The sequence below is a fragment of the Serratia proteamaculans genome (genome assembly GCF_949794035.1).
Taxonomy (GTDB): domain Bacteria; phylum Pseudomonadota; class Gammaproteobacteria; order Enterobacterales; family Enterobacteriaceae; genus Serratia; species Serratia proteamaculans.
In genome coordinates, this window is sequence record NZ_OX461105.1 from 5,279,394 (window position 1) to 5,335,770 (window position 56,377).

Consider the following 56,377-nt stretch of genomic DNA (forward strand, 5'->3'; position numbering starts at 1 on the left):
ACAGTTTGACGGCACGCATCTTCGCCATTTTCTGGTTCACATTAGCCCTGGTGCTGATGCTGGTGTTGATGGTGCCCAAGCTCGACTCCCGCCAAATGACCTCGCTGCTGGACAGCGAGCAGCGGCAGGGGCTGATGCTGGAACAACATGTCGAGGCCGAGTTGCAAAACGATCCGGCCAACGACCTGATGTGGTGGCGGCGCTTATTCCGCGCCATCGAAAAATGGGCCCCACCGGGGCAGCGGCTGCTCCTGGTCACCAGCGAAGGCCGGGTGATTGGCAACATGCAGCGCAACGAAATGCAGTTGGTGCGTAATTTTATCGGCCAATCTGATAATTCCGACCACCCGAAGAAGAAAAAATACGGCCGTGTCGAACTGGTCGGCCCATTCTCCGTACGTGATGGTGAAGACAACTACCAGTTGTACCTGATCCGTCCCGCCAATAGCCCACAATCCGACTTCATCAACCTGATGTTCGACCGGCCGCTGCTGCTGCTGATCGTCACCATGTTGATCAGCGCCCCATTACTGCTGTGGCTGGCCTGGAGCCTGGCAAAACCGGCACGCAAACTGAAAAACGCGGCCGATGACGTAGCACGCGGCAACCTGAAACAACATCCGGAGCTCGAAGCCGGGCCGCAAGAGTTTCTGGCTACCGGTGCCAGTTTCAACCAAATGGTCAGCTCGCTGGAACGCATGATGACCGCTCAGCAACGGCTGATCTCCGACATCTCGCATGAGCTGCGCACCCCGCTGACCCGTCTGCAATTGGCGACCGCGTTAATGCGCCGTCGCCACGGTGAAGGGCGTGAACTGGCGCGTATCGAGACCGAAGCGCAGCGCCTGGACTCGATGATCAACGATCTGCTGGTATTGTCACGCGGGCAGCAGAAAAGCGAGTTGGTACGTGAACGGCTACTGGCTAATGAACTGTGGGCCAATGTGCTGGATGACGCGGGCTTCGAAGCAGAACAAATGGGCAAACAACTGGAGGTTACCTCCCCTCCGGGTCCGTGGACGCTATTCGGCAATGCCGGCGCATTGGACAGCGCGCTGGAAAATATCGTACGTAACGCCCTGCGCTATTCGAACACCCGTATCGCCGTGGCATTCAGCGCCGACAATCAGGGTATCACCATTGTGGTCGATGATGATGGCCCCGGCGTCAGTGCGGAAGATCGCGAACAAATTTTCCGACCGTTTTATCGCACCGACGAAGCGCGCGATCGCGCCTCCGGTGGCACCGGTTTGGGCCTGGCAATCGTAGAGGCGGCGGTCAACCAGCACCGCGGCTGGGTGAAAGCGGAAGACAGCCCGCTCGGTGGTTTGCGTCTGGTGTTGTGGTTACCCTTGCATCAGCGCTGATCGCCTAAGACAGGCCGGTAAGATTTTGCTATTCTGCGCCCCTCGTCATGAGGGGCTTTTTACATGCTGAACATTGTTTTATTCGAACCTGAAATTCCACCCAATACCGGCAATATCATCCGCCTGTGCGCCAATACCGGTTTTCAACTGCATCTGATAGAACCTATGGGTTTCCCGTGGGATGACAAACGCCTGCGCCGCGCCGGGCTGGATTATCATGAATTCGCCAGTATCCAACGACACGCCGATTACGCCGCCTTTATCGCCAGCGAAAATCCGCAGCGGCTGTTTGCCCTGACCACCAAAGGCACCCCGGCACACAGTGCAGTCAGCTATCAGGCCGGCGACTACCTGTTGTTCGGTCCCGAAACCCGCGGACTGCCAGCCGAGATCCTCGAAGCCCTGCCTGCGCAGCAGAAAATTCGCATCCCGATGCAGGCACAAAGCCGCAGCATGAACCTGTCTAATGCCGTAGCCGTGGTGGTGTATGAAGCCTGGCGGCAGCTGGACTACGCGGGTGCCCTGATCAAGCCCTGACCAAGAACAGCACAGGTAAAAACAAGCCGCACATCACGATCCTGATAAGTCGCTCTGAAACATGGCACGCCCGGCGCTGAAAACATTCGCTGTAGCAGAAGATAATGAGCTATGTTTTGTAAGGGTTATCGGCACTCATCATAGGAAATCGTATGAAAAAACAACGCTTGAGCGTTGCCATAGCGGTACTGGCAGCTGGCCTGTTGCTGGCGGGTTGTGCATCCAAAGTAACAAAAACAGAGCAGTACTCAGGCTTCCTGCCGGACTACAGCAAACTGCAGGAAACCAGCTCACCAAGCGGACATACAACGCTGCGTTGGATCGATCCTAACTTTAAAGAATCCAACTACCGGGGTGTATATGTTGCACCGGTAGTCTATTACCCGGTGGCGAAACCTACCGCGCGCGTCAGCCAGCAGACACTGGACAAAATTAGAAACTACACCGACCAAAGTATGAGAAAAGCGATAGCCGAGCGCACAACCGTACTTAAGAGCCCAACGGGTTCTCGCGTATTGCTGGCCAAGGTGGCGATCACCGCCGTATCCGCCGAAGATGAAGACATGAAATTCTATGAGGTGGTGCCGGTTGCCGCTGTGGTGGCCAGTACGATGGCCGCGACGGGCCACCGGACGCAAAACACCACCCTGTTCCTGGAAGCGCAACTGATTGATCAAGATACCGGCAAGACAGTGCTGGAGGTTGTTCGCAAGAGCTACGGTGAAACCGTCAGCAACGACAGCGCACCGGTAACGGAAGCACAAGTCAAAGCGGCAATCGATCAAATGGTCGCCGATACCGTAGCGTTCCCGAAACAAGGTTAACTCCGCGCCAGAAAGCATCAGGGGAGCCGAAGCTCCCCTGATTGTATTATTTAACAACCCGCCAGCTTAAATACCGTCGCCGTACTCAAAGCCGTGGTTGGTACCGTTAAAGTACTGATCCATATCCATCGATGGCGTATCGCTTTCCGGTCGACCGACAATGCGCGCAGGCACCCCGGCAGCCGTGGTATGTGGCGGCACCGATTGCAGCACCACCGAGCCGGCACCAATTTTCGCGCCTTTACCCACTTCGATATTGCCGAGAATCTTAGCCCCGGCGCCAATCATTACACCCTCGCGGATCTTCGGATGACGATCGCCGCTGGTCTTGCCGGTACCACCAAGAGTGACCGACTGCAGAATAGATACGTTGTTTTCGACCACCGCGGTTTCACCGATCACAATGCCGGTCGCATGGTCAAGCATGATGCCGCAACCGATGGTCGCCGCCGGATGGATATCTACGCCGAAGGCGACCGAAATCTGGTTCTGCAGATAAATTGCCAACGCCTGCCGCCCCTGCAGCCACAACCAGTGGCCAATACGGTAAGCCTGCAGGGCGTGGAAGCCTTTCAGGTACAGCAGCGGCGTTGAGTACTTGTCTACTGCCGGGTCGCGCAGGCGCACCGCCAGGATGTCCTGTGCCGCTGAAGCGATCATTTGCTGATCGGCCAGGTAGGCATCCTCCACCACTTCACGCACCGCAATGGCGGGCATAATCGGGTTAGCCAACTTGTTTGCCAGAATATAGCTGAGCGCACCACCCAGGTTGTCGTGCTTGAGCAACGTCGCATGATAAAAGCTAGCCAGCATCGGTTCACACTCAGCCAGCTCTCTCGCCTCTGATTTGATGCTATTCCAGACCTGCTCTAACTCTTCTGACGACATCAGGTTCCTCTCCGCCTTGCAAAACAGGCCGCCTCACCGCATTGCGATCAGGCAGCCCAATTCATAGGTTATGCGCTGTGTTTTTCGTCTTTTCTGGTGCGCCCTAGCAGGCTCAGCGCAGCTTCCCGGGCATTTTTATGGCAATACAGCACCTGGTAAATCTGTTCGGTAATCGGCATTTCCACACCGTAGCGTTGCGCTAATGCCAAAACTTCTTTGGTATTGCGATAGCCCTCGACCACCTGACCGATGCTGTCCTGCGCTTCTTGCACGCCTTTACCTTGCCCCAGCATAATACCGAAACGGCGGTTGCGCGATTGATTATCGGTGCAGGTTAATACCAGATCGCCCAACCCGGCCATGCCCATGAAGGTCGATGGGTCCGCACCCAGCGCAGAGCCGAGGCGGGTCATTTCCGTCAGGCCACGGGTAATCAGTGCAGTACGCGCATTGGCACCAAAACCGATGCCGTCTGACATCCCGGCACCGATGGCAATCACGTTCTTCACCGCCCCGCCCAGCTGCACGCCGATAAAATCGGGGTTACTGTAAACCCGGAAGCTTTTGCCGCAGTGCAGCAACTGCTGCAGATCTTCGGCGAACTGCGCATCGGTAGAAGCCAGCGCAATCGCGGTTGGCAGCCCGGCGGCCAGCTCTTTGGCAAACGTCGGTCCAGAGACCACCGCCAGCGGAATAGCCTCGCCCAGCGCTTCACGCGCCACGTCCTGCAACAGCCTGCCGGTTTCCGCTTCCAGCCCTTTGGTCGCCCACACAATGCGGGCATCCGGGCGCAGATGCGGTTTCAACTGACGCAGCACATCGCCGAACACATGGCTTGGTACCACCACCAGCACGTCGCGGCTGGCAGCCAGCGCGCGCGCCAGATCGGCTTCGAGCAACAGCGTATCGGGGAAAGCTACGTCAGGAAGAAATGCCTGGTTGCAGCGGTCGTGCTGCATCTTTTGGATCTGCTCGGGGTTATGGCCCCACAGCACCACGGAGTGGCCATTACGCGCCAGCGTAATGGCTAATGCGGTGCCGTACGAGCCGGCACCGATTACGGTCATTGAAGCATTGACGGTGTTCATCAGGCATCCTGATGTGGTGCGGCACCTTCGCCTTCGGACTGCTGTTGCAGATAGTTCATGAACAGCGCGTCAAAGTTAACCGGTGCCAGGTTCAACTGCGGGAATGTACCGCGAGAAACCAGGCTGGTGATGCACTCACGCGCATACGGGAACAGAATGTTCGGGCAGTATGCACCCAGGCAATGCGCCAGCTGCGTGCCGTCGATGCCCGCTACGGAGAAGATACCCGCCTGCTGCACTTCACACAGGAACGCAGTTTCTTCGCCCAGGGACGCAGTCACGGTTACGCGCAGTACAACTTCATACACTTCGTCAGCCAGCTGGCTGGAAGCGGTATCTAGATCCAGTTTAACTTCTGGCTGCCATTCCTGCTGGAAAACCTGCGGAGCCTTTGGTGCTTCGAAGGAGATATCCTTGGTATAAATACGCTGGATCTGGAAAGCCATCTCGGTGCTGTTTTGTTCTGACATGTGTGTAATACCCTTGGTTAAACGTCCTTATTGACACTCAGTAACCGGCAGTCGCCCGCTTAAAGCAGCGGATCCAGACCACCACGAGCATCGAGTTCATATAAATCATCACAGCCGCCAATGTGTTGGCCGTCGATGAAAATCTGAGGCACGGTGGTGCGCCCACTGCGCGCAATCATCGCTTCGCGTTTTTCATTATCACCATCAATGGCGATTTCGTTAAACGCAGCGCCCTTGCTGTTCAGCAGCGCCTTGGCGCGATGGCAGAACGGGCAGGTCGCTTTGGTGTAGATATCAATGTTAGCCATGGATTACCACCTCAAATACGTTAAAGAATTACTTACCGCGTACTAGCGGCAGGTTTTCCCCGCTCCAGCCGGCAATACCGTCTTTCAGCGTAACTACGTTTTCAAAACCGGCTTTGCTCAGATTATCTGCCGGCTCGCGAGAAGTGGTGCCGTTGGCACAAACCACGATGATCGGCTGAGCCTTGTGTTTTTCCAACTCGCCCAGACTGCCGCTTTTGATTTCGCTGGCGGTCAGGTTGATGGCGTTGGCCAGGTGGCCTCGGCGGAAATCATCACGGCTGCGGGTATCAACCACAACGGCATCTTCTTTATTAATCAGGCGGGTGGCTTCACCACGGGTGATCTCTTTCACCTTGGAGAAACTGCTCTTGAACGTCATGACGATCACCGCAACCAGCAGGGCGATCCAGGCCAGGCTCAGTATGGGATGCTTGCTAACGAATTGCATAATTTCTTGCAGCATGGGGTGTAACAACTCCCGTCAGTTAAGGGAAAAAATAACTCAAGGTTCCAGAGTATACCTGCCGAGTGCAGCAAATACAGCCAATAAGCAAGCGCTATTGCAGAAACTGCGGGCTACGCTGAGAAATTCGCGGTGCCACAGCATAAAAGCCGGCCTTGTTCACCGCAACTTTGATCTCTCTGGGCTCTTTTTAACCGGCCACGTTGTAAAATCAGACGGTTTTGAGAGTGAATAGCCATTAGCCTGACCATGGACCAATGGCTATTCACAACTTATAAAGTTCATAACGAGGTTAACGCAATGTCGAGTAACAAAAAGCCGATGGTACTGGTGATCCTGGACGGTTACGGCCACCGCGAGGAACAACAGGACAACGCCATTCTGAACGCCAAAACGCCGGTGATGGACCGCCTGTGGCAACAGCAGCCACATACGCTGATCGCCGCGTCCGGGCTGGATGTCGGCCTGCCTGACGGCCAGATGGGCAACTCGGAAGTAGGCCACGTCAACCTGGGTGCCGGGCGCATCGTTTATCAAGACCTGACGCGACTGGATAAAGAAATCAAAGAAGGCGATTTCTTCGCCAACCCAACGCTGACGGCGGCGGTCGACAAGGCTGTTCAGGCGGGTAAAGCAGTGCATATCATGGGCCTGCTGTCGCCGGGCGGCGTGCACAGCCACGAAGATCACATTCTGGCAATGATTGAGCTGGCTTCACAGCGCGGTGCCAAAGCCGTTTACCTGCACGCGTTCCTGGATGGTCGCGATACTCCACCCCGCAGCGCAGAAAAATCGCTGCAACATTTCATCGACGCCTTTGCCAAACTGGGCACCGGGCGCATCGCATCGCTGATTGGCCGTTATTACGCCATGGACCGCGACAACCGTTGGGACCGCGTGCAACTGGCCTACGATCTGCTGACCCAGGCCAAGGGTGACTTCGTGGCCGATAACGCCGTTACCGCCTTGCAGGCCGCCTACGAGCGCGGTGAAAACGACGAGTTCGTCAAGCCGACCGTGCTGCAAGCCGCCGGTGAAGCCTCTGCCGAGCTGCATGACGGCGACGCGTTGATTTTCATGAATTTCCGTGCTGACCGTGCACGCCAGATCGTCCGCTCCTTCGTCAATGCTGATTTCGACGGCTTCCCACGCGCCAAAGTCATCCATTTTGGTGATTTCGTGATGCTGACCGAGTATGCCGCCGACATCAAAGCTCCTTGCGCCTATCCGCCGGCGTCGTTAAGCAATACCTTCGGCGAATGGTTGATGAAACACGACAAGACCCAGCTGCGCATCTCGGAAACCGAAAAATACGCCCACGTCACCTTCTTCTATAACGGCGGTGTTGAAGAGCCGTTCACCGGCGAAGATCGCGTGCTGGTCAACTCACCGAAGGTCGCTACCTACGATCTGCAGCCGGAAATGAGCGCCGCCGAACTGACCGATAAGCTGCTGACCGCCATTGGCAGCGGCAAGTACGACGCCATTATCTGCAACTACCCGAATGGCGACATGGTAGGTCACACCGGCGTTTACGACGCGGCGGTAAAAGCGGTAGAAACACTGGATAACTGTATCGCCCAGGTGGTCGAGGCGGTCAAGGCCGCCGACGGACAGTTGCTGATCACTGCCGACCATGGCAACGCCGAACAAATGCGCGATCCGGCCACCGGCCAGGCGCATACCGCTCACACCAGCCTGCCAGTCCCGCTGATTTATATCGGCAAGCCTGCCAGCGCAGTCAATGGCGGCAAGCTTTCGGACATCGCGCCGACCATGCTGACGCTGATGGGAATGGAAATCCCGCAAGAGATGACTGGTAAGCCGCTGTTCATCGTGGAATAATCCTTCTCCATGAGGGAAAAGGCGTTTTTTGCACTATCAAGGGTAACCCGAAGCGCAAACACAGGCAGCCAGCCGCTGCCTGAACGCACCGCGCCAAGGAAGTTGACCACCATGTGCGCCAGCGTATTTTACGCTGGCGTCTTGTTGTTGCCGTTAGCCAGCCAGGCGGCGGAGGACAATAAATCCCAGCTCAAAGACATCCAGCAGAGCATCGCCGAGAAAGAAAAGGCGGTTAAACAGCAGCAGCAACAGCGCAGCTCACTGCAGGACCAGCTCAGGCAGCAAGAAAAAACCATCGCGCAAGCCAGTCGCCTGCTGCGTGACACCCAGGGCACATTGAGCCAGTTGGGGAAAGACATCTCCGGCCTGAATGCCTCAATCGCCAAGCTGCAAAAGCAGCAATCTACCCAGCAAGAAATCCTAGCCAAACAACTGGATGCCGCCTTCCGACAGGGCCAGCACAGCGCCGTACAGTTGGTGCTCAGTGGTGAAGAAAGCCAGCGCAGCGAGCGCATTTTGGCTTACTTCGGCTATCTGAACGAAGCGCGCCAGCAAACGATTGAAGAGCTGAAACAAACCCGCGCCGAACTGGCGAAGCAAAAAACCACGCTGGTCGCCAAGCAAGGCCAACAGAAATCGCTGCTCGGCGAACAGCAGACGCAGCAACAGAAGCTGGAGCAGGCACGCGGTGCACGTAAGAAAACGCTGACCGCACTGGAAGCCTCGCTGGAAAAAGACCAGCAGCGTCTGGTAGAACTGCGCCAGAACGAAACCCGCATGCGCGACAAGATCGCTCGGGCCGAACGTGAAGCCCGCGCCCGCGCGGAACGCGAAGCCCGTGAAGCCGCCAAGGTGCGCGAGCAGGTTCGCGTCAAAGAACAGCAGGCGAAGAAAACCGGCACCAGTTATAAGCCAAGCGAAGCCGACCGCTCGCTGATGGCCCGTACCGGTGGCCTCGGCCGACCGAATGGGCAGGCAATATGGCCGGTGCGCGGTCGCACTCTGCATGGTTTTGGCGAACAGCTGCAAGGCGAGTTACGCTGGAAAGGCATGGTGATCTCGGCCTCCGAAGGCAGCGAAGTGAAAGCCATCGCCGATGGCCGTGTATTGCTGGCCGACTGGCTGCAGGGCTATGGTCTGGTTGTCGTCATCGAACACGGTAAGGGTGACATGAGCCTGTATGGCTATAACCAAAGTGCGTTGGTCAACGTCGGGGCGCAGGTGCGCGCCGGTCAGCCAATCGCCTTGGTGGGTACCAGCGGGGGCCAGGGAACGCCGTCGCTCTATTTCGAAATTCGTCGCCAGGGTCAGGCCGTTAACCCACTACCGTGGTTGGGAAGATAGATTTGCGCTATATCAAAATCCGCACTGCCGTATTGATTGGCTGTCTGCTGCAAGTTTGCGCCGCACAGGCAGGAAAACTCTCCATCGTTATTGATGACGTCGGCTACCGGCCGCATGAAGAAGGCGCCGTGCTGCAGATGCCGACGGCGATTTCCGTTGCCGTACTGCCCAATGCTCCTCATGCCCATTTAATGGCCACCCGCGCCCACAGTCAGGGTCGCGAAGTGCTGATCCACATGCCAATGGCACCGCTCAGCAAGCAACCGCTGGAGCGTGATACGCTGCAGCCTTCGATGAGCAGCGAAGAGATCCAGCGCATTATCCGCAATGCGGTCAATAATGTGCCCTACGCGGTGGGTATGAATAACCATATGGGCAGCGCCATGACTTCCAGCCTGCCAGCCATGCAGAAAGTGATGCAGGCACTCGACAGCTACCAGCTCTATTTCCTCGACAGTATGACCATCGGCAACAGTCAGGCCACCCGCGCGGCAGCCGGCACGCACGTGAAGGTGATCAAACGTAAGGTGTTCCTGGACGATACCGCCAACGAAGCCGATATCCGCCGCCAGTTCAACCGCGCGGTCGAGTTGGCACGACGTAATGGTTCAGCCATAGCCATTGGTCACCCGCGCCCGGCGACGGTAAGAGTGTTACAGCAAATGCTGCCGACGCTGCCGGCCGATATCGTGCTGGTGAAACCGAGCTCACTGCTGAATGAGCCGCAGGGCAGCAGCAGCGGTGGCAATTACGTCCCACCACCGGTCAAGCCAACGAAACCACAGCCGAAGAACCCGTTCACCGGCGGTATCAAACAGTGTAAGGTCAAGTTGCCGAAGGAAAAAGTCAACGCCAGCAAGGCGATAGGCGTGATCGGCGAAAGCGTGACGCAGTCGCCAGCCGTCACCTTTATCAAACGCCAGTGGCAACGCTGGACAGACTCAACACCAGACAAACCCAAAGCATAAAAAAAGGGCCGGAATTCCGGCCCTTTTTACACCTAAGCAGCAACTTAAAACTAATCCCAGCTCAGAATCACTTTACCGGACTGGCCGGAACGCATGGCGTCAAAGCCCTGCTGGAACTGGTCAACGGAGAAACGGTGGGTGATGATAGGTGTCAGATCCAGACCCGACTGGATCAGCGCAGCCATCTTGTACCAGGTCTCAAACATCTCGCGGCCGTAAATCCCTTTGATAAACAGTCCTTTGAATATCACCTGATTCCAGTCGATCGACATATCCGACGGCGGAATACCCAACATGGCAATGCGTCCGCCGTGGTTCATCGCGTTGAGCAACGAACGGAACGCCGGTGGCGCACCGGACATTTCCAGCCCGACGTCAAAGCCTTCGGTCATGCCCAGTTCGGCCATCACGTCAGTCAGATTCTCTTTGCTGACGTTTACCGCACGGGTCACGCCCATTTTGCGCGCCAGATCCAAACGGTATTCGTTAACGTCAGTGATCACCACATGACGAGCGCCTACGTGCTTACATACTGCCGCCGCCATGATGCCGATCGGCCCGGCACCGGAAACCAGCACGTCTTCGCCAACCAGATCAAACGACAGCGCGGTGTGCACCGCATTGCCGAACGGGTCGAAGATAGATGCTAGCTCATCGGAAATGTTATCCGGGATCTTGAAGGCGTTAAACGCCGGGATCACCAGATATTCAGCAAAGGAGCCTGGACGGTTCACGCCCACGCCGGTGGTGTTACGGCACAGGTGCGTACGGCCACCGCGGCAGTTACGGCAATGACCGCAGGTAATATGGCCTTCACCGGAAACGCGGTCGCCCACGCTGAAGCCTTTGACTTCCTGGCCGATGGCAACCACTTCACCGACATATTCATGGCCGACTACCATAGGGACCGGAATGGTTTTCTGTGACCATTCATCCCAGTTATAGATATGAACATCGGTACCGCAGATCGCAGTTTTACGGATTTTAATCATGATGTCGTTATGGCCCAGCTCCGGCTGAGGCACATCGGTCATCCAAATCCCTTCTTCCGCTTTCAGTTTTGACAATGCTTTCATGGTTTTACCTTATGCAATAACGCCAAGATCTTTACCGATACGAATGAACGCAGCAATTGCACGTTCAATTTGCTCCGGGGTGTGATCGGCGGACATCTGGGTGCGGATGCGCGCCTGGCCTTTCGGCACCACCGGATAGAAGAAACCTGTCACATAGATGCCTTCCTTGAGCAACGCATTGGCGAAATCCTGCGCCAGTTTTGCTTCACCCAACATCACGGGGATGATGGCGTGATCGGCCCCGGCCAGCTCAAAGCCCGCCGCGGTCATTTTTTCACGGAACAGACTCGCATTGGCCCACAGGCGATCGCGCAGCGCGTCCCCCTGCTCCAGCAGTTCCAAGACTTTAATCGAAGCGGCGACAATAGCTGGCGCCAGTGAGTTGGAGAACAGATAAGGGCGCGAACGCTGGCGCAGCCACTCCACCACTTCTTTTTTTGCTGCGGTATAACCGCCGGAAGCCCCACCCAGCGCCTTGCCCAGGGTACCGGTAATGATGTCGACGCGGCCCATCACTTCGCAATATTCGTGGGTACCACGCCCATTAGCGCCGACAAAACCCACCGCATGGGAATCATCCACCATCACCAGCGCCTGATATTGGTCAGCCAGGTCGCACACCCCTTTCAGGTTGGCGATCACACCGTCCATTGAGAATACGCCGTCGGTGGCGATCATAATGTGGCGCGCGCCGTCGGCCTTGGCCTGCTCCAGCTGTGCAGCCAGTTCGGTCATGTTGTTGTTGGCATAGCGATAACGTTTCGCCTTGCACAGACGAACGCCGTCAATGATAGAAGCATGGTTCAACGCATCGGATATAATCGCGTCTTCCGGGCCCAGCAGGGTTTCGAATAACCCGCCGTTAGCGTCGAAGCAGGAGGAGTAGAGAATGGCGTCTTCCATCCCCAGGAAATCGGCCAGCTTTTGTTCCAGCTGTTTATGGCTGTCCTGGGTGCCGCAGATAAAGCGCACCGACGCCATGCCGAAACCGTGGCTGTCCATACCGGCCTTGGCCGCTGCGATCATCGCCGGGTGGTTGGCCAGACCAAGATAGTTGTTGGCACAGAAGTTGATCACATGGCGACCATCAGCAACGGCAATATCTGCCTGCTGAGCGCTGATAATGATGCGTTCTTCTTTGAACAACCCTTCACTACGGGTGGTCTCAAGTTGTTGTTCCAACTGCTGATAAAAAGACGCGGACATTCGGTTATCTCCAGGATTGGTCTGTTTTCAACATATTTTACTGATTTGTAACCAAACTGACGAGAATCTGCGGGAGAGAATATGAAAATTGCAGCAGATATCACGGCAAAGTGCTGCGGTGCTCGACAACGCGGGATATTCAGAGCCCGTCCGATGTTTGCGACGACATGAAATGCTATTATAAGCAGCATTGAGCGTGGGGCACTGTGTCCCACCGGGTAGAATAACAGGGGTAACCCAATGATTATCGTCACTGGCGGCGCCGGCATGATCGGCAGCAATATCATTAAAGCGCTGAATGACACAGGGTATCGCGATATCCTGGTGGTAGATAACCTGAAAGACGGCACCAAATTCGCCAACCTGGTCGATCTCGACATCGCCGACTATATCGATAAAGAAGATTTCATCGCCAACATCATCGCCGGTGACGATCTGGGTGAAATCGACGCGATCTTCCATGAGGGTGCCTGCTCTTCCACCACCGAGTGGGACGGCAAGTACATGATGGACAATAACTATCAGTACTCCAAAGACCTGTTGCACTACTGCCTGGATCGCGAAATTCCGTTCCTGTATGCCTCATCCGCAGCCACCTACGGCGGCCGTGAAGAGTTTATCGAAGAGCGCCAATTTGAAGAGCCACTGAACGTCTACGGCTACTCAAAATTCCTGTTCGACCAGTATGTGCGCGAAATCCTTCCGCAGGTAGAGTCACAAATTTGCGGCTTCCGTTACTTCAACGTTTACGGCCCGCGTGAAGGTCACAAAGGCGGTATGGCCAGCGTGGCGTTCCACCTGAACGGTCAGATCAACCGCGGCGAAAGCCCAAAACTGTTCGACGGCAGCCAGGACTTCAAACGTGACTTTATCTACGTCGGCGACGTGGCGGCAGTCAACCTGTGGTTCTTGAAAAGCGGCGTGTCCGGCATCTTCAACTGCGGCACCGGCCGTGCAGAAACCTTCCAGGCGGTAGCCGATGCCGTGGTCGACTTCCACCAAAAAGGCACGGTAGAAAACATCCCGTTCCCGGAAAAGCTGAAGGGCCGCTACCAGGCGTTCACCCAGGCCGATCTGACCAAGCTGCGCGCCGCCGGCTATGACGCACCGTTTAAAACGGTCGCCGAGGGCGTGAAAGAGTACATGGCCTGGTTGAACCGCACCGCTTAAGCAGAAGGGATTTAACGTAGGGTATGAAAATACTGGTTATCGGCCCTTCTTGGGTTGGCGATATGATGATGTCGCAAAGTCTCTACCGCACCCTGAAGGCCGAGCACCCGACGGCAGAAATTGATGTGATGGCGCCGGCCTGGTGCCGTCCATTACTGGCGCGTATGCCGGAAGTCAATCAGGCACTGTCTATGCCCTTGGGCCACGGTGCGCTGGCGCTCGGTGAACGTCGGCGGCTGGGGCATGCCCTGCGAACCAACGGTTACGACCGCGCCTATGTGCTGCCGAACTCATTCAAATCCGCGCTGGTGCCCTTCTTTGCCAAGGTGCCGCAACGTACCGGCTGGCGAGGTGAAATGCGCTATGGCCTGTTGAATGATATTCGCCTGCTGGACAAAACCGCCTTTCCACTGATGGTGCAACGTTACGTAGCCCTTGCCTACGACAAGCAACGCATTCAGCGCGCCGAAGACCTGCCACAGCCTCTGTTATGGCCGCAACTGCAGGTCAGCGACGAAGAAATTGCCGAAACCACCGCCGCCTTCAATCTGACAGATCATCGGCCGATTATCGGCTTTTGCCCAGGCGCAGAATTTGGCCCGGCCAAACGGTGGCCGCACTACCACTACGCCACGCTGGCCCAAAAGCTGATTGACCAGGGTTATCAAATCGCCCTGTTTGGTTCCGCCAAAGATAATGAAGCGGGCGAGCAGATCCGGGCCGCACTGGATGATGATTCCCGCAGCTTCTGCATGAATCTCGCCGGGGAAACCCAGCTTGAGCAAGCGGTGATCCTGCTGGCTTCCTGTTCGGCCGTGGTCAGTAACGATTCCGGCCTGATGCACGTCGCTGCGGCATTGAACAAGCCGCTGATCGCCTTGTACGGCCCAAGCAGCCCGGATTTCACGCCGCCGCTGTCCAGCAAAGCCAAAGTGATTCGCTTAATAAGCGGTTACCATAAGATACGCAAAGGTGATGCCGATCAGGGATACCATCAGAGCCTGATCGATATTCAGCCCCAGCAGGTGTTGGACGCGCTGACGCCGTTACTTGCCGCCAGCGAGGAATAAGCATGCAGGTGTTGATTGTTAAAACTTCCTCCATGGGAGATGTGCTCCATACGCTGCCAGCGTTGACCGACGCGATGCAGGCGATCCCCGGCATCCGCTTTGATTGGGTGGTAGAGGAAGGTTTCAGCCAAATTCCCACCTGGCATCCGGCAGTAGACCGCGTGATCCCGGTGGCGATCCGCCGTTGGCGCAAAAACTGGTTTGGTAGCGAAACCCGCCAACAGCGTTGCGACTTTAAACGTGTGGTGCAGGAGCGTGACTACGATGTCGTGATCGACGCACAGGGGCTAATCAAAAGCGCCGCGCTGATCACCCGCATCGCCAAAGGCAGCAAGCATGGTCAGGACAGCAAAAGCGCCCGCGAACCTTTCGCCAGCTGGTTTTATAACCATCGCCATGATATCGACAAACAACAGCATGCCGTAGAACGCACACGTGAGCTGTTCGCCAAAAGCCTGGGCTATGACAAGCCGGACAGCTACGGCGATTACGCCATTGCGGCCCGCTTTCTCAGCCATCTGCCGGCCGATGCCGGGCAGTATCTGGTGTTTTTGCACGCCACGACCCGCGACGAAAAACACTGGCCGGAGTCTCACTGGCGCGATCTGATTACGTTGGCCGCAGCGAGCGGATTAAAGATTAAACTGCCGTGGGGCGCGGAGCACGAACGTCAGCGCGCATTGCGTTTGGCGGAAGGCTTCCCACAGGTTGAAGTTTTACCCAAACTCAGCCTGCAACAGGTGGCCGAAGTCCTGGCAGGCGCGAAAGCCGTGGTCTCGGTTGATACCGGCCTCAGCCACCTGACCGCCGCGCTCGACAGGCCGAATATCACGCTGTTCGGCCCTACCGATCCAGGATTGATCGGCGGTTATGGTCAGAACCAACACTCATTGATTTCCCCAGAAAAGAGCATGGCAACCCTCACTGCCGACGCAGTCTGGTCCGAGTTGCAAAAGGTTATTGGATGAAAAAACTGCACATTATCAATTTAGGGAAAATGGGCGGTGTTGAACGCCTGTTCCTGCAGTACATCAACGACACCACCGACGGTAGCAACGAAGTGATTTGCATCAGCAGTGAAGTCGGCGAAGAGATTCGCCGGCAAATGCCTGACCAAAAAGTCACCTTTGCCAATCGGCTGATTAACTCGCTACCGCTGCGCTGCCCGCAATTTTTGCGTAAATACCTGCTGAAAAGAAAAATCGAGCAGGCCAATGCCGACGTAGTGATCGTTTGGGATCTGATACCGGGTCTGGCTGCTAAACCTAAACGCGGGAAGCTGGTTTATTACGATCATGGCTGTTCATGGCGTTACCCAAAGAATCACAAGACTTTACGTTTTCTCGCGATGCTGGACGGTTGCATCTCCGCGTCCTACGCCTCTAAACGGGTGATGGCGCTGCGGTTCAACCTGCCCTGCCCGAATCACGTGGTGATAAATCGGCTGAAAACGCCATCGGGTATCAGCGATAACCTGAAGCCGCTCAGTAAACCCGTCAGGATCGGCACGGCATCACGTTTGGTGAGCCTGAAAGGCATTAGTGTTTCGTTGTTGATGATGCAGGAACTACTGCGTCGTGGGCATGATGTCACATTGGAGATTGCCGGTAAGGGCCCGGATCGGGCAGCATTTGAAACCCTGGCAGAAAAGCTTGAGCTGAGCGACCGGGTCACCTTCAGTGGTTTCCAGGATAACGTAGCCGACTTCTTTAATCGTACGCATATCTACATGAGCACGCCGATCACCGAGCCCTTCGGCTTATCCTGTATGGAAGCGCTGTATTTTGGCGTACCGGTGATTTTCCCACAGGTCGATGGCCAGCCAGAGGTGATTCAAGACGGACACTGCGGCATTGGTCTGACGCCCTCGGTGACGATTGAAGAACATCAACGCTTGACCGGTATCAAAGTGGATTTCCCACATGATGTCTACGATCCGCTTAGCGATACCCTGGTAACGCCCAAGTTGCTGTCACATCTTGAATGTGCGGATGCGCTGGAAAGGCTGATGGTGCCGGAAATCTATCAAAATATGAGTCAAAATGCGCAACGTTACCCGGTCGAACATTTCAGCTACGCCATGTTCAAAACCGAGTTTGAAGACGCAATGAAATCATTTATTGTCCAACCGTAATGTGAGCCGGAAACCAAGACCCATGCTACTAAAAGAAACAACACCCCATCCCGCGTTCAGTTACCTCATCTACCTGGGCTGTGCCATCGCCTTTTGCACTATCCCTTTTGGCTCCGATACCGGAAGAAATATTTTCTATATTTCCAGCTATATCTCCTTCATTGCCGTTTGCCTGAATTTAAGATATTTCTTTAAAAATAAACGTAACTTGATTCTGCCAGTGCTGTTTTTCTGCGTGGGAATGGCGACTATTTTCTGGATGAATCATTTCAAACAGCCGGGCGATTACATCAACATTTACCGATCCTATATGTCGACTGGTAAGTTGCAGATCGCTACCGCATTTATTCTGTTGATTGCGTTAAATGAACGGCTTTGCATGCAGCGAGCATTCATTGTCATTGCATTGGTGACCGGTATCGCCGTCAACGGTTACTCGCTTTATCAGGGATTGTGGCTGGATATTTCACGCGTAGAACTCAATTTTGATCGTGCCACCGTTGCCGCCTACCTGATTACTGCCATCAATCTGGTGATGATGCAGGCAATACTGATGCTACGGACCAACTACAGGATCCCACTATACATTATCGGATTCCTGGTGACCTTCTCCACACTGGTGATCACCGGCACTCGAGCGGCAATGTTGGTTTATCCGGTTGCGGTTGCCCTGTCGATATTGGCGACAAAGAATCTGATTTCCCATAAGCATAAACTTCAGTTGATTGCCTCAGTGCCGCTGCTGCTCCTTGTCTGCGGCTTCATATTTCAATCACAGATAGAACAGCGCATTGCCGATTTTAAAACCAATATGCAACTGGTGAATACTCCGGAAATCGATAACTCCATTATGTCCCGCCTTTCGATGCAAATAATCGGCGCACGTACTGGCACCATGGCACCACTGGGGCAATCTGCGGAGCAACGCGGAGAGGAAATAAAAACCATCGTCGCCAAGCAACCTGAACTGTATGGCGTCATGCCTTATATCAATGTGCATCTGCATAACGAACTACTGGAGACCTATTCACTCAAAGGTATCTGGGGCGTACTATTTTTACTGGCACTCTATATCGGCCTATTCGTTTCTTCACTTAAGCCATATCGTAATGCAATGCTGCTAGGAGTGACATTCAGCCTGTTTGTCTATGGACTCAGCGACGTTATCTTCTTCAGCACCGAAGGCACTGCCATGTTCTGCCTGGCGATTATCGCCAGCGTGTTATCAGTGAAGAAAACACCCCCGACTCAGGATTGAAAAACATGGATTCATCACCACGCCTGCTCAGCTTTATTGTACCGTTTTACAATAACGAAAATTTCGTGGTCGCCAGCCTGAGCTCGCTGTTCAACCAGATTGGTGATGATATTGAAGTAGTTATCATAGATGATGGATCAACGGATGCATCCGCTACGCTGGTTCGCCAACTATTGGCCGAACGGCAGCATCCGCATGTGACGTTTATCTCGCAGAAAAATGGTGGCATCGCTTACGCCCGCAACGTCGGGCTGTATCACGCCAAAGGGCGCTATATTACTTTCCTTGACGGTGATGATTTACTGAACAGCAACTATCTGGCCATCCTGCGGCCATTGCTGATTGCAGATGAATATGACCTGATTGATTTTAACTATCAGAAATTTACTGACATCCAGCCAGCACAACCTGTTGAGATTGCCGCTTGCCACAGCACTTATGATTTTGCCAATCACGGCCTGTCCTGCCTTACCCCATTATTTGCCAACTCAATGTGGCATCTCTGGAGCCGGATCTACAGGCGAACACTGCTGAAGGGCGAGTCATTTGAAAACGGCCGACGCTATGAAGACGTGATCTTCACCCCTTTCCAGTATTTCAAAACTCAGAAGATTACCCACCTCGATCAGGTGCTTTATTTTTATCGGGACAACAGTCACGGGATCACCCGTAATATCAAAGCCAAAGACATTGAAGATATGCTGTTTGCTATCAATAAAATGCTGCGCTATATAGACCAACATCCCGGTAATGAACCGCTGCGGCAGTTGGCAGCCTTAATGCTCACCAACTGTTTTTCTGAAATGAGGGGCATGTCGAAGGCGCTATATGGTTACTATTACTATCAGCCGGAGGTGATCCAAACCCTTCAACGGCTGGCTGAGGTATGTCGCAACAGCGGCGTACCGCGAAAAAAAATCCGACAAATGCGTTACGCCTGGGTGGACACCTGGCTGTCAAAAATCCGCTGGCGGTTGAAAAAGCGCTAAACCTGCGCTTTATCTAACGAAAGATGATCCACGACTTCAGCGTAAATGCGCTGTGGTTGGATCACCCCCATCGGGCTTTCCGCTTCCAGTGGCATGGTGTAGCCGGTACGGGAAACCTGAATGATTCGATGTAGCTCCAGATCCTGAATCGGCCCGGTAGAACGCGAATCCGCGGTGACAAACAGGCTAATGGTTTTGACCTTCATCGCCACCGCCAGGTGCAATGGCCCGGTATCGCCGGTTACCAACACGTGGAAGCTGTCGATCAGCGTCAACAGCCCTTGCAACCCCGTTTTACCAATCTGGTTGTCGATGCATACCTGGGTTTCAGGACTAACCTGACTCAGGAATTGTTGTGCTTTCCCTTCATCAAAAGGCCCGCCAATCAGTACTATGCGTACATTGCCCTGTTTAGCCACCAGTTCGTCGGCCAGCCGGGCAAAATGTGAGACAGGCCAACAACGTGACTCAGTAGAGGCGCCTAACTGGAATCCAATAGTACAGTGCTCACTGCTTTTGACGCCCGCTTGGTAAGACACTGGAATTTCCATAGTGGGATCGTCACTACGGCAGCCCAGGATGGAAATCAGCTCCAACTTGCGGCGAATAAAGTGGCCGTAGTAATGAAAAATATAGTTGGTCAACCAGGGTTCAAGCCCGCAAATACCAGAACTGTAGTTATCCCTGATAATGTATTTAGCCCCGGACAAGACCGCACTGATAATGTCATACGGTAGATGTGAGTGCAGGATCAATGCCAAATCTGGTCGATGTTCGCGCAACGATTTTAACAGCGGGCGCATGGTTTTGATTTTGCTGTCCCAATACACCACCCGATCGTAATAGCGACCGTTCTCCACTAACCCCTGGTTTTTTTTGTGCACCACCAACGTGATATGTGCATCAGGGTAGCGTTCTCGCATCGCGCGAAGCGCCGGGGTATTGAACATAAAGTCACCCAGCGCCGTGGTGGAATAGATGACAATATTGTCAAACTGAAGCCGACTGTCGAAAGTCGCTTTATCCTGAAAACGGCCGGACTTTGCTGTATAGCGCCGTAAAAACCAATCCGCGACCTTAATTTTCCATTTCTTCGACATGTCAGTTCACTTTAAGTTGATAATACTCGGCCAGCGTCATGCCCACCGTGCGCTGCTGCAGCCAGGCAAAAAGCTGCTCCAAATCACGATATAACACTTCGATATCCTGCTGCGTTTTAAAGGTCGGGCTACCGCCGGGCATAAACTCAGACGAGTGCAGCATAAATTCAACGTAGTCATGGCCCTGAGCCAGACAGCGCTCAGCCACCAACTTCATTTTGTCCAGATTGCCGCCGCTTGGTCGCAACCAGTTAACCGACGGTGAGCGCCGTTTGCCACGCAGGCTATCGTAACCCTGTTTTAGCGTATTCATCAGCGCCGAATGCTTATACTGGATACTCATAGGCACTTCCAGTAGCGATGAGGAGCCCGCCATGGCGATATTTTCCGGATCGATAAAATAGGCCTGTGATGGGAAGTAGCGATAGTCGGTGCCGCCGTTGCCCTGCGGGTTGCCCGGTGAGTATTGCCAGTTAACGCGCGGCGTCACCGAACAATCCACCTGATAACCATATTCCAGTAGCAAGGCCGCATAGTATTCATTAAACGCCCAGCGCCCGGCGCGATGGCTGAGCATCTTGGTCTGGAAGCTGTCTTCCAGCAATTTGGTCATATGATCGACCTTGGCGCGAATTTGATCGACCGGGTATTCGATCAGATAGGGCTTATGGCGCCAGTCGTCGTCGGTTAATGGCGTCAGCGGTGGGCTGTTCCAGGCATGCAGGTGCATCCCCACCTCCCCGCAGCCACGGGCTATCACATCACGGGCAAACTCGACATATTCTGCATCCACCGCCATTTCATAGTTGGTGAGATACACCGGCTTAAAGCCATATTTCTCACACAGCGTCTGAAAGCGCGGCAAAAAGCGCGTGTTTTCGGTCGAAATGCGATCGTGGTTTTGCCACAAATTATCGCCTTCGGTATCAATGGTGATGAGAAACGCCGGTTTAGTCATAAATATCGAGCCTGATATCAATAGAATGCATTATGTTACGCAGGGCGTTTCGCCAGGGCAAACGACTTTGCTGCCTGGTTTGGACAACGTTGAAGGCCTTTTGTCACTCCCCCAGGCTATTTTTTCCCTTCACGGCAAGAAAACCGAGCAACAGTAGCCACATGCGATCGGGTCATTTAGAATCAAAGATTGGTTTCCCTGAAAGCGACTCATGATGAACGACGCGCCAGCCCTAGCTCCTGATACTTCGATACAGCGTATTCTGATCGTTAAACTTCGCCATCATGGCGATATGTTGCTGATCACGCCGGTCATCAATACCCTGCAGCAAAACTACCCGCAGGCGCAGATCGACGTACTGCTGTATAAAGAAACCCAGGAGATGCTGGCCAGCCACCCGGCGCTGTCGAATATCTTCGTTATCGATCGTCAGTGGAAAAAGCAGGGGACAAAAGCGCATCTGCGCCATGAGCTTAACCTGATCCGCCAGCTCAAAGCACAAAGTTACGATCTGGTGGTCAATCTGGCCGATCAGTGGCGCAGCGCCCTCCTCGCCAAACTGACCGGCGCGCGTATTCGTCTGGGTTTCGATTTCCCCAAACGGCAGGGCTTCTTATGGCGCTATTGTCATACGCAGTTGGTGCCGGTGAGCGATCACGCCCGGTTGCATACGGTTGAACAGAATCTGTCGCTGTTGCAACCGCTCGGCCTGCCAGCCCTCAGCCAGCAGGTGACCATGAGCTACTCGCAGCAGGACTGGCAGGCCTGCGAACAATTGTTGCAGCAGCAAAGCATTACCGGCGATTTTATTGTGGTACAACCCACCTCCCGCTGGTTCTTCAAATGCTGGAGCGAAGAAAAAATGGCGGCCACCATCAGCGCACTGCAGGCCGATGGCCACCAGTTGGTGATCACTTCCGGGCCGGACGCAAAAGAACGTGAAATGGTGGAGCGCATTCTGGCGCTCTGTCCGCCGCAGGACGTAGTTTCATTGGCCGGCCAACTGACACTGCGACAACTGGCCGCCCTGATCGACCACGCTAAACTGTTTATCGGTGTAGATTCGGTACCCATGCACATGGCCGCTGCGCTGCAGACCCCCTGCATCGCTCTGTTTGGCCCTTCCAAGCTGGTGTTCTGGCGCCCCTGGCAGGTGATTGGCAACGTGATATGGGCCGGAGACTACGGCGACTTACCCGATCCTGACGCCATCAATACCGGCACCGATGAACGTTATCTGGACCTTATTCCTACAGACGCGGTGATTGCAGCCGCGCGGAGCACGCTGGCATGAAAGCATTTCGTTTGGCGATCGTTCGCCAAAAGTACCGCCCGGACGGTGGAGCTGAGCGTTTCGTCTCACGCGCCCTTGAGGCGCTGGAACAGCAGGACCTCGATCTGAACGTTATCACCCGCGAATGGCAGGGTGACGCCAATCCAAACTGGCATATCCACCTGTGTAATCCGCTAAAATTCGGTCGCATCAGCCGTGAACGCGGCTTTGCCGAGGCAGCCAGAGCATTATGGCAGAAAGAAAACTTCGATCTGGTGCAGAGCCATGAACGCATTCCCGGCTGTGATATTTACCGTGCCGGTGATGGCGTCCATCGCCGCTGGTTACTGCAGCGGGCGCGCCTGCTACCGGAATGGCGTCGCAAGTGGCTGTTCTCCAACCGCTACCACCGTTACGTGATGTGTGCGGAACGGGCGATGTACGCCGCGCCAGAGCTGAAAGCCGTCATCTGCAATGCAGAAATGATCAAACAGGAAATCATCGATGACTTCGGAGTACCGGCCGATAAAATCACGGTGATCTACAACGCCATTGATAATCAAAAGTTCCTGCCCGCCAATGCCGAACTGCGTCAGCAACTACGTCAGCAATACCAGATCCCGCAGCAGGCGCACTGCCTGATTTTTGTCGGTTCCGGTTTTGAGCGCAAAGGGTTGGCCGCTGCCATCCGTGCCGTTGCAGCGACCGATAGCTATCTGTTGGTGGTGGGCAAGGATAAGGCTGAAAAACGTTATCAGGCGCTGGCCCAGTCGCTGGGTTGCAGCGACCGGCTACGGTTTATGGGCGTGCAAAAACAAACGCTGCCGTTCTATCAGGCTGCCGACGCCCTATTGCTGCCTACACTGTACGATCCGTTTCCCAACGTCATCCTGGAAGCGATGTCCTGCGGACTGCCGGTCATTACCAGCACCACCTGCGGCGGCTCGGAATTTATCACCCAGGGGGAAAATGGCTTCGTGACCGATGCCCTTGATGTCCCCGCGCTGATCGCAGCGATCACCGCGCTACCGCGCCAGGCTTTGGGCTCCGCCATGGGCGAAGCAGCAAGATTGCGTATTATGTCGGCTACCCCGGCACACCTGTCGGAACAGTTGATCTCCCTTTATAACCGGCTGCTGGATTAACTATGCGTATTCTGATGATTATCGACGGCCTGCCAGGCGGAGGCGCAGAAAAAGTGGTGCTGACCCTGTGCCAGGGTATGCAGCAAATGGGCCATGACGTCAGCCTGATTTCATTGCGCGAAGTCTGTAACTACCCGATCCCCTCAGGCATTCACTATCAGGTGGTGGCGGACAGCAGCCGCTCGCCATGGCGTAAACTGACCGAACTGTCTCGCCGCGCCGCCGCGCTGGATCGGGCTATCGGCGACAATGAACGCCAACAGGGTGCCTATGATTTGGTGTTCTCCAACCTGCATAAAACCGATCGCATTGTCAGCCGCAGTCAGTTGCTTTCTTCAGACCGCCTGTGGTTTTGCATTCACGGCATCCTGTCGACCTCCTATCTGGGCCATCGAAAGGGGCTTGATCGCTGGCTGAAACAGCGGAAAATCGCCTCGGTTTATCAAGGCAGAAATATCGTTGCCGTATCAAAAGCCGTGGGAGACGATTTACAGCAGAACCTGCCGATCATCCCAAATCGGCTGGCGGTAATTAACAACCCGTTTGATATTGCCGCCATCGAACAGCAGGCGGCGGAACCCTGTGAGCTGGCAGGTAAAGATTATCTGTTGCACGTCGGGCGCTTTCATCCACACAAACGGCACGATCGCCTGCTGAAAGCCTATGCGCAATCGGGCATACAGGCTCCACTGGCGCTGATTGGCACCGGCAGCGAAGCCAACGTAGAAGAAGTGAAACAGCTGGCAAGCCAGTTAGGTATCGCAGACCGCGTACTGTTCCTCGGCTTCCAGGCCAATCCTTATCCGTTTATTCGACACGCATCTCTGCTGGTACTCAGCTCCGACAGCGAAGGCTTTGGCAACGTGTTGGTGGAAGCGCTGCTCTGTGGTACTCCGGTCGTCAGCACTCGCTGCCCTGGTGGACCGACGGAAATTCTGGAAAAAGCGGGGATGGATAACGCGCTGGCGGAACTTAATGAAAAGTCACTGGCGGAAAAAATGGCGAAAATTTATGCCAATCCGCCAGAGATTAATCATCAGCAACTGTTGGGCTATGGGCTAAATCCTATTTGTCAGCAGTATTTAGCGCTCAAGAAATAAAGTAAGGCAGGGAACCCTGCCTTATATTTAATTAATTGAATGCCTGAATTTTCTGCCAGACATCGTCGACGGGCACATCAATACAGTCACCCGATTCGGTTTGCAGAATGTGATAACGTCCAGACCATGGATGCCAGGATTCTTTATCAGTATCCCCAAAGAATACCACCATGTCTTTATTCAGCGCCGCGGCCAAATGCATCTGGCCGCCGTCGCTGCACAACACTCTGTCGCATAAATCAAAACCGGCAAGTAATTCACGCACCGACGCCGTTGGGTACAGCGCCACACGCTCGTTCTGACAAAGCGCCAATAACTGCTCTGCGCGTTTCTGATCGCCAATATCATCCGGCGTTAGCGTGCCCTGCGGCGACCAGAAAATCAGCACCGCCGTGTTCTTATCGGCGAGTAAACGATTGATAATTTCGGCATAGCGCTCGATCGGCCAGCGCCGTTTGGGGCTGCGACTGCTGATATGAACAGCACAAACTCGCTCGACCGATGGTAAGCACTTTTGCAAACGCTGCGCCGCCAGCTGGCGCTCTTCTGCCGTCAGATACACCCGCACCGGAGGGATCGGTATACGCTGTTCGGTAATGGCCGAAAGGTAGCTGTAGGTATGCTCTACCTGATGCTTGCCGCTGAAATTTTCCTTACGAAAAGGATGATGAATATCAGGCGTGCCCAAGTCTGCGCCAATAATATTGTCGATCCCCGCCATTTTCGCCAAGCGCAGGCTGTACTTGCAGGGAACCGGGTTGGCCAGGATCGCCGCATCAAACTTTATTTTGCGCAGCTTAAGGAAAATCATCAGACGCTCGAAATATACCCCCAGCGTGGTTTCATTTTTCGCCTTGTGCTTTGCCTTTTTATAGACGAAAACCTTTTCGAGGTGCGGGTTATTTTTAACAACATCCTGACTGACTTTATTGATTAACAGATAAAGTTTGGCATCCGGATAGGCAATTTTCACCCCTTCGATCAGCGGAGTGGTACAAACAAGATCGCCAATATTGTCACGGCGAATAATTAAAATATTCTTCATTCCAAGCCTATCAGCGAAATCTCTCGCCTGTTGTCTGAAACTGACACCCAAGGTTACCAAATTAGCGCCTTTCCCTTCCAGTTATGGTACTATTCTGAATAACCCATATAAATGAAATTGATAGAATGTTGCTGCGTTTATATCAGGTACTACTCTACCTCATCCAACCCCTGATCTGGCTCCGCTTACTGTTGCGCAGCCGCAAAGCTCCAGCCTACCGTAAACGCTGGGCAGAACGCTATGGCTTCTGCGCCGGAAAAGTCGTGCCGGGCGGCATCATGCTGCATTCCGTCTCCGTGGGTGAAACGCTGGCCGCCATCCCGTTGGTCCGCGCACTGCGCCACCGTTACCCCTATTTACCGATTACTGTGACCACCATGACGCCGACTGGTTCAGAACGCGTGCAGTCCGCCTTCGGTAAAGACGTTCATCATGTTTATCTGCCTTACGATCTGCCTGGCTCCATGCGCCGCTTCCTGGATCAGGTGAATCCCAAGCTGGTCATCATCATGGAAACCGAGCTGTGGCCCAATCTGATTAACGCCCTGCACCAGCGACAGATCCCTCTGGTGATTGCCAACGCCCGACTTTCCGCCCGTTCTGCCGCCGGCTACAAAAAAATCGGCGGTTTTGTCCGCGATATGCTGCGCCGCATTACCCTGATCGCCGCGCAAAACCAGGAAGACGGCGAACGTTTTGTCGAACTTGGCCTAAAGCGCTCACAGCTGACGGTGACCGGCAGCCTGAAATTCGATATTTCCGTTACGCCAGAGCTGGCTGCACGCGCCATCACGTTACGCCGCCAATGGGCGCCGCGTCGTCCAGTGTGGATCGCCACCAGCACCCACGAAGGTGAAGAAAACATTCTACTGGCAGCGCACCGCAAACTGCTGGAAAAACACCCTGACCTGCTGCTGATCCTGGTGCCACGTCACCCTGAACGCTTCCCTACCGCTAAAGAGTTGGTGCAAAAAGCCGGCTTCAGCTACACCCTGCGCAGCAACGGTGAAATCCCTTCCGGCAGCACCCAGGTGGTGATCGGCGATACCATGGGCGAACTGATGCTGCTGTATGGCATTGCCGATCTGGCCTTTGTTGGCGGCAGTCTGGTGGAACGCGGTGGACATAACCCGCTGGAAGCCGCTGCACACGCCATCCCGGTACTGATGGGACCGCATACCTTCAACTTCAAGGATATCTGCGCCAAGCTGTCGCAGGCCGAAGGGTTGATCACCGTGACCGACGAGGAGTCGTTGGTCAAGGAAGTGGCTACGTTGCTCACCGACGAAGACTATCGCCGCTATTACGGCCGCCACGCGGTAGAAGTGCTGTATCAAAATCAGGGAGCGCTGCAGCGCCTGCTGCAACTGTTAGAACCGCACCTGCCACCTCGGAGCCATTAAATGAGCGCCCGCAAAAGCCTGTCGGTGGTGATTATCGCCAAGAACGAAGCCGGGCTGCTGCCGGACTGCCTGCGCTCCGTAGACTGGGCAGAGGAAATCGTCATGCTGGATTCAGGCAGCCAGGATGAAAGCGTCGCCGTAGCCGAAAGTCTGGGCGCCAAAGTATTCACCCATATCGACTGGCAGGGATTTGGCAAACAACGCCAACTGGCGCAAAGTTACGCCAGCCACGACTATATTCTGATGATCGACGCCGACGAACGCGTTACACCAGAACTGCGCCAATCAATTGAACAAACGCTGGCCGCTCCGGACGATAATCAAGTCTACAGCTGCGCGCGCCGCAATCTGTTCCTCGGGCGTTTTATGCGTCACAGCGGCTGGTATCCTGACCGAGTCAATCGGCTGTACGCCAACCAGCGCTATCGCTATAACGACAATCTGGTGCACGAGTCGCTCACGATCAACGGGGCGAAAGTGGTGCCTCTTAGCGGCGATCTGCTGCACCTGACCTGCCGCGACTTTTTTGCCTTCCAGCGTAAACAGCTGCGTTATGCCGAAGAATGGGCCAATCAACGCCATCAGGCCGGTAAGCGCTGCGGCTATCTCTCGATTCTGACCCATACCCTCGGTGCCTTCTGCAAAACCTGGTTGCTGCGTGCCGGCTTCCTGGACGGCAAACAGGGGTTGCTGTTAGCGGTGGTCAACGCGCAATATACCTTCAATAAATATGCCGCACTCTGGGCATTGGGCCGCAACTATTCAGAGAAGTGAATCATGACCCGTAAAGCCATCTATCCCGGTACTTTCGATCCCATGACCAACGGCCACCTGGATTTGGTAACCCGTGCGTCACTGATGTTCGATCACGTTATTTTGGCGATAGCCGCCAGCCCGAGTAAAAAACCGCTGTTCACACTGGAAGAGCGCGTAGCTTTAGCCAGCCAGGTGACATCGCATCTGGATAATGTAGAAGTGCTGGGGTTCAGTGAACTGATGGCGCATTTTGCAGCCCATCAGAATGCCAATATTCTGGTTCGCGGTCTGCGTGCGGTATCTGATTTTGAATATGAGCTGCAGTTGGCCAACATGAATCGCCATTTGATGCCGACGCTGGAAAGCGTGTTCCTGATGCCTTCCGAAGAGTGGTCGTTTATCTCTTCCTCGCTGGTGAAAGAAGTGGCGCGCCATGGTGGTGACATCGCCCCTTTCCTGCCGGCGGTGGTCACCCAGGCCCTGTTCGAAAAACTCGCCGCGCAATAATCAGCGCTGGCAGCGTCGGCAAAAGAAAGTGCTGCGCTGCCCGTGCTTGGCGGATTCAATCGGCGTGCCACATGCGCGGCAAGGCTCGCCCGCCCGGCCATACACCTGCAGTTCCTGCGCGAAATACCCCGGCTTGCCGTCCGATTGCAGGAAATCACGCAGCGTGGTGCCGCCTTGCTCAATAGAGCGCAGCAATACCGCCTTAATGGTTTCCACCAACACTTCAGCTTCCACTTTACTCAGCGAACCCGCAGGACGGTCAGGCAGGATCCTGGCGGTAAACAGCGATTCACTGGCGTAGATATTGCCCACCCCCACCACCAGCTTGTTATCCATCAGCCAGGGTTTGATCAGCGTGCGCTTGTTACGCGATTTTTCGTACAGGTAGGCACCGGTAAAAGCGTCACTCAGTGGTTCCGGCCCAAGGTGGGCCAGCACGTTACTGGTCGCCAGATCGTCACACCATAACCAGGCGCCAAAGCGGCGCGGATCGGTGTAACGCAGCGTCATACCGTTGCTGATCACCAGATCGACGTGGTCGTGTTTACCGGCCTCGGTCTCTTCGGCCAACATCCGCAGGCTACCTGACATCCCCAGGTGAACGATAATCCAGCCGCTCGCCAGTTCAATCAGCAAATACTTGGCGCGCCGTTGCACGCTGAGTACCGGCTGGTCGCTCAACGCCAGAATTTGCTCGGAAACCGGCCAGCGCAGACGCGCATTGCGTACCACGGCATATTGAATGCTATGGCCGACAAGGTAAGGTTCAATACCACGGCGGCTGGTCTCAACTTCTGGTAATTCAGGCATCTGGCGCTCTCCTGTCGGTTTTCTACTCTTATAACGCAAAAAACCCGGCCGAGGCCGGGTTTTTATTAATCCACTAAAATTATTTAATTTTAGCTTCTTTGTAGATCACGTGCTGGCGGACAACTGGATCGAATTTCTTCAGTTCCAATTTTTCCGGCTTAGTACGCTTGTTCTTCGTGGTGGTATAGAAGTGACCAGTACCAGCAGAAGAAACCAGCTTGATCTTCTCGCGAACACCTTTAGCCATGATGCAGTTCCTTAATACTTCTCACCACGGGTACGCAGATCGGCCAAGACCGTCTCAATACCCTTCTTATCGATAACACGCATACCTTTAGCAGATACACGCAGCGTTACAAAGCGCTTCTCAGCCTCAACCCAAAAACGGTGTGAGTGCAGGTTCGGCAGAAAACGGCGTTTGGTCGCGTTCATTGCGTGGGAACGGTTGTTACCGCTCACCGGGCGCTTGCCAGTAACTTGGCAGACTCGTGACATGTCTATTCTCCAAAAATCAAATCAGCTCGAGCTTCGTATAGAGTATGGCCGCCTCGTCAGGCTTTTAGAGCCCATCTCAGCAAACTTCATACTGAGGAGACTCTCGTCATCAGGTTAGAAACCACACATCAGGTTAGAAACCTGCTGAGATAGGCTCTTACGCCAAACCCAAGATTCTCAAAGGTGGCGTAGTATACGCTCTGAAGCGTAAGTGCTCAAGTCCCGAACAGCTAAAGATCCCATAAGGATCGCGAAAAAATCGCTTAAAGCCATCCGCGCTCGGCAAAAGAGACACATTCACCCCGACCTATCACCAAATGATCGAGCACTCGGATTTCCAATAACAGGCAGGCATTAACCACTTGCTCGGTTATCAAACGATCGGCATGACTGGGTTCAGCCATACCCGAGGGGTGATTATGCGCCAGAATAATGGCGGCCGCATTAGCCTTCAACGCTTCGCGCACAATTTCTCTCGGGTATACGACAACGCTGCTGATGGTACCAGCAAACATCTCCTGATGGCGAATAACACGGTGCTGATTGTCTAAAAACAATACCAAAAACACTTCACGCTCATGATGTGCCAGCAAACTTTGCAAATAATGCTGGGTCATCCTGGGGTTAAGCATGGCATTTTCCTGCGCCAGATGGCTGGAAAAGAAGCGGAACGCCAACTCGGAAATTGCCTGCAATTGAGCATAGCTGGCATTACCCAGCCCTTTATGGCTGCAAAAAACTGAATGATCCGCCGACATCAGGTGATACAGCGAGCCAAACTGCTCCAACAGTTGCTCAGCCAGTTGCATGACATGTACACCGGGAAAACCGGTGCGCAGAAAAATGGCCAGCAGCTCCGCATCAGACAGCGCCGGCGCACCATAACGCAATAACTTTTCCCGTGGTGCCAGCATATCCGGCCACAAGGTGATTACCTGACTGCTCATCATCGCCCCCCTGAAAACGCCACAGCATGCCACGCAGCGGAGAGGCCAACGACAGGTGTTTGATAACATTGCGAAGTACTGCGCAAAGCACAATGTAACGCACTGCAGACTCAGCAGAATCGCTCACCTGTCTGGCGGTTATGCTAAAATGGCACATCTTTCGGATTCAATCGGACAATCATGATGACGGGACTTTCCGGCAAACATATTGTGCTTGGCATCAGTGGCGGCATCGCCGCTTACAAATGCCCGGAACTGGTACGCCGCCTGCGTGACAGAGGCGCGGAAGTGCATGTGGTAATGACCAACGCGGCGAAAGCCTTTATCACGCCGCTGACTCTGCAGGCCGTCTCCGGTTATCCGGTCTCAGACGATCTGCTGGATCCCGCCGCCGAAGCGGCGATGGGCCATATCGAACTCGGTAAATGGGCAGACCTGGTGATCCTGGCTCCGGCTACCGCCGATCTGCTGGCACGCGTCGCAGCCGGCATGGCCAACGATCTGCTGACTACCCTTTGCCTGGCCACGGCGGCACCGATCGCCGCCGCGCCCGCCATGAACCAACAGATGTACCGCGCCGTCGCGACTCAGGCCAACCTGTGCACTCTGCAGGCACGCGGTATGCTGCTGTGGGGACCAGACAGCGGTAGTCAGGCCTGTGGTGACATCGGCCCGGGGCGCATGCTCGATCCGCTGGAAATTGTCGAACTGGCGAACAGCCATTTCTCTACGCCACAAGATCTGCAACATTTAAAGATTATGCTCACCGCCGGCCCGACGCGCGAAGCCTTGGATCCGGTGCGTTTCATTAGCAACCACAGCTCCGGTAAAATGGGCTTTGCCATCGCCCGTGCCGCCGCCGCACGGGGTGCACAGGTCACGTTGATCGCGGGGCCAGTCAACCAGCCAACGCCCCCCTGGGTCACCCGGGTTGACGTCGTCAGCGCGTTGGAAATGGAACAGGCGGTGCAGCAACGCGCCGCTGCGCAGAATATTTTTATTTCCTGTGCTGCCGTGGCCGACTACCGTGCCGAGCAGATTTCCGATGAAAAAATTAAAAAACAGGGTGATGAAATCATCCTCAAAATGGTAAAAAACCCCGATATCGTTGCCGGCGTTGCCGCAATGACCAAAAATCGTCCCTTTGTCGTGGGGTTTGCCGCCGAAACCCAGAATGTGGAAGAATACGCGCGACAAAAACTGGCGCGTAAGAAACTGGATTTAATTTGCGCTAATGATGTATCGCTTGCAGAGCATGGGTTTAACAGTGACACCAATGCCTTGCACCTTTTTTGGCAGGATGGAGAAAAGCGCCTGGCGCTGAGCGACAAGGCACTCCTTGGCCAACGTTTAATAGACGAGATAGTCAGCCGTTATGAAGAAAAAAATCGACGTTAAAATCCTCGACCCACGTATCGGACAGGATTTCCCATTACCGACCTACGCCACCCCAGGCTCTGCCGGCCTGGATCTGCGCGCCTGTCTGGACAGCGCCGTTGAGCTGGCTCCGGGTGAAACTACGCTGCTGCCTACCGGCCTGGCTATTCACATCGCCGATACCGATCTTGCGGCAGTAATCTTGCCACGTTCCGGTCTGGGCCATAAACACGGCGTCGTACTGGGCAACCTGGTCGGCCTGATCGATTCCGATTATCAGGGTCAACTGATGGTTTCCGTCTGGAACCGCGGTCAAAAATCCTTCACTATTGAACCCGGTGAACGTATCGCACAGATGGTATTTGTGCCGGTGGTACAAGCTGAGTTCAATCTGGTTGAAGAGTTCGACAGCAGCGAACGTGGTGCCGGTGGTTTCGGTCACTCCGGCCGCCACTAAGCGATACCCGATTGCCGACAGGGAAACGTCACCTGAAATCTTGCCACCCCGGAGAGAAGGACAGCTCTACGGCAAGGTTTGGCCGGCTACGATTTCAGCGCAGGCCAGGACGCGCGGAGAATACAGGTCGTTAAGGCCGCTGACCCCAGCATCGTAAAAAAGCTATCACATAAGCCGCACAGAGATATCTCTGCAGCGGCCGGTGCCCGGGTTTTCGAAAGTCTAAGCAGTTTTAGCAAGGGTCTAATCAGACATGGCAGAAAAAGAAAAAATCAAAAGGAACCGGCGCGAGGAAATACTGCAGGCATTAGCTCAGATGCTGGAATCCAGCGACGGCAGCCAGCGTATTACCACCGCTAAACTTGCCGCTAACGTCGGAGTCTCCGAAGCTGCACTGTACCGGCACTTTCCCAGCAAGACACGGATGTTCGACAGCCTGATCGAGTTTATTGAAGACAGCCTGATCACGCGCATCAACCTAATCCTGCAGGATGAGAAAGAGACATTTAACCGCCTGCGATTGATTCTGTTACTGGTGCTGGGGTTTGCCGAACGCAACCCGGGCCTGACGCGTATCATGACCGGCCATGCATTAATGTTTGAGCAAGATCGACTGCAGGGGCGAATCAACCAGCTGTTTGAACGCATCGAGGCGCAACTGCGTCAGGTGTTGAAAGAACGCAAACTGCGGGAAGGAAAAGGCTTTATCGTGGATGAAACGCTGCTGGCCAGCCAGTTACTGGCGTTCTGTGAAGGCATGCTGTCACGCTACGTACGCTCCGAATTCCGCTACCGCCCAACGCAAGAATTTGATGGCCGCTGGCCACTGTTGGCGGCACAGCTGCAATAAACCCTATGCCGGGTGCGTTTTGGTGCGCCCGGCATAGTAAATCCCGCGTTAAACCCCGTACTGCTCGCGATAAGCGCGAACCGCCGCCAGGTGATCCGCCATTTCCGGTTTCTCTTCCAGATAAACAATCAAATCCTTCAGCGTCACGATGGAAATCACCTTGCAGTGATAGTCACGCTCAACTTCCTGAATGGCCGAAATATCCGCACGGCCGCGCTCCTGACGATCGAGGGAAATCAGCACCCCGGCAAGCCGCGCGCCGCCAGCGCCAATGATTTCCATTGATTCACGGATCGCTGTACCTGCAGTGATAACGTCGTCCACCAACATCACTCGGCCTTGCAGCGGACTGCCTACCAGCGTGCCACCCTCACCATGGGTCTTGGCTTCTTTACGGTTAAAGCAGTACGGCACATCGCGCTCATGGTGCTCTGCCAACGCGACGGCCGTGGTGGTCGCGATCGGGATCCCTTTGTAGGCTGGGCCAAACAGCAGGTCGAACTCGATACCGGAATCCACCAGCGCTTCGGCATAGAAACGCCCTAACAGCGCGAGATCACGCCCGGTATTAAACAGGCCGGCATTAAAGAAATACGGGCTGGTGCGGCCGGATTTCAGGGTGAACTCGCCGAATTTCAATACCTGCTTGTTAAGCGCGAACTCGATAAACTGGCGCTGATAGGCTTTCATTGCTGCTTCTCCTCGTCTGGTCGGTTAGATCTGTTAATACTACCGCCCGATCGCCGGGCGTAAAAAAGGCGACCCTTGAGTCGCCTTAATAATTAGTCTGCCAGCGCCGCTTTCTGCGCCTGGAAGATGGTATCGATGCCCCCTCGAGCCAGCGCCAACAGCGCCAGTAACTCATCGTGGCTGAACGGCTCGCCCTCGGCGGTGCCCTGCACCTCGATCATGCGGCCGTCTTCCATCATCACCACGTTCATATCGGTTTCTGCTGCGGAGTCTTCGACATACTCCAAATCGCACAGCGCTTCGCCGTTAACGATACCAACAGAAACTGCGGCGACCAGGCCTTTCATCGGGTTGGCTTTCAGCTTGCCGTTGGCCACCAGCGCATTCAACGCATCGGCCAGCGCAACACAGGCACCGGAAATGGACGCGGTACGGGTGCCACCATCGGCCTGCAAGACGTCGCAGTCGAGCGTGATGGTGAACTCACCGAGTTTTTTCAGATCTACCGCTGCACGCAGCGAACGGGCGATCAGGCGCTGGATTTCCAACGTGCGGCCACCCTGCTTGCCTTTTGCGGCTTCGCGGGCGTTACGGCTGTGGGTAGAACGCGGCAACATGCCGTATTCAGCGGTGATCCAACCCTGGCCCTGACCTTTCAGGAAGCGCGGAACGCCCTCTTCTACCGTGGCGGTGCACAAAACTTTGGTATCGCCAAACTCAACCAGCACGGAGCCTTCCGCGTGTTTGGTATAGTGACGGGTCAGTGTCAGTGGGCGAACTTGTTGTGGTGCTCTGCCTGCAGGACGCATGGGCTCTCTCCGGCTTCTAATCAACGATTGGCTGCGCATTATACGGGCTTCGTGACGTAATGCCTATCCTGCCCGCATCTCCAACGCTATAATCGCCTCATCTTTTCCTATTACGGGTACGCATCAATGATCCGCAGCATGACAGCCTACGCCCGGCGTGAAATCAAGGGTGAATGGGGCAGCGCAGCTTGGGAGCTGCGTTCCGTGAACCAACGCTATCTAGAAACCTACATTCGCCTGCCAGAGCAATTCCGCAGCCTGGAGCCGGTGATCCGCGAACGTATTCGTGGCCGCCTGACCCGCGGCAAAGTGGAATGCAACCTGCGTTTCGAACTGGACCCAAGCGCGCAAAGCTCAATGATCCTGAACGAAAAGCTGGCCAAGCAGCTGGTTGAAGCTGCCAACTGGGTAAAAATGCAAAGCGACGAAGGGGAAATTGATCCTATCGACGTACTGCGTTGGCCAGGGGTGATGTCTGCCCAGGAGCAGGATCTGGACGCTATCAGCGCACAGCTAATGCAGGCGCTGGACGGTGCACTGGATGACTTCATCATTGCTCGCGAAAGCGAAGGTACCGCACTGAAAGCGCTGATTGAACAGCGTCTGGACGGCGTTAGCGCCGAAGTGATCAAGGTACGTGCCCAGATGCCAAACATTCTGCAATGGCAACGTGAGCGTCTGGTCAGCAAGCTGGAAGAAGCTCAGGTACAACTGGAAAACACCCGTTTGGAACAGGAACTGGTGTTGATGGCGCAGCGTATTGACGTCGCCGAAGAGTTGGACCGTCTGGAAGCCCACGTAAAAGAAACGCACAACATCCTGAAGAAAAAAGAAGCCGTGGGCCGTCGCCTCGACTTTATGATGCAGGAGTTTAACCGCGAATCTAATACCCTGGCATCCAAGTCCATCAATGCCGACGTCACCACTTCCGCCATCGAGCTGAAAGTGTTGATCGAGCAGATGCGTGAGCAGATCCAGAACATCGAGTGATATGTTCTTCATTCGCTTAAGCCCGCGTCAGCGGGCTTTTTTACGGCTATGCTCTGGGTAAACCAGCCGCCTGCTCTTCGGTAATCAGCCCCATTTTCTGCAGCTGCACGGCAATTCCCCAGGTCGAGCGTTCAAATTCACTGCTCATCACCTCCAGCGTCATGCCCGCGGCGTGGCTTTCTTGCAATCGCTGTTTCTCTTCTTCATCCCAGGGGAAATAAGATTTTGCCGGCCGCCCCTCAAAAATATTCTTCTGTCGCCGTTCCTCCGGCGTTAGCTTGGTCTTTTTCTGGCGTTCAGATTCGCTCTGAAACTCCTCGGCCAGGGCGAACAAAAGACGTATCGCTTCTGGTGAACTGGCCATTGAAGTGGGTTTCAATAACTCGCCGGTATCGGGATTCACGCCATTCGCCAAAGCCCGCAATAAGGTGCTGGTGTTCATCATTGGTCTCCTCATCCTAAGAAAAAATTTCGCTGAATTTCTGCGACAAAATGTCAGGCTATTTTCATGGTTAATCCTTAATAAACCAATCTATTAGCGCAACCCGTGGGACATTCTGAGCACTGGGTTACAGGCCTTTAGGCAACAAACATTGAAGAGGCGAAGCTTTGCGCGCCACAACTCAAAAAACGCGTCGGAAATTGAATGGCGTGGGTTTATGAAAAACTGCGACCCAGCAGGCACGGGTGGCAATGGGTAACTTATCTCGCTGACTGAAAGTATTTTATTCCAATTATCACCTAAGGTAATGAAAGGAGGGCCAAGCTGTGGCTAAATGTGTTTTTTCATGCCCGCAAGCTGTACGGACCCTTTATGCCGCAAATTCTGCAATTTATTTTTGCCCTGGTGGTGATCATCGCCCTGGCCCTGTTAGTCAGCAATGACCGCAAGAAAATCCGCCTGCGCTACATTATTCAGCTTCTGGTCATCGAAGGTGCCCTCGCCTATTTCTTCCTGCATTCAGAAAGTGGCCTTAGCGTCATCAGACACGTCGCCGGTTTCTTTGAAACGCTGCTGACATACGCCGCGCAAGGTTCCGACTTTGTGTTTGGTGGCATGAGCAAAGACGGGTTGGCGTTTATCTTCCTGGGGGTTTTGTGCCCGATTATCTTTATTTCTGCGCTAATCGGCATTTTGCAACATTTCCGCATTTTACCGCTGATTATCCGTGTGGTTGGCACTCTGCTGTCCAAAGTTAACGGCATGGGCAAGCTGGAGTCTTTCAACGCCGTCAGCACGCTGGTGCTCGGACAATCAGAAAACTTTATCGCTTATAAGGGCATCATTGGCGATATCTCGCCACGCCGCATGTACACCATGGCGGCTACTGCCATGTCAACAGTATCCATGTCCATCGTTGGCGCCTATATGTCGATGATCGATGCGCAATACGTGGTTGCAGCGCTGATCCTCAATATGTTCAGTACCTTTATCATTTTGTCGATCATCAACCCTTATCAGTTGGACGATGAGCCTGAATTGAAGCTGAGTAAGCTGCATGAAGATCAGAGCTTCTTTGAAATGCTGGGCGAGTACATTTTGGCGGGCTTCAAAATCGCGATGATTATCGCTGCCATGCTGATTGGCTTTATTGCGCTGATTTCTGCGGTAAACGCTCTGTTCTCCGCGGTGTTCGGTATCAGTTTCCAACAGATCCTGGGCTATGTATTCTATCCGCTGGCCTGGCTGATCGGCATCCCGGCGCCGGATGCGCTACGGGCAGGCAGCATCATGGCGACCAAGCTGGTAGCCAATGAATTTGTAGCGATGATCGAACTGAAAAAAATTGCGGCAGAGCTAACACCACGCGGCCTGGGCATCCTGTCGGTATTCCTGGTGTCCTTCGCTAACTTTGCCTCTATCGGTATCGTTGCCGGGGCAATCAAAGGGCTTAACGAGCGACAGGGCAACGTAGTTTCTCGTTTTGGCCTGAAACTGGTCTACGGCTCAACGCTGGTCAGCCTGCTTTCGGCGGCCATCGCCGGGTTGGTTCTGTAAGCCAAATCCCTAGCCCCGGCCTGCGGGCCGGGATTTCATCAGAACGCGACACACACCGGCGCATCTACACGCATCACGGAATCCTGCGCAAACTGTTGCTTATAGCTGCTGCGCAACGCCTCAATATTGGTTTCACTTTCCTTGCCCGACGCATGGATTAGCATCAGTGCCTTGCTGTTCTCACGCGCCAGCTTGCCGTCATTACCCAGCCACTGCCCTTTGGCATCAAATACCGACAGCCCATCTTTAAAGCGCGGCGTCACTTGCCGATCAACGAAACTCTGCCACTCTGCTGCGCTAATCACCGGCCCCACGGGGCGATTCAGGCCAAAATAAAGCGTTGTTTGCGTCATGGGATCGCCTACTGAGCAAGCCGCTGACTTTTGCTGTACGGTGTTCGGAACTGGAGCAACGCAACCGCTCAACAGTAAGGCCGCTGTTACAGCCGTCGCCAGCAGGTAGGTGTTTTTCATTTATCTTTATGTTCCTTAGTGAATACCAGTATCCGCCGTCGACGCGTAGCCTCGGACCGAGTGCAATAAATATAGTCAGCCATAGAAACTAACACTAAATTTCTAATGCTGCCGTTAGCAACAAAAGGTTAGAAAAGGCAATAAACAAGTAAATCCAATCAACAATGGATTAATTAAAGTAATCCGAAACATCACCCGTTAGAAAAACTCAGTAGCGATGTACCCCGTCGGCGATTACCCTTCCACCATTACACTCATTCCTGCCCACCCTGTGAATACCTTATGTTACTGAGCGTTCTTTATATCATCGGCATCACTGCCGAAGCCATGACCGGCGCACTGGCTGCCGGCCGTCGCCAGATGGATATGTTTGGCGTAATTATTATTGCTTCGGCTACCGCCATCGGCGGCGGTTCGGTGCGCGATATGCTGCTCGGGCATTTTCCTCTGGGGTGGGTCAAACATCCTGAATATATCGTTATCGTCGCCATTGCGGCGATTGTCACCACCTGGCTGGCCCCCTTGATGCGTCACCTGCGTCGCCTATTCCTGGTTTTGGATGCCGTTGGCCTGATTGTGTTTTCAATCATCGGCGCGCAAGTAGCACTGGATATGGGGCACGGTGCCATCATCGCCGCGATTGCCGCCGTGATAACCGGCGTGTTCGGTGGCGTACTGCGCGATATGCTCTGCAACCGCATTCCGCTGGTATTTCAGAAGGAAATCTATGCCGGTATTTCCTTTGCCGCAGCCTGGCTGTACATCGGCCTGCAACACTTCAGCCTGCCGCATAATCTGGTGGTGATCATCACACTGGTCGTCGGCCTCAGCGCCCGCTTACTCGCCCTGCGCTTTCGTCTGGGTCTACCGGTATTTAATTACCAGCATCCGGATCATTAATAGTGTCCACCTCGGGGGCAAAACCGATTATTTCCTGGGATACCAGCATACTGACCAATGCCAGCAATGGCGGGTGCTGGAGAAAGTCGGCAATCTGCCGCGCCCTTTTGGTTCCAATACCGGCCATCGTCCGCCATGCTTCGGCGGGCAATTGCTGGACCTGATGCCAGCTTTTCAACGTCACCGCTTGCTGCGGGGACAGCGGCGCGCCTAAGGCGATTAACCAGCGGGCAAAAGGCTGCTGTCGCGCCAGTTGAAATTGCCGGTAAATGCTCTGCCCTCGCTTACCGCCAATACCAGGGGCAGACATCAACTGTTCCGGCGTCAGCACCAACCAATCCAACAGATGCCGGACCAGCCCCTGATCGATGAGTGCCTGCCAGGTAGATTCGTTGACCCCGTGCAGATTTAACCCCTGTCGGCCACCCAGCCATACCAGCCGGGCAAGAAATTGCTGACGGCAACCTGGCCGCCAACTAAAGCAACTCAACGGGTGATAATGTTCTGCGGATGGCGCACTGGGCATCGACCTCTCTTTTATCCGCCAGACCACCTTATTAAGATGCGGAATGCCATGTCCCATCAGGCTGATTACCACCTGATCTCCAGGCACAACCGCCCATTGCCGCCAACGGGGTAGTGAGCCGAGGTTAACCCGAGTCACCCATTTGTCGTCCAACCTGACAGGTTCAAGGCGCAGCACCACGGCAATTTTTCCGGTTCGCCCCACATTGAATTCGACGCCATTGACCTGCGCAACCTGCTGCGCCGGAGGATACTTCCAGGCAACGGCCCAATCACCGGGCTTCGCTTGCCAGTACCTTCCCTGCGGTGAACGCGCCTGATGGATCACCACGCCATCGGTGACGAAAGGTAAAGCAGCCTGGTACCAGTGATCTCGCCATTGCTGCACTTGCACCAATGATTTCACCGGTTGCGAATAAGCCAGGGTCAAAGGGAACCCCATAGCAGCAAGCTGGTGTAAACGCTCCGGCATCGCTTGCGGACCGTCCGGCCATGCCCAGACAAACAGGCCAATCTGCTGCAGTACCGGTGAAGGCTTCTTTTTCATCAACGCACCGGCAACCTTAGCCCGGGCATTAATGCCACCACTGCGTTTTTGTTGATGACCGTTCACCATCAGAAACAGCTCACCTTGCAGGGTCAGCATCTGCGGCGCATCCTTGATGTCAGTGGGCACCGCCGGTATGGCACGCACCTTTTCCAGCCAGTTTTCCCCCTTCAGCCCGTCCCCCCGGCTGATCGCCGACACCAAGACTCCGTCACGATAAACCAGCGTAATGGCTACGCCGTCCACCTTTGGCTGAACCCAAAGGTCACTGCGGCCGTGCAACCATTGGGCCACTGCGGCAGGAGCGGGCAACTTGCGTAATCCGGTATGCGCAACCGGGTGCGACAACTTGCCCGCAGGTAAAAGCGGCACAGGCTCCTCTGCCGATGCCAGCCCGGCGCAAGCTAGCCACAGCTGCAGTTTTTTGCGCAGGCTGTCGTACACTTCATCTTCAACCAAACTGTTTCCCTGTTGGTAATAAGCCACATCCCAGCGCTCAAGCTGGTTTTTTAACGTGGTTATCTCCAGTTGCAACCGCTCCGGCCGCCATGCCGGGCAAGACTCCGCCCACAGTGGCCCACTAAACACCAAACAGCCCAGCAGGATCATCCCGATCCCCATCACACCTTTACGCATTGTGCACCTCCCTGATAACCGGCAGTAAATCCGGGAATTGGAGACGCGGCAATGGCCAATCAGTCGTTCTGCAAAGCAGCTCGAGAAGGGCAGAGCGCGTTGCAGAAAAACGCCAAAATTTAGCGATAAGCTGCGCAAACTCGTCTGTTTGAGGTTTTTTCAGCATAAAGCGGCGGGCAAAATGCGAGCTAACGCTGCATCCGGCTCGTTAGCCGTGTATACTGTGCGGAGAAAATACACATCCGCTGTTATTGGCATATCAACCGCTACCAACGAACATCATCATGGCTCAAGGCACACTTTATATTGTCTCTGCCCCCAGTGGCGCAGGGAAATCAAGTCTGATTCAGGCTTTGTTAAAGACGCAACCGCTGTACGACACGCAGGTTTCGGTTTCGCACACCACGCGCGACAGCCGCCCGGGTGAACAGCATGGCGATCATTACTTCTTCGTCTCAAAAGATGAATTCTGCCGAATGATTGAGCAGGATGCCTTTCTTGAGCACGCCGAAGTGTTCGGCAACTATTACGGGACCTCACGCGCCGCCATTGAGCAGGTGCTGTCGACCGGTGTAGACGTTTTCCTGGATATCGACTGGCAGGGCGCACAGCAGATTCGCGCAAAAATGCCCCAGGCACGCAGCATCTTTATTTTGCCGCCGTCGAAGGAAGAACTTGATCGTCGCCTGCGTGGCCGTGGGCAAGACTCAGATGAAGTGATCGCCAAACGCATGGCGCAAGCCGTGGCGGAAATGGCGCATTACGCGGAGTATGATTATTTAATTGTGAATGATGATTTCGACTTGGCTCTGTCCGATCTGAAAACCATTATTCGCGCCGAGCGCCTGCGTTTAGGCCGCCAATTACTGCGGCATGACGCTTTAATCAGCAAACTATTGGCAGACTGAAGACAGTTTCAGTATTATGCCCAGTCTTTTCGTCACCTGTGGAGTAGCACAAATATGGCACGCGTAACTGTTCAAGACGCTGTAGAGAAAATTGGTAACCGTTTTGACCTGGTGTTGGTCGCTGCTCGTCGGGCACGTCAAATCCAGACTGGCGGTAAAGATGCACTTGTTCCGGAAGAAAACGACAAGTACACCGTTATCGCGCTGCGCGAAATCGAAGAAGGCCTGATCACCAGCCAGATCCTCGATGTTCGTGATCGTCAGGAACAGCAAGAGCAGGAAGCCGCAGAGATTCAAGCGGTTACCGCCATTGCTGAAGGTCGTCGTTAATTAGACTGCGAGTCTGCCTTTGTACCTGTTTGAAAGCCTGAATCTGCTGATTCAACGTTACCTGCCTGAGGAGCAGATTAAGCGCCTCAAACAGGCATACCTCGTTGCACGTGATGCTCACGAGGGACAGACACGCTCCAGCGGTGAGCCCTACATTACTCACCCGGTTGCCGTGGCCTGCATTCTGGCGGAAATGCGTCTCGACCATGAGACGCTGATGGCAGCATTGCTGCACGACGTCATCGAAGACACCCCGGCCACCTACCAGGATATGGAACAGCTGTTCGGCAAAAGCGTTGCCGAATTGGTTGAAGGCGTATCCAAGCTCGACAAGCTGAAGTTCCAGGATAAAAAAGAAGCGCAGGCGGAAAACTTCCGCAAGATGATCATGGCGATGGTGCAGGATATCCGCGTCGTGTTGATCAAGCTGGCCGACCGTACGCACAACATGCGCACCCTCGGTTCGCTTCGCCCTGATAAACGGCGGCGTATTGCGCGTGAAACCCTGGAAATCTACAGCCCTCTGGCCCATCGTCTGGGTATTCACCACCTGAAAACCGAGCTGGAAGAGCTGGGTTTTGAAGCGTTGTACCCGAACCGTTATCGCGTAATCAAAGAAGTGGTGAAAGCCGCGCGCGGTAACCGTAAAGAGATGATCCAGAAGATTCTCGCTGAGATCGAAGGGCGACTGACCGAGGCCGGCATACCCTGCCGCGTCAGCGGGCGGGAGAAACATCTGTATTCCATCTACCTCAAGATGCACCTGAAAGAACAGCGTTTCCATTCAATTATGGATATCTACGCGTTCCGGGTGATCGTGAAGGAAGTCGACACCTGCTACCGCGTACTGGGTCAGGCTCACAGCCTGTACAAACCGCGTCCGGGCAGGGTCAAAGACTATATCGCCATTCCCAAGGCTAACGGCTATCAATCGCTGCACACTTCATTGATCGGCCCACACGGCGTACCGGTTGAGGTGCAGATCCGTACCGAAGATATGGATCAGATGGCCGAAATGGGGGTCGCCGCGCACTGGGCTTATAAAGAAAAAGAACAGGGCGAAACCGGCACCACCGCACAAATCCGCGCTCAGCGCTGGATGCAAAGCTTGCTGGAGCTGCAACAAAGCGCCGGCAGTTCGTTTGAATTTATCGAGAGCGTAAAATCCGATCTGTTCCCGGATGAGATTTACGTTTTCACCCCGGAAGGCCGCATTGTCGAATTGCCTGCGGGCGCAACGCCGGTCGACTTCGCCTACGCGGTACACACCGATATCGGCCACGCCTGCGTTGGTGCGCGGGTCGATCGTCAGCCGTACCCGCTGTCGCAGTCACTGAGTAGCGGCCAAACGGTCGAAATTATCACCGCACCGGGAGCACGACCCAACGCCGCCTGGCTGAACTTTGTCGTCAGCTCAAAAGCGCGCGCCAAAATCCGCCAGATGCTGAAGAACCTCAAACGCGATGATTCGGTCAGCCTCGGCCGTCGCTTGTTGAATCATGCGTTGGGCGGCAGCCGCAAACTGGCAGAGATCCCACCGGAAAATATCCAGCACGAGTTGGATCGCATGAAGCTGGCAACGCTGGATGATTTGCTGGCTGAAATCGGCTTGGGCAATGCCATGAGCGTGGTGGTAGCGAAAAACCTGCAGGGTGACCAGTCCAATCTGGGCACGTCCTCCGGGGTGCGTAACCTGGCGATCAAGGGCGCAGACGGCGTACTGATCACCTTCGCCAAATGCTGCCGACCTATTCCAGGTGACCCGATCATCGCTCACGTCAGTCCAGGCAAAGGCCTGGTGATCCACCATGAGTCCTGCCGGAATATCCGCGGCTACCAGAAAGAGCCTGAGAAATTCATGGCGGTAGAGTGGGATAAAGACATCGAGCAGGAATTCATTGCCGAGATCAAAGTGGACATGTTTAACCATCAGGGGGCGTTGGCCAACCTGACGGCGGCTATCAATGCGGCTGAGTCCAATATCCAAAGCCTGAATACCGAAGAAAAAGACGGCCGGGTTTATAGCGCCTTTATCCGCTTGACCACCCGCGATCGCATCCATCTGGCAAATATTATGCGTAAAATCCGTATCATGCCGGATGTCATTAAAGTTAACCGTAACCGAAATTAGCGCTTATGAGCCCTGAACGCTATGCGCGGATTTGTGAAATGCTGGCTACCCGGCAGCCGGATTTAACGGTCTGCCTGGAACAGGTGCACAAACCGCATAACGTCTCCGCCATTATCCGCACCGCCGACGCCGTCGGCGTGCATCAGGTGCATGCCGTGTGGCCAACCCCGCGCATGCGCACCCTGGTTTCTTCCGCGGCCGGCAGCAACAGCTGGGTGAATGTCAAAACCCATCCCACCATTGTCGACGCCGTGACCCATCTGAAAGATCAGGGTATGCAAATTCTGGCGACTAACCTGTCAGCCCGCGCTGTCGACTTCCGTGAGGTGGATTACACCCGCCCAACCTGCGTGCTGCTGGGTCAGGAAAAAACCGGCATCACCGAAGAGGCTCTGCGGCTTGCCGATCAGGACATCATCATTCCGATGATCGGTATGGTGCAGTCGCTTAACGTGTCGGTCGCCTCGGCATTGATCTTGTACGAAGCGCAACGCCAGCGGCAAAATGCCGGTATGTATCGCCGTGAGCACAGCATGCTCGACCAGGAAGAGCAGCAACGTCTGCTGTTTGAAGGCGGCTATCCGGTACTGGCCAACGTGGCCAAGCGTAAAAGGCTGCCGCGCCCACACATTGATGAGCAGGGCCAGGTGGTCGCCGATGCCGAATGGTGGGCAACCATGCAAGCGACGGTACGTAAATGAAAGGCCGCCTGCTGGATGCTGTCCCACTCACCACACTTTCCGGGGTTGGCGCCAGCCAGGCGGGTAAATTGGCCAAAATTGGCCTGGAAACCATTCAGGATTTGCTGCTGCACCTGCCGCTGCGCTATGAAGACCGCACCCGCCTCTATCCAATAAACGATCTGCAACCGGGCATTTTTGCCACCGTGGAAGGCGAAGTACTGCGCACAGACATCAGCTTTGGCCGTCGACGCATGCTGACCTGTCAGATCAGTGACGGTACCGGCCTGCTCACCATGCGCTTCTTCAACTTCAATGCGGCGATGAAGAACAGCCTGGCCACCGGCCGTCGTGTCACCGCCTATGGTGAAGTCAAACGTGGTAATCACGGCGCAGAAATTATTCACCCGGAATACCGCATTCAGGGAGAAAGCAGTGAGGTTGAGCTGCAAGAGTCACTGACGCCGGTCTACCCCACCACCGAAGGCATTCGGCAGGCCACGCTGCGCAAGCTGACCGATCAAGCGCTGGAGCTGTTGGATACCTGCGCCATTGCCGAACTGCTGCCGCCAGAACTGAGCGGTGGGTTAATGAGCCTGCCACAGGCGTTGCATACCCTGCATCGCCCACCGCCGGATATCCAGTTAGCGGATTTGGAACTGGGTAAACACCCGGCGCAAAAACGTCTGATCCTGGAAGAGCTGCTGGCACATAACCTCAGCATGCTGGCGGTACGAGCCGGTGCCCAGAGCTATCAGGCGCTGCCGCTGATGCCGGATGACCGGCTTAAAAAGCAATTCCTCGCCCAGTTGCCGTTTTCACCAACCGGGGCGCAAGATCGCGTGGTGGCCGATATCGAAGCCGATATGCAAAAAGGCTTCCCGATGATGCGGCTGGTCCAGGGCGACGTCGGCTCCGGCAAAACGCTGGTGGCTGCGCTAGCCGCGTTGCGCGCTATCGCTCACGGCAAGCAGGTGGCGCTGATGGCGCCAACGGAGCTGCTGGCCGAACAGCACGCCAACAATTTCCGCCAGTGGTTTGAACCGCTGGGGCTGCAAGTCGGCTGGCTGGCCGGCAAGCAAAAAGGTAAAGCGCGTATCGCGCAGCAAGAGGCGATTGCCAGTGGGCAGGTGTCGATGGTGGTCGGTACGCACGCCATCTTCCAGGAACAGGTGCAGTTCTCCGGCCTGGCGCTGGTGATCATCGACGAACAACACCGTTTTGGCGTACACCAGCGGCTGGCCCTGTGGGAAAAGGGGGAGGAGCAAGGCTTCCATGCCCATCAGTTGATCATGACCGCCACGCCCATCCCACGCACGCTGGCGATGACCGCCTATGCCGATCTCGACACTTCGGTGATCGACGAACTGCCCCCAGGCAGAACGCCAGTCACTACCGTCGCCATTCCCGATACCCGCCGTGCCGATATTATTCAGCGAGTGAAAAACGCCTGCATCGAAGAAGGCCGACAGGCGTATTGGGTTTGTACGCTGATTGAGGAGTCTGAAGTGCTGGAAGCCCAGGCGGCAGAAGCCACCTGGGAAGAACTGAAAGTCGCGTTACCGGAGCTGAAAGTCGCGCTGATACATGGCCGTATGAAAGCACAAGAGAAGCAGGCGGTGATGCAGGCCTTTAAACAAGGCGAACTGCAGCTGTTGGTGGCAACGACGGTGATCGAAGTCGGTGTCGACGTACCGAATGCCAGCCTGATGATCATCGAAAACCCGGAGCGGTTGGGGCTGGCGCAGCTGCATCAGCTACGCGGCCGCGTGGGTCGTGGTGCTGTCGCGTCACACTGTGTTTTGTTGTACAAAACGCCGCTGAGCAAAACGGCACAAAAGCGCCTGCAGGTGCTGCGTGACAGCAATGACGGCTTCGTTATTGCGCAGCAAGATCTTGAGATCCGCGGCCCCGGTGAGTTGCTGGGCACACGTCAAACCGGCAGTGCAGAGTTCAAAGTGGCTGATTTACTGCGCGATCAGGCGATGATCCCGGAAGTGCAACGCGTCGCCCGCCATATCCATCAGCAGTATCCGGAACATGCCCGAGCCTTGATTGAACGCTGGTTACCGGAAAAAGCGCGTTACTCCAACGCCTAATCCCCCGACCATAGAAAAGGGCGCCAATCGGCGCCCTTTTCGTTTATTACGACCCGTTAATCAGCCAATAACCGGGAATATCGGCAGCAGCAGATACAGCTTAATCACAATCGCGTTGGCAATATCAATAAAGAACGCCCCGACCATTGGCACCACCAGAAACGCCAGGTGTGATGGGCCGAAGCGATCGGTAATCGCCTGCATATTGGCGATCGCCGTTGGCGTCGCGCCCATACCGAAGCCACAGTGGCCCGCAGCCAGTACCGCTGCATCGTAATTTTTGCCCATCACCCGGTAGGTGACGAAAATGGCGTACAGCGCCATCACCAGCGTTTGCACCGCCAGGATCGCCAGCATCGGCAAGGCCAGCGAAGCCAGCTCCCACAACCGCAGGCTCATCAGCGCCATGGCCAGGAACAGCGACAGGCTGACGTTGCCCAGCACCGATACCGCACGTTCAAACACGGTATAAAAGCCGGTGAAAGCCAGGGTGTTGCTGAGGATCACGCCGACAAACAGCACGCAGACGAAGTTTGGCAATTCAAACACCGTGCCACTCAGCAAGCCCGAGATCAACTGACCCAGGCTCAAACAGATGGCGATCATGGCAATGGTTTCAACCATGACCAGCGAGGTGATCAAACGGCCGCTTTCCGGCTTTTCAAAACCGCTTGGCTGGACACTGTCGTCCGGTGTGCCTTCCGGCGTGGAAGAGTGCTTCACCAGGTATCGTGCCACCGGCCCGCCAATCAGGCCACCCAGTACCAGTCCGAAGGTGGCACAGGCCATCGCCACTTCCGTGGCATTTTCAAACCCGTAGCGCTCGATAAACAGCTTGCTCCAGGCCGCCCCGGTGCCGTGGCCGCCGGACAGCGTAATGGAGCCGGCGATCAGACCCATTAGCGGATCCAGACCCAGCATTTTCGCCATGCCGATGCCGATGGCGTTCTGCACCAGCAGCAGGCCCAGCACCACAAACAGGAACACCATTAATGCCTTGCCGCCCGCACGCAAACGCGCCAGGTTGGCATTCAGACCGATGGTGGCGAAGAAAGCCAGCATCAATGGGTCCTTCAGCGACATATCGAAGCTGATTTCCCAGTTAACCAGCTTTTTCAGGGCTAACAACAGGAGTGCCACCAGTAAGCCACCGGCGACAGGTGCGGGGATAGTGTATTTTCTCAACAGGGGAATGCTGGTAACGCATTTGCCCCCAAGGAGCAAAACCAATGTTGCCGCGACTAACGTGCCATAAGTATCAAGATGAAACATCCAGGTACTCCATGTAAGGGGAAAGATCCAATTAAGAAATAATAAGTTATAGAAAACCGCTTAGTTTTTAAAACTTGATGAGTGCAGGATTAGAAGGAAAAAACGCTGATAACACAAGAAAAAATGAATAAAAATGCGACATAACCGGCGATAACACTAACAAAACATTAACGCGCAACCGTTTGCTTTTGTGAGGCAAATCATTAAAATGCCTGCTTTGCCGTTTCTGGAAATGCCACACCATGACCATGCCATCCGCCGAGCTCGATGCTGCGCAAAAAGCATCCTCCCCTGCCCGCAACAGTGAACTGATTTATCGCCTGGAAGACCGCCCACCACTGCCTCAGACGCTGTTTGCCGCTAGTCAGCACCTGTTGGCAATGTTTGTTGCAGTGATCACCCCGGCTCTGTTGATCTGTCAGGCGTTAGGTTTACCGGCACAGGATACTCAACACATCATCAGCATGTCGCTGTTTGCCTCCGGTCTGGCCTCTATCCTGCAAATTAAAACCTGGGGGCCGGTCGGTTCCGGTCTGCTGTCAATCCAGGGCACCAGTTTTAACTTTGTTGCACCGCTGATTATGGGTGGGCTGGCGCTGAAAAACGGCGGGGCCGACGTGCCAACCATGATGGCAGCGCTGTTTGGCACACTGATGGTCGCCTCCTGCACCGAGATCTTGCTATCACGCGTGCTGCACCTGGCGCGACGTATTATCACCCCGCTGGTTTCCGGCATCGTGGTGATGATTATCGGTTTATCGCTGATCCAGGTCGGGCTGACCTCCATCGGCGGTGGCTATGCCGCGATGAACGAGGGTAGCTTCGGTGCCCCCAAAAACCTGCTGCTGGCCGGTGCGGTATTATTGTTGATTATCTTGCTAAATCGTCAGCGCAACCCGTACCTGCGCGTCGCCTCTCTGGTGATTGCCATGGCGGTCGGTTATCTGCTGGCCTGGGCCATGGACATGCTGCCATCAAGCCAACCGGTTCCCGAGACGGCAGCGATCATCATCCCAACGCCGCTGTATTACGGCCTGGGCTTTGACTGGAACCTGCTGTTACCCCTGATGCTGATCTTTATGGTCACCTCACTGGAAACCATTGGCGATATCACCGCCACCTCGGACGTGTCGGAACAGCCGGTCAGCGGCCCGCTGTATATGAAGCGCCTGAAGGGCGGCGTGCTGGCCAACGGTCTGAACTCGATGCTGTCAGCGGTGTTCAACACCTTCCCCAACTCCTGCTTTGGTCAGAATAATGGGGTGATCCAGCTGACCGGCGTTGCCAGCCGTTATGTCGGTTTCGTGGTGGCACTGATGCTGATCCTGTTGGGGTTGTTCCCAGCGGTAGCCGGATTCGTGCAACACATTCCTGAGCCGGTATTGGGCGGCGCAACCCTGGTGATGTTCGGCACCATCGCCGCATCCGGTGTGCGTATCGTGTCGCGCGAACGACTGAACCGCCGGGCGATCATGATCATGGCGCTGTCGCTGGCGGTGGGCATGGGCGTTTCCCAGCAACCGCTGATCCTGCAGTTCGCGCCGGACTGGCTGAAAACCCTGCTCTCCTCAGGCATTGCTGCCGGGGGGATCACCGCCATCGTGCTGAATCTGGTGTTCCCGCACGAACACGAAAAGCCGTAATCAGCCGCACTGACGGTTAAACGGTCGCTTGCGGCCGTTTTTTATTGCCTATCAGACCATTGCACTTGAGATGCCCAGCCAATTACGGCATAAACAGGGTATCTTTTTTGACCGATGCGGATGTAGACGATGAAATTTATCGGGAAACTGTTGCTGACGTTGCTGCTGCTGGTAGTGCTTGCCATTGCGCTGTTGTACGTCATTGGGCAAACCCGTTGGGCAGCGGGCTGGATCAGCCGCTGGGTCAGCGATAACAGCGAATACCAGCTGTCGGTGGCGAAGATCTCGCACTCGTGGGACCAACCGAGCCAAATCAGCCTGGAAGACGTTCGGTTGGCAACAAAAAATCAGCCGCCATCGCTGATAGCCAAACAGGTAGACCTCGGGCTCAGCCTGCGCCAAATCACCGAACCACGTTATTTCCATAGCGTCACGCTACGCGAGGGGACGCTTAAGCTCCCACAGCAGAATTCGGTATTGCCGATAGAGGCCAATGTGCTGCAACTGAGCAATATGGCGCTGCAATCCAACGACGAAACCTGGCAGCTGGATGCCCAACAGGTCAATGCCGGTATTACGCCATGGCAGCCCAACGCCGGTCATCCCTTGGGTGAAAATAATCAGTTCCAGTTCAGCGCCGGTTCCATGACGCTGAACGGCATCCCAGCCTCACAGGTATTGGTACAGGGCGAGCTTAAGCAAAACCAGTTGCTGCTCAGCAACTTCGGCGCCGATCTGGCGCAAGGTGATTTGACTGGCGTAGCCACCCGCGCCGCTGACGGCAGCTGGCAGGTAGAACGCCTGCGGCTGAGTGGTGTGCGCATGCAGACGCCACTGACGCTGGAACAATTCTGGCAGCGCTTTACCGCCCTGCCGCCGATCACGCTTAAACGTTTTGATCTGATCGATGCCCGGCTGGAAGGTAAAGAGTGGGCGTTCAACGATCTCGACCTGTCGCTGCAAAACGTCACCTTCCAGCAGGGCGACTGGAGTAGTCCGGACGGTTCGCTGAACTTCAACGCCAGCGATCTGATCAATGGCGGTTTCCACCTGATTGATCCGATCATGAATATGCGTCTCTCACCAGCGGGTATCGCTATTCAGCAGTTCACCACCCGCTGGGAAGGTGGCCTATTGCGTACCTCCGGCAACTGGCTGCGCGCTAATAATCGCCTGCAACTGGATGAGGTGGCGGTCGCCGCGTTGGAATACACCTTGCCGAGTAACTGGCGCGGGTTGTGGCTACAAACGCTGCCGCACTGGCTGGCAGAGGTCTACGTCAACAAGCTGACCACCAACCGCAATCTGATCATCGACATCAGCCCGGCTTTCCCGTTCCAGGTCACCGCGCTGGACGGTTACGGCAGCAACCTGTTACTGGCGCGCGATCACCAGTGGGGTATCTGGTCCGGCACGCTGAATCTCAACGGCAGCGAAGCCACCTTCAACAAGATAGACGTTCGCCGCCCATCGTTGGCGCTGAACGCTAATGACGGGCAGATCAACGTCACCGAGCTCAGCGCCTTTATGCCGCAGGGATTGCTGGAAGCCAAAGCCACCGTCGAGCAACTGCCGGGCAAGCCTTTTACGCTGTCGCTGAATGGGCGTTCGGTACCGGTGAACACCTTGCAACAATGGGGATGGCAACCGGTTCCACTGGAAGGTGACAGTAACCTGCAATTACAGTTGAAAGGCTTGCTGAACAGCGATGGGCCATTCAAGGCTTCATTGCAGGGCCAATTGCAGGCCACCAGCAAAGCAGGACAAACGCTGGAACAACAACTGCCTTGATTTGGAATTGGCCCTCTCTGCACCGAGAGGGCCACAGTATCAACTGTCTATCGCCTCACAACCGCCCTGATCGAGGGGAACTTCCGGTTCGGCCGGCAACACCATATAAGTGCCTTCAAACACCGCCCCTCTGTCATCGTCGCCGAACAGGTGGACTTCCGCCTGTACACGAGCACGGCGACCACGCGCCAGGCGGGCCAAATCCCCGCTCAATGAACTGAGATCCGCCACCGCTCGCGGCCGGCCGGTAATCGGCTTGCTGTAACGGATATGGGCATCCGCCAGAATAATAGTGCCGCCCAAATGACGCTCGCGCAGCAACAGCCAGATTAGCCCCCATGCGGTCAGTGTCGCCAGGGAGAACAGGCTGCCGGCAAACAGCGTATGGTGCGGATTCTGGTTGCCTATCTCAGGCATGGTGGTGACAAAACGCTGGCCGGTATATTGGCTGATGCGCACGCCCATTTTTTCACTGAGCGGGATATGGTCGTACCAGGCCTGCTGCAACTGACCGCACCAGTCGGGGCGATGCAGAATGTCATCCAGCGTCGCCACGGGTTTGATCATCAAAAAGTGGCGAATCGGCGTAGTTTGCGGCGCGGTGATCTCGCCCTGATTAACGAAGCCAAGTTTGGCAAAGAAATCCACCGCATCCTCACGGGCGCTACAGACGACCCGCTTAACACTTTCCTGGCGCGCCACGGACTCGAGAGTCATGGCCACCAGCGTCCCCAGGCCTTTGTCCTGCACCGTCGGATCTACCGCCAGAAAACGAATCGCCGCCTCGTTGTCCGCGTTGATATACAGCCGCCCAATAGCGACAATTTTTCCGCCCTCGTCCACCACCATTTGGTGATGCGCCATGGCGTCATAGGCATCCTTTTCCGACCCCACCGGCTGGTGCAGCGGCTTGCGCAGCATTTCCCAGCGGAACTGGTAATAATCCTTCAGTTCTTGTTCTGTTACCGGTACTCGTAGGTGATACATAGACGCCTTCTCTCTCAGAATACTTAAACTTGAAGCCAAAACGTCACTGGTCCGTCGTTCACCAGCGCGACTTTCATGTCAGCCGCAAACTCACCGGTTTGAGTTTCTATGCCGCGCTCGCGGCACTGGCCAACAAAATATTGGTATAACCGATCGGCTTCCTGCGGTACCGCACCGCGCGAAAAACTCGGGCGCATACCTTTTTGCGTGTCGGCCACCAGCGTGAACTGCGAGACCACCAGCAGGCTGCCCCCTGCCTGTTGGACATTGAGATTCATCTTGTCGTTCTCGTCACCAAAGATGCGGTACCCCAACACACGCTCACACAGGCGCACGGCTTTCTGCTCGTTATCGTCCTGCTCCACGCCCAATAACACTAACAAACCCGGGCCTATGTTGCCTACCGTCTGACCTTCGACCGTGACGCTGGCATTTAATACCCGTTGAATTAACGCAATCATAACTGCCCTTCTGATGACTGATTCTGTTGTTCCGCCTTCTGTTGGCGGTAGTCGCGGTATTCCGCGATGGTCACCGTGATTTCCGCGCCGAGTAACACGATACACCAGCTCCAGTAGACCCAAAGGAATAAAATGGGGATCACCGCCAGCACGCCGTAAATCAGCTGATAAGACGGGAACATGGTGATGTACAAGGCAAAACCTTTCTTACCCAGCTCAAACAGCAACCCGGCCACCAGCGCACCTATCAATGCATCCTTGGGCGGTACCCGTACCGTCGGCACAATGCAATACAGCAGCCAGAAGGATATCCACGACAGGATCAGCGGGAAAATACGCAGCACCTGATCCACCAGGCTGTTAACACCGGTCTGCGCCAACCAGTTGAGCGACAGCAGATAAGAGCTGATCGCCATACTGGCACCGACCAACAGCGGCCCCAGGGTCAGAACCATCCAGTACACCGCGAACGAAAACACGATTGGACGCTTGTTTTTGCTACGCCAAATGGTGTTCAGCACGCTGTCCACCGAGGAGATCAACAACAGCGCGGTGACGATCAGCCCACAGGTACCCACGGCGGTCATCCTGTTGGAGTTGGCGACAAACTGTTCCAGATAACTCTGGATCACGTTGCCGGCGGCCGGCATGAAGTTGGAGAAGATAAAGCTTTTCAGTTGGACGCTGATATCGGAGAACATTGGGAACACGGCAAACAGCGCGAACACCACGGTCACCAGGGGCACCAGCGACAGCAGGGAAACATAAGCCAGATGGCCCGCCAACATAGTCAGGCCATCACTGTCGATACGCTTGATCAGCAGCCGCCCAAAGGTGACGCTGGGTTTGATCGCAGAAGGCAGTTTCTTGCGGCGGAAAAACGACATGGCCACTCCTTGATGTCAGTTTGTACGCCTTAAGCTTAACCCTTCGCGGTCATTGGGCAAAATAAGCCGGCACCACGTCGCGGTCGGTCACGTGCACCCCTTTAATGCCCAGCGCCTCAGCCGCTGCCACATTAGCCGCCACATCGTCAAAAAACACCGCCTGCTCCGATGGGGTATTTTCGGCGTTAAGCACGTGCTGATAGATATTGGCGTCCGGTTTGCGCATGCCAATATCCTGAGACAGGTAGAGATGATCGGCGGCTTCGGCCACTTGCGGGTAGTGCTGTGGCCAATAGTTGCAGTGCAGGCGGTTGGTGTTCGACAGCACCACCACACGGTGGCCTTCACTGCGCAGGCGTTTCATGATGTCGATCACTTCCGGGCGCAGGGCGACAAACACCGCCTGCCAACCGGTAGCGAACTGTTCGAAGCTGAGGGCGATACCCATTTCATCACTCAACCGTTCAGCAAAGTCTTCATCGCTGATTTCACCGCGCTCATGCTGTTGGAACAACTCGCCCATGGTGAAACGCTCGGACAATACCGCCAGCGGCGTACCGCTTAAATTGCTCCATACACCCAGTACACGTTTGAAATCGATATCGACGATCACATTACCTAAATCAAAGATATACAGCATAGTCCTCTCCTGATGGGCCGGTGAGATTTTACTGTAGCGGGAAAAGCAGAGGCTGAATAGAGAGCAGGCAGAAAAGCGTATAGCACGCGGCAGAAATGGGAAAAGACAGAGGAAAAAACTCAGGGCGCTGGACGCGCCCTAAGTGTTGCAGACTAAATCAGCGATTAAGCTTCTTTAGGACCGCGGCTTGCACGTTTACGATCGTTTTCAGTCAGGTGACGTTTACGAATACGTACGGACGTTGGCGTTACTTCTACCAGTTCGTCATCATCGATGAATTCCAGAGCTTGCTCCAGGGACATCTTGATAGCAGGAACCAGGGTAGTCGCTTCGTCAGTACCGGAAGCACGCATGTTGGTCAGCTTCTTACCGGTCAGGCAGTTCACGGTCAGGTCGTTAGAACGTGAGTGAATACCGATGATCTGGCCTTCATACACTTCCGCACCGTGACCCAGGAACAGCTTGCCGCGATCTTGCAGACCGAACAAGGCGAATGCTACCGCTTTGCCCTGGCCGTTAGAGATCAGCACGCCGTTCTGGCGCTGGCCGATTTCACCCTGGCGCACGTCATCGTAGTGGCTGAAGGTGGAGTACAGCAGACCGGTACCGGAAGTCATGGTCATGAACTCGGTACGGAAACCGATCAGGCCACGCGCAGGGATCAGGTAATCCAGACGAATACGACCTTTGCCGTCTGGGATCATGTCCTTAACGTCACCTTTGCGCTCACCCATGGCTTGCATGACTGAACCCTGGTGCTGTTCTTCGATATCCAGCGTCACGTTTTCGAATGGCTCTTGCATGCGGCCATCGATTTTACGGTTGATAACTTTAGGACGGGAAACCGCCAGCTCGAAACCTTCACGACGCATGTTTTCGATCAGAACCGACAGGTGAAGTTCACCACGGCCAGATACGCGGAATGCATCAGCATCTTCGGTTTCTTCAACACGCAGTGCCACGTTGTGCACCAGCTCTTTGTTCAGACGGTCAAGGATCTGACGTGAAGTCACGTACTTGCCTTCTTTACCACAGAACGGAGAGGTGTTGACGTTGAAGTACATGGTTACGGTCGGTTCATCAACAGACAGTGCCGGCAGCGCTTCAACCGCATTCACATCACAGATGGTGTCAGAGATGTTCAGCTCGCCCAGACCGGTGATAGCGATGATGTCGCCAGCTTCAGCGATAGGCGCTTCGATACGCTCCAGACCCATGTGAGTCAGAACCTTGGCAACTTTACCGTTACGGGTTTTGCCTTCGCTATCAATGATAGTGATCTGTTGGTTCGGCTTGACCTTACCACGCTTGATACGGCCGATGCCGATAACGCCCACGTAGTTGTTGTAGTCCAGCTGAGAGATCTGCATCTGGAATGGTGCTTCGAGCTCAACCTGCGGTGCAGACACGTGGTCTACGATCGCTTGATACAGCGGGGTCATGTCTTCCGCCATCTCATTGTGGTCAGTACCCGCGATCCCCATCAGTGCAGAAGCATAGATGATTGGGAAGTCGAGCTGCTCGTCGGTCGCGTCAAGGTTAACGAACAGGTCGAAGACCTGATCAACAACCCAATCAGGACGTGCGCCTGGACGGTCAACCTTGTTGATTACCACGATCGGCTTCAGACCATTAGCGAAGGCTTTTTTGGTCACGAAACGGGTTTGCGGCATTGGGCCATCCATTGCGTCCACAACCAGCAGCACCGAGTCAACCATTGACATCACACGCTCAACCTCACCGCCGAAGTC

General features: G+C 55.0%; 56 protein-coding genes (2 of these 56 only partly in view). 31 read left to right on the plus strand and 25 right to left on the minus strand.

The annotated features are described in order from the left end of the window. The 3 genes from cpxA to QOT07_RS24560 all read left to right on the plus strand — a co-directional run. Positions 1–1,367: the 3' portion of an envelope stress sensor histidine kinase CpxA gene (cpxA, locus tag QOT07_RS24550; RefSeq protein WP_099063886.1), read on the plus strand. 7 nt of this gene lie to the left of the window's left edge; only the last 1,367 of its 1,374 coding nucleotides appear in the window; its start codon lies off the left edge, out of view; it ends in the stop codon at positions 1,365–1,367. A gap of 63 nt (positions 1,368–1,430) precedes the next feature. After that, positions 1,431–1,904 carry a tRNA (uridine(34)/cytosine(34)/5-carboxymethylaminomethyluridine(34)-2'-O)-methyltransferase TrmL gene (gene trmL / locus QOT07_RS24555; protein WP_085120033.1) on the plus strand — a complete coding sequence of 158 codons (474 nt, stop codon included), beginning with the start codon at positions 1,431–1,433 and terminating at the stop codon, positions 1,902–1,904. Between the two features lie 152 nt (positions 1,905–2,056). Beyond that, the gene (locus QOT07_RS24560; protein ID WP_099063887.1) at positions 2,057–2,728 is read left to right on the plus strand and encodes a DUF3313 domain-containing protein; all 672 of its coding nucleotides are present in this window, start codon (positions 2,057–2,059) and stop codon (positions 2,726–2,728) included. Between the two features lie 66 nt (positions 2,729–2,794). Here QOT07_RS24560 and cysE read toward each other — a convergent pair whose 3' ends face one another. The 5 genes from cysE to QOT07_RS24585 all read right to left on the minus strand — a co-directional run bounded on the left by cysE (position 2,795) and on the right by QOT07_RS24585 (position 5,945). Next, on the minus strand, positions 2,795–3,616 hold the full coding sequence (gene cysE / locus QOT07_RS24565) for a serine O-acetyltransferase (RefSeq protein ID WP_099063888.1): 822 nt from the start codon (positions 3,614–3,616) through the stop codon (positions 2,795–2,797). Positions 3,617–3,684: 68 nt separating this feature from the next. Continuing rightward, positions 3,685–4,704, minus strand: coding sequence for an NAD(P)H-dependent glycerol-3-phosphate dehydrogenase (gene gpsA / locus QOT07_RS24570; RefSeq protein WP_099063889.1), 1,020 nt, complete (start codon positions 4,702–4,704; stop codon positions 3,685–3,687). Beyond that, complete coding sequence (secB, locus tag QOT07_RS24575; RefSeq protein WP_012147489.1) at positions 4,704–5,174, minus strand: protein-export chaperone SecB; 471 nt, start codon at positions 5,172–5,174, stop codon at positions 4,704–4,706. The genes gpsA and secB overlap by 1 nt, the downstream gene beginning before the upstream one ends. A gap of 59 nt (positions 5,175–5,233) precedes the next feature. Beyond that, positions 5,234–5,482: a glutaredoxin 3 gene (gene grxC, locus QOT07_RS24580; RefSeq protein WP_012147490.1), complete on the minus strand. Its 249-nt coding sequence runs from the start codon at positions 5,480–5,482 to the stop codon at positions 5,234–5,236. A 28-nt stretch (positions 5,483–5,510) separates the two neighbouring features. Then, positions 5,511–5,945, minus strand: a complete 435-nt coding sequence (locus QOT07_RS24585) for a rhodanese-like domain-containing protein (RefSeq protein ID WP_085120037.1) — start codon at positions 5,943–5,945, stop codon at positions 5,511–5,513. Positions 5,946–6,245: 300 nt separating this feature from the next. Between QOT07_RS24585 and gpmM the strand changes: the two genes are divergently transcribed. From gpmM to QOT07_RS24600, 3 genes are read left to right on the plus strand one after another with little or no spacing between them, the layout of a single operon-like run. Beyond that, positions 6,246–7,790: a 2,3-bisphosphoglycerate-independent phosphoglycerate mutase gene (gene gpmM, locus QOT07_RS24590; RefSeq protein WP_099063890.1), complete on the plus strand. Its 1,545-nt coding sequence runs from the start codon at positions 6,246–6,248 to the stop codon at positions 7,788–7,790. 9 nt (positions 7,791–7,799) lie between these two features. After that, the gene (gene envC / locus QOT07_RS24595; protein ID WP_099063891.1) at positions 7,800–9,134 is read left to right on the plus strand and encodes a murein hydrolase activator EnvC; all 1,335 of its coding nucleotides are present in this window, start codon (positions 7,800–7,802) and stop codon (positions 9,132–9,134) included. 2 nt (positions 9,135–9,136) lie between these two features. After that, positions 9,137–10,102: a divergent polysaccharide deacetylase family protein gene (locus QOT07_RS24600; protein ID WP_099063892.1), complete on the plus strand. Its 966-nt coding sequence runs from the start codon at positions 9,137–9,139 to the stop codon at positions 10,100–10,102. 50 nt (positions 10,103–10,152) lie between these two features. On the opposite strand, the gene tdh is transcribed toward QOT07_RS24600, so the two are convergent. Both tdh and kbl read right to left on the minus strand, forming a co-directional pair. Next, positions 10,153–11,178 carry an L-threonine 3-dehydrogenase gene (gene tdh / locus QOT07_RS24605; RefSeq protein ID WP_099063893.1) on the minus strand — a complete coding sequence of 342 codons (1,026 nt, stop codon included), beginning with the start codon at positions 11,176–11,178 and terminating at the stop codon, positions 10,153–10,155. A gap of 9 nt (positions 11,179–11,187) precedes the next feature. Continuing rightward, positions 11,188–12,384, minus strand: coding sequence for a glycine C-acetyltransferase (gene kbl / locus QOT07_RS24610; protein WP_099063894.1), 1,197 nt, complete (start codon positions 12,382–12,384; stop codon positions 11,188–11,190). 240 nt (positions 12,385–12,624) lie between these two features. Between kbl and rfaD the strand changes: the two genes are divergently transcribed. Genes rfaD through QOT07_RS24640 form a run of 6 tightly spaced genes read left to right on the plus strand, consistent with a single transcriptional unit; the run spans position 12,625 to position 19,005 of the window. Then, complete coding sequence (gene rfaD, locus QOT07_RS24615; RefSeq protein ID WP_219017227.1) at positions 12,625–13,554, plus strand: ADP-glyceromanno-heptose 6-epimerase; 930 nt, start codon at positions 12,625–12,627, stop codon at positions 13,552–13,554. A 23-nt stretch (positions 13,555–13,577) separates the two neighbouring features. Continuing rightward, entirely contained in the window at positions 13,578–14,624 is a 1,047-nt protein-coding gene (gene rfaF, locus QOT07_RS24620; RefSeq protein ID WP_207979992.1) for an ADP-heptose--LPS heptosyltransferase RfaF, read from the plus strand. Between the two features lie 2 nt (positions 14,625–14,626). Beyond that, positions 14,627–15,592, plus strand: a complete 966-nt coding sequence (rfaC, locus tag QOT07_RS24625; RefSeq protein WP_129936350.1) for a lipopolysaccharide heptosyltransferase RfaC — start codon at positions 14,627–14,629, stop codon at positions 15,590–15,592. Next, the gene (locus tag QOT07_RS24630; protein WP_283604139.1) at positions 15,589–16,758 is read left to right on the plus strand and encodes a glycosyltransferase; all 1,170 of its coding nucleotides are present in this window, start codon (positions 15,589–15,591) and stop codon (positions 16,756–16,758) included. The genes rfaC and QOT07_RS24630 overlap by 4 nt, the downstream gene beginning before the upstream one ends. A gap of 22 nt (positions 16,759–16,780) precedes the next feature. Next, positions 16,781–18,016, plus strand: coding sequence for an O-antigen ligase family protein (locus tag QOT07_RS24635; protein ID WP_283604140.1), 1,236 nt, complete (start codon positions 16,781–16,783; stop codon positions 18,014–18,016). 5 nt (positions 18,017–18,021) lie between these two features. Continuing rightward, on the plus strand, positions 18,022–19,005 hold the full coding sequence (locus QOT07_RS24640) for a glycosyltransferase family 2 protein (RefSeq protein ID WP_283604142.1): 984 nt from the start codon (positions 18,022–18,024) through the stop codon (positions 19,003–19,005). On the opposite strand, the gene QOT07_RS24645 is transcribed toward QOT07_RS24640, so the two are convergent. Beyond that, the gene (locus QOT07_RS24645; RefSeq protein WP_283604144.1) at positions 19,002–20,105 is read right to left on the minus strand and encodes a glycosyltransferase family 9 protein; all 1,104 of its coding nucleotides are present in this window, start codon (positions 20,103–20,105) and stop codon (positions 19,002–19,004) included. The genes QOT07_RS24640 and QOT07_RS24645 overlap by 4 nt on opposite strands. Position 20,106: 1 nt before the next feature. Continuing rightward, positions 20,107–21,063, minus strand: a complete 957-nt coding sequence (locus QOT07_RS24650) for a polysaccharide deacetylase family protein (protein ID WP_283604146.1) — start codon at positions 21,061–21,063, stop codon at positions 20,107–20,109. A 211-nt stretch (positions 21,064–21,274) separates the two neighbouring features. Here QOT07_RS24650 and rfaQ point away from each other — a divergent pair, with 211 nt between their 5' ends. Genes rfaQ through QOT07_RS24665 form a run of 3 tightly spaced genes read left to right on the plus strand, consistent with a single transcriptional unit; the run spans position 21,275 to position 24,581 of the window. Beyond that, entirely contained in the window at positions 21,275–22,357 is a 1,083-nt protein-coding gene (gene rfaQ / locus QOT07_RS24655; protein WP_283604148.1) for a putative lipopolysaccharide heptosyltransferase III, read from the plus strand. Beyond that, positions 22,354–23,481 carry a glycosyltransferase family 4 protein gene (locus QOT07_RS24660; RefSeq protein ID WP_099063904.1) on the plus strand — a complete coding sequence of 376 codons (1,128 nt, stop codon included), beginning with the start codon at positions 22,354–22,356 and terminating at the stop codon, positions 23,479–23,481. The genes rfaQ and QOT07_RS24660 overlap by 4 nt, the downstream gene beginning before the upstream one ends. Before the next feature lie 2 nt (positions 23,482–23,483). Beyond that, positions 23,484–24,581 carry a glycosyltransferase gene (locus QOT07_RS24665; protein WP_283604150.1) on the plus strand — a complete coding sequence of 366 codons (1,098 nt, stop codon included), beginning with the start codon at positions 23,484–23,486 and terminating at the stop codon, positions 24,579–24,581. Positions 24,582–24,612: 31 nt separating this feature from the next. Here the strand turns inward: QOT07_RS24665 and QOT07_RS24670 are convergent, their stop codons facing one another. Beyond that, positions 24,613–25,626, minus strand: coding sequence for a glycosyltransferase family 9 protein (locus QOT07_RS24670; RefSeq protein WP_283604151.1), 1,014 nt, complete (start codon positions 25,624–25,626; stop codon positions 24,613–24,615). A gap of 125 nt (positions 25,627–25,751) precedes the next feature. On the opposite strand from QOT07_RS24670, the gene waaA reads away from it, so the two are divergent. Genes waaA through coaD form a run of 3 tightly spaced genes read left to right on the plus strand, consistent with a single transcriptional unit; the run spans position 25,752 to position 28,292 of the window. Continuing rightward, a complete protein-coding gene (waaA, locus tag QOT07_RS24675; protein WP_283604153.1) occupies positions 25,752–27,029 on the plus strand; it encodes a lipid IV(A) 3-deoxy-D-manno-octulosonic acid transferase in 1,278 nt (425 codons plus the stop codon). Beyond that, positions 27,030–27,803: a glycosyltransferase family 2 protein gene (locus tag QOT07_RS24680; protein ID WP_283604155.1), complete on the plus strand. Its 774-nt coding sequence runs from the start codon at positions 27,030–27,032 to the stop codon at positions 27,801–27,803. Positions 27,804–27,806: 3 nt separating this feature from the next. Further along, on the plus strand, positions 27,807–28,292 hold the full coding sequence (gene coaD, locus QOT07_RS24685) for a pantetheine-phosphate adenylyltransferase (RefSeq protein ID WP_085120057.1): 486 nt from the start codon (positions 27,807–27,809) through the stop codon (positions 28,290–28,292). Here the strand turns inward: coaD and mutM are convergent, their stop codons facing one another. The 4 genes from mutM to radC all read right to left on the minus strand — a co-directional run bounded on the left by mutM (position 28,293) and on the right by radC (position 30,544). Next, positions 28,293–29,102 carry a bifunctional DNA-formamidopyrimidine glycosylase/DNA-(apurinic or apyrimidinic site) lyase gene (gene mutM / locus QOT07_RS24690; protein WP_099063908.1) on the minus strand — a complete coding sequence of 270 codons (810 nt, stop codon included), beginning with the start codon at positions 29,100–29,102 and terminating at the stop codon, positions 28,293–28,295. A gap of 79 nt (positions 29,103–29,181) precedes the next feature. Further along, complete coding sequence (rpmG, locus tag QOT07_RS24695; RefSeq protein ID WP_004392084.1) at positions 29,182–29,349, minus strand: 50S ribosomal protein L33; 168 nt, start codon at positions 29,347–29,349, stop codon at positions 29,182–29,184. 11 nt (positions 29,350–29,360) lie between these two features. Further along, complete coding sequence (rpmB, locus tag QOT07_RS24700) at positions 29,361–29,597, minus strand: 50S ribosomal protein L28 (protein WP_004953342.1); 237 nt, start codon at positions 29,595–29,597, stop codon at positions 29,361–29,363. A 263-nt stretch (positions 29,598–29,860) separates the two neighbouring features. Next, positions 29,861–30,544: a RadC family protein gene (gene radC, locus QOT07_RS24705; protein ID WP_099063909.1), complete on the minus strand. Its 684-nt coding sequence runs from the start codon at positions 30,542–30,544 to the stop codon at positions 29,861–29,863. 180 nt (positions 30,545–30,724) lie between these two features. Between radC and coaBC the strand changes: the two genes are divergently transcribed. From coaBC to slmA, 3 genes are all read left to right on the plus strand, one after another. Next, positions 30,725–31,942, plus strand: a complete 1,218-nt coding sequence (gene coaBC, locus QOT07_RS24710) for a bifunctional phosphopantothenoylcysteine decarboxylase/phosphopantothenate--cysteine ligase CoaBC (protein WP_283604232.1) — start codon at positions 30,725–30,727, stop codon at positions 31,940–31,942. After that, positions 31,920–32,378 carry a dUTP diphosphatase gene (gene dut / locus QOT07_RS24715; RefSeq protein ID WP_085120061.1) on the plus strand — a complete coding sequence of 153 codons (459 nt, stop codon included), beginning with the start codon at positions 31,920–31,922 and terminating at the stop codon, positions 32,376–32,378. Before coaBC ends, dut begins: the two co-directional genes overlap by 23 nt. Positions 32,379–32,631: 253 nt before the next feature. Continuing rightward, positions 32,632–33,228, plus strand: a complete 597-nt coding sequence (slmA, locus tag QOT07_RS24720) for a nucleoid occlusion factor SlmA (protein ID WP_012147516.1) — start codon at positions 32,632–32,634, stop codon at positions 33,226–33,228. 48 nt (positions 33,229–33,276) lie between these two features. Here the strand turns inward: slmA and pyrE are convergent, their stop codons facing one another. Both pyrE and rph read right to left on the minus strand, forming a co-directional pair. Then, positions 33,277–33,918: an orotate phosphoribosyltransferase gene (gene pyrE, locus QOT07_RS24725; RefSeq protein WP_085120062.1), complete on the minus strand. Its 642-nt coding sequence runs from the start codon at positions 33,916–33,918 to the stop codon at positions 33,277–33,279. A gap of 92 nt (positions 33,919–34,010) precedes the next feature. Beyond that, positions 34,011–34,727, minus strand: a complete 717-nt coding sequence (gene rph / locus QOT07_RS24730) for a ribonuclease PH (protein ID WP_012147518.1) — start codon at positions 34,725–34,727, stop codon at positions 34,011–34,013. 126 nt (positions 34,728–34,853) lie between these two features. On the opposite strand from rph, the gene QOT07_RS24735 reads away from it, so the two are divergent. Next, a complete protein-coding gene (locus QOT07_RS24735) occupies positions 34,854–35,717 on the plus strand; it encodes a YicC/YloC family endoribonuclease (RefSeq protein WP_099063912.1) in 864 nt (287 codons plus the stop codon). Between the two features lie 46 nt (positions 35,718–35,763). Here QOT07_RS24735 and QOT07_RS24740 read toward each other — a convergent pair whose 3' ends face one another. Then, a complete protein-coding gene (locus QOT07_RS24740) occupies positions 35,764–36,159 on the minus strand; it encodes a hypothetical protein (protein WP_198404450.1) in 396 nt (131 codons plus the stop codon). Positions 36,160–36,531: 372 nt separating this feature from the next. Between QOT07_RS24740 and QOT07_RS24745 the strand changes: the two genes are divergently transcribed. Then, the gene (locus QOT07_RS24745; RefSeq protein WP_112349295.1) at positions 36,532–37,716 is read left to right on the plus strand and encodes a NupC/NupG family nucleoside CNT transporter; all 1,185 of its coding nucleotides are present in this window, start codon (positions 36,532–36,534) and stop codon (positions 37,714–37,716) included. 38 nt (positions 37,717–37,754) lie between these two features. Here QOT07_RS24745 and QOT07_RS24750 read toward each other — a convergent pair whose 3' ends face one another. Further along, positions 37,755–38,189, minus strand: a complete 435-nt coding sequence (locus tag QOT07_RS24750) for a DUF3574 domain-containing protein (RefSeq protein WP_283604234.1) — start codon at positions 38,187–38,189, stop codon at positions 37,755–37,757. A 282-nt stretch (positions 38,190–38,471) separates the two neighbouring features. Here QOT07_RS24750 and QOT07_RS24755 point away from each other — a divergent pair, with 282 nt between their 5' ends. Beyond that, positions 38,472–39,089, plus strand: coding sequence for a trimeric intracellular cation channel family protein (locus QOT07_RS24755; protein WP_085120066.1), 618 nt, complete (start codon positions 38,472–38,474; stop codon positions 39,087–39,089). On the opposite strand, the gene ligB is transcribed toward QOT07_RS24755, so the two are convergent. Further along, on the minus strand, positions 39,064–40,797 hold the full coding sequence (ligB, locus tag QOT07_RS24760) for an NAD-dependent DNA ligase LigB (protein WP_283604235.1): 1,734 nt from the start codon (positions 40,795–40,797) through the stop codon (positions 39,064–39,066). The two genes, QOT07_RS24755 and ligB, sit on opposite strands and share 26 nt — an antisense overlap. Positions 40,798–41,081: 284 nt before the next feature. Between ligB and gmk the strand changes: the two genes are divergently transcribed. The 5 genes from gmk to recG are packed head-to-tail and all read left to right on the plus strand — an operon-like array spanning position 41,082 to position 46,945. Then, complete coding sequence (gene gmk, locus QOT07_RS24765; protein WP_099063925.1) at positions 41,082–41,705, plus strand: guanylate kinase; 624 nt, start codon at positions 41,082–41,084, stop codon at positions 41,703–41,705. A 54-nt stretch (positions 41,706–41,759) separates the two neighbouring features. Beyond that, positions 41,760–42,035, plus strand: a complete 276-nt coding sequence (gene rpoZ, locus QOT07_RS24770) for a DNA-directed RNA polymerase subunit omega (protein ID WP_004953385.1) — start codon at positions 41,760–41,762, stop codon at positions 42,033–42,035. Between the two features lie 19 nt (positions 42,036–42,054). Next, entirely contained in the window at positions 42,055–44,166 is a 2,112-nt protein-coding gene (gene spoT / locus QOT07_RS24775; RefSeq protein ID WP_085120071.1) for a bifunctional GTP diphosphokinase/guanosine-3',5'-bis pyrophosphate 3'-pyrophosphohydrolase, read from the plus strand. 5 nt (positions 44,167–44,171) lie between these two features. Then, positions 44,172–44,867 carry a tRNA (guanosine(18)-2'-O)-methyltransferase TrmH gene (gene trmH / locus QOT07_RS24780; protein WP_099063926.1) on the plus strand — a complete coding sequence of 232 codons (696 nt, stop codon included), beginning with the start codon at positions 44,172–44,174 and terminating at the stop codon, positions 44,865–44,867. After that, positions 44,864–46,945, plus strand: coding sequence for an ATP-dependent DNA helicase RecG (gene recG / locus QOT07_RS24785; RefSeq protein WP_261418197.1), 2,082 nt, complete (start codon positions 44,864–44,866; stop codon positions 46,943–46,945). The genes trmH and recG overlap by 4 nt, the downstream gene beginning before the upstream one ends. A gap of 60 nt (positions 46,946–47,005) precedes the next feature. Here recG and gltS read toward each other — a convergent pair whose 3' ends face one another. Beyond that, positions 47,006–48,217, minus strand: a complete 1,212-nt coding sequence (gene gltS, locus QOT07_RS24790) for a sodium/glutamate symporter (protein ID WP_099063928.1) — start codon at positions 48,215–48,217, stop codon at positions 47,006–47,008. Positions 48,218–48,459: 242 nt separating this feature from the next. On the opposite strand from gltS, the gene QOT07_RS24795 reads away from it, so the two are divergent. After that, positions 48,460–49,860 carry a nucleobase:cation symporter-2 family protein gene (locus QOT07_RS24795; protein ID WP_283604237.1) on the plus strand — a complete coding sequence of 467 codons (1,401 nt, stop codon included), beginning with the start codon at positions 48,460–48,462 and terminating at the stop codon, positions 49,858–49,860. A 129-nt stretch (positions 49,861–49,989) separates the two neighbouring features. Then, positions 49,990–51,651: an AsmA family protein gene (locus QOT07_RS24800; RefSeq protein WP_283604238.1), complete on the plus strand. Its 1,662-nt coding sequence runs from the start codon at positions 49,990–49,992 to the stop codon at positions 51,649–51,651. Positions 51,652–51,690: 39 nt separating this feature from the next. Here the strand turns inward: QOT07_RS24800 and fabY are convergent, their stop codons facing one another. The 5 genes from fabY to typA form a co-directional block, all read right to left on the minus strand. Beyond that, positions 51,691–52,638, minus strand: coding sequence for a fatty acid biosynthesis protein FabY (gene fabY, locus QOT07_RS24805; RefSeq protein WP_099063931.1), 948 nt, complete (start codon positions 52,636–52,638; stop codon positions 51,691–51,693). A gap of 23 nt (positions 52,639–52,661) precedes the next feature. Beyond that, complete coding sequence (gene dtd, locus QOT07_RS24810; RefSeq protein ID WP_012147545.1) at positions 52,662–53,099, minus strand: D-aminoacyl-tRNA deacylase; 438 nt, start codon at positions 53,097–53,099, stop codon at positions 52,662–52,664. Further along, entirely contained in the window at positions 53,096–53,986 is an 891-nt protein-coding gene (locus QOT07_RS24815; RefSeq protein WP_283604239.1) for a virulence factor BrkB family protein, read from the minus strand. The genes dtd and QOT07_RS24815 overlap by 4 nt, the downstream gene beginning before the upstream one ends. Before the next feature lie 49 nt (positions 53,987–54,035). Further along, positions 54,036–54,626 carry a glucose-1-phosphatase gene (gene yihX, locus QOT07_RS24820; protein ID WP_099063933.1) on the minus strand — a complete coding sequence of 197 codons (591 nt, stop codon included), beginning with the start codon at positions 54,624–54,626 and terminating at the stop codon, positions 54,036–54,038. 164 nt (positions 54,627–54,790) lie between these two features. Continuing rightward, positions 54,791–56,377: the 3' portion of a ribosome-dependent GTPase TypA gene (gene typA / locus QOT07_RS24825; protein WP_012147548.1), read on the minus strand. 237 nt of this gene lie beyond the right edge of the window; only the last 1,587 of its 1,824 coding nucleotides appear in the window; its start codon lies beyond the right edge, outside the window; its stop codon occupies positions 54,791–54,793.

Coding starts and splice junctions, on each gene's coding strand:
- pyrE (WP_085120062.1), bottom strand. CDS start 33,918: ATGAAAGCCTATCAGCGCCAGTTTATCGAGTTCGCGCTTAACAAGCAG.
- QOT07_RS24800 (WP_283604238.1), top strand. CDS start 49,990: ATGAAATTTATCGGGAAACTGTTGCTGACGTTGCTGCTGCTGGTAGTG.
- QOT07_RS24665 (WP_283604150.1), top strand. CDS start 23,484: ATGCGTATTCTGATGATTATCGACGGCCTGCCAGGCGGAGGCGCAGAA.
- yihX (WP_099063933.1), bottom strand. CDS start 54,626: ATGCTGTATATCTTTGATTTAGGTAATGTGATCGTCGATATCGATTTC.
- waaA (WP_283604153.1), top strand. CDS start 25,752: ATGTTGCTGCGTTTATATCAGGTACTACTCTACCTCATCCAACCCCTG.
- QOT07_RS24735 (WP_099063912.1), top strand. CDS start 34,854: ATGATCCGCAGCATGACAGCCTACGCCCGGCGTGAAATCAAGGGTGAA.
- mutM (WP_099063908.1), bottom strand. CDS start 29,102: ATGCCTGAATTACCAGAAGTTGAGACCAGCCGCCGTGGTATTGAACCT.
- QOT07_RS24795 (WP_283604237.1), top strand. CDS start 48,460: ATGACCATGCCATCCGCCGAGCTCGATGCTGCGCAAAAAGCATCCTCC.
- recG (WP_261418197.1), top strand. CDS start 44,864: ATGAAAGGCCGCCTGCTGGATGCTGTCCCACTCACCACACTTTCCGGG.
- coaBC (WP_283604232.1), top strand. CDS start 30,725: ATGATGACGGGACTTTCCGGCAAACATATTGTGCTTGGCATCAGTGGC.
- QOT07_RS24740 (WP_198404450.1), bottom strand. CDS start 36,159: ATGAACACCAGCACCTTATTGCGGGCTTTGGCGAATGGCGTGAATCCC.
- grxC (WP_012147490.1), bottom strand. CDS start 5,482: ATGGCTAACATTGATATCTACACCAAAGCGACCTGCCCGTTCTGCCAT.
- dut (WP_085120061.1), top strand. CDS start 31,920: ATGAAGAAAAAAATCGACGTTAAAATCCTCGACCCACGTATCGGACAG.
- gpsA (WP_099063889.1), bottom strand. CDS start 4,704: ATGAACACCGTCAATGCTTCAATGACCGTAATCGGTGCCGGCTCGTAC.
- trmL (WP_085120033.1), top strand. CDS start 1,431: ATGCTGAACATTGTTTTATTCGAACCTGAAATTCCACCCAATACCGGC.
- kbl (WP_099063894.1), bottom strand. CDS start 12,384: ATGTCCGCGTCTTTTTATCAGCAGTTGGAACAACAACTTGAGACCACC.
- rfaC (WP_129936350.1), top strand. CDS start 14,627: ATGCAGGTGTTGATTGTTAAAACTTCCTCCATGGGAGATGTGCTCCAT.
- QOT07_RS24560 (WP_099063887.1), top strand. CDS start 2,057: ATGAAAAAACAACGCTTGAGCGTTGCCATAGCGGTACTGGCAGCTGGC.
- rpmG (WP_004392084.1), bottom strand. CDS start 29,349: ATGGCTAAAGGTGTTCGCGAGAAGATCAAGCTGGTTTCTTCTGCTGGT.
- secB (WP_012147489.1), bottom strand. CDS start 5,174: ATGTCAGAACAAAACAGCACCGAGATGGCTTTCCAGATCCAGCGTATT.
- QOT07_RS24650 (WP_283604146.1), bottom strand. CDS start 21,063: ATGACTAAACCGGCGTTTCTCATCACCATTGATACCGAAGGCGATAAT.
- rfaF (WP_207979992.1), top strand. CDS start 13,578: ATGAAAATACTGGTTATCGGCCCTTCTTGGGTTGGCGATATGATGATG.
- gpmM (WP_099063890.1), top strand. CDS start 6,246: ATGTCGAGTAACAAAAAGCCGATGGTACTGGTGATCCTGGACGGTTAC.
- QOT07_RS24680 (WP_283604155.1), top strand. CDS start 27,030: ATGAGCGCCCGCAAAAGCCTGTCGGTGGTGATTATCGCCAAGAACGAA.
- trmH (WP_099063926.1), top strand. CDS start 44,172: ATGAGCCCTGAACGCTATGCGCGGATTTGTGAAATGCTGGCTACCCGG.
- slmA (WP_012147516.1), top strand. CDS start 32,632: ATGGCAGAAAAAGAAAAAATCAAAAGGAACCGGCGCGAGGAAATACTG.
- QOT07_RS24670 (WP_283604151.1), bottom strand. CDS start 25,626: ATGAAGAATATTTTAATTATTCGCCGTGACAATATTGGCGATCTTGTT.
- ligB (WP_283604235.1), bottom strand. CDS start 40,797: ATGCGTAAAGGTGTGATGGGGATCGGGATGATCCTGCTGGGCTGTTTG.
- radC (WP_099063909.1), bottom strand. CDS start 30,544: ATGAGCAGTCAGGTAATCACCTTGTGGCCGGATATGCTGGCACCACGG.
- QOT07_RS24635 (WP_283604140.1), top strand. CDS start 16,781: ATGCTACTAAAAGAAACAACACCCCATCCCGCGTTCAGTTACCTCATC.
- rph (WP_012147518.1), bottom strand. CDS start 34,727: ATGCGTCCTGCAGGCAGAGCACCACAACAAGTTCGCCCACTGACACTG.
- envC (WP_099063891.1), top strand. CDS start 7,800: ATGAGGGAAAAGGCGTTTTTTGCACTATCAAGGGTAACCCGAAGCGCA.
- coaD (WP_085120057.1), top strand. CDS start 27,807: ATGACCCGTAAAGCCATCTATCCCGGTACTTTCGATCCCATGACCAAC.
- gmk (WP_099063925.1), top strand. CDS start 41,082: ATGGCTCAAGGCACACTTTATATTGTCTCTGCCCCCAGTGGCGCAGGG.
- QOT07_RS24660 (WP_099063904.1), top strand. CDS start 22,354: ATGAAAGCATTTCGTTTGGCGATCGTTCGCCAAAAGTACCGCCCGGAC.
- gltS (WP_099063928.1), bottom strand. CDS start 48,217: ATGTTTCATCTTGATACTTATGGCACGTTAGTCGCGGCAACATTGGTT.
- QOT07_RS24645 (WP_283604144.1), bottom strand. CDS start 20,105: ATGTCGAAGAAATGGAAAATTAAGGTCGCGGATTGGTTTTTACGGCGC.
- QOT07_RS24745 (WP_112349295.1), top strand. CDS start 36,532: ATGCCGCAAATTCTGCAATTTATTTTTGCCCTGGTGGTGATCATCGCC.
- tdh (WP_099063893.1), bottom strand. CDS start 11,178: ATGAAAGCATTGTCAAAACTGAAAGCGGAAGAAGGGATTTGGATGACC.
- rpmB (WP_004953342.1), bottom strand. CDS start 29,597: ATGTCACGAGTCTGCCAAGTTACTGGCAAGCGCCCGGTGAGCGGTAAC.
- QOT07_RS24750 (WP_283604234.1), bottom strand. CDS start 38,189: ATGAAAAACACCTACCTGCTGGCGACGGCTGTAACAGCGGCCTTACTG.
- QOT07_RS24755 (WP_085120066.1), top strand. CDS start 38,472: ATGTTACTGAGCGTTCTTTATATCATCGGCATCACTGCCGAAGCCATG.
- cysE (WP_099063888.1), bottom strand. CDS start 3,616: ATGTCGTCAGAAGAGTTAGAGCAGGTCTGGAATAGCATCAAATCAGAG.
- QOT07_RS24585 (WP_085120037.1), bottom strand. CDS start 5,945: ATGCTGCAAGAAATTATGCAATTCGTTAGCAAGCATCCCATACTGAGC.
- dtd (WP_012147545.1), bottom strand. CDS start 53,099: ATGATTGCGTTAATTCAACGGGTATTAAATGCCAGCGTCACGGTCGAA.
- fabY (WP_099063931.1), bottom strand. CDS start 52,638: ATGTATCACCTACGAGTACCGGTAACAGAACAAGAACTGAAGGATTAT.
- QOT07_RS24630 (WP_283604139.1), top strand. CDS start 15,589: ATGAAAAAACTGCACATTATCAATTTAGGGAAAATGGGCGGTGTTGAA.
- rfaD (WP_219017227.1), top strand. CDS start 12,625: ATGATTATCGTCACTGGCGGCGCCGGCATGATCGGCAGCAATATCATT.
- QOT07_RS24640 (WP_283604142.1), top strand. CDS start 18,022: ATGGATTCATCACCACGCCTGCTCAGCTTTATTGTACCGTTTTACAAT.
- rfaQ (WP_283604148.1), top strand. CDS start 21,275: ATGATGAACGACGCGCCAGCCCTAGCTCCTGATACTTCGATACAGCGT.
- rpoZ (WP_004953385.1), top strand. CDS start 41,760: ATGGCACGCGTAACTGTTCAAGACGCTGTAGAGAAAATTGGTAACCGT.
- QOT07_RS24815 (WP_283604239.1), bottom strand. CDS start 53,986: ATGTCGTTTTTCCGCCGCAAGAAACTGCCTTCTGCGATCAAACCCAGC.